We start from the raw sequence: 40,525 nt of genomic DNA, 5'->3' as shown, positions 1-40,525 counted from the left end.
GTGCGAAGGCGATCGCGGCAAAGCCCTTGTAGTCCTGCAGGCGCCGGTCCTGCTCGAAGCGATCGTCGGGCCAGCGCAGGTTGAGACCGCCGGGCGGCAGCTCGAAATCGCTGGGGATGATGAAGGGCTTCATCTCGTCGGTGAGGTCGATCTCGGCGGTGGTCTCCACCGTCTCCGTGATCACCTTCATGCCGACCCAGCAGCCGCTATAGCGCGACATCGCGATGCCGAGCAGACCCATCTCGATCATCTCGTGGATGCTCGAAGGATAGAGATAGGGCATCAGCGCCGAGATGAAGGCGTGGTCGGATTGATGCGGGACGGTGGAGGATTTGGCGCCGTGATCGTCGCCGGCAAGGCATAGCACGCCGCCGTTCTTGGCGGAGCCGGCGGCATTGCCGTGGCGGAAGACGTCGCCGCAGCGGTCGACCCCGGGGCCCTTGCCGTACCAGATACCGACCACGCCGTCATATTTGGCCCCGGGCGAGAGGTTGAGCTGCTGCGAGCCCCAGATGGCGGTCGCCGCCAGGTCCTCGTTCACGCCGGGCTGGAATTTGATGTTGTACTGCTCGAGGTGCTTTCGCGCGGCGAAAAGCTGCTGGTCGTACCCGCCGAGCGGCGAGCCGCGGTAGCCGGAGATGAAGCCCGCGGTGTTCAGGCCGGCGGCGCGGTCGCGCCTGATCTGCGCCATGGGCAGACGGACCAGCGCCTGGATGCCCGTCGTGAAGATATGGCCGGTGCCTTGCGTGTATTTCTGATCGAGACTGATCGGACCCTGGTTGATGCCCATTCTTGTCCTCTTCCGCCCTTTTGAGCGTTTGGCTGCCTAAGCCGTTGCCTGCCCGTTGTTTTCAGCTAGGGCACGGCGACCACCTCTGCCACTCTATGTCGGATATTTAACGCAGCGCATCACAAATCTGGACCTTTCGCGGCGACGGGAAAAAAACGCAATTTCGTGGCGGGAAAGACATTGGCGATTTTCAATTTGTGTCACCATACCCCCGCTGTCGCGAAACGACATGACGCCGCTATGATTGGGCATTCGACTGATGGTCGCAGGAGCAGGCTTTCGATGCGGACGATTCTGGCTGTTGCGCTGTTGTGCAGTGCGGTTTTGGAGGCCGCTCTCGCCGCCGAGCCGTCGCCCGAGCTGATCGCCTACGGCAAGACGCTGGTCGAGGCCGGCGACTGCGCGGGCTGCCACACCGCCGATCCCGCCAAGCCCTTCGCGGGGGGAAAACGCATCGACACGCCCTTCGGTGCGATCTATGCGCCGAACCTGACGCCTGATCGCGACACCGGGATTGGCGCCTGGACCGACGCCGATTTCACCCGCGCCTTGCGCTATGGCACCGCGCCGGACGGCTCGCTTTACTACCCGGCCTTCCCCTACCCCTACTTCACGCGGATGACCAAGGACGACACGCTGGCGATCCGCGCCTATCTCGGCACCCTCGCGCCCGTCGTCAGCCGCAACAAGCCGCCGGAGCTGCACTGGCCCCTCAACTATCGCTTCCTGATGCGCGGCTGGAACTTGCTGTTCTTCACACCTGGCCTGTTCGAGCCGGACCAGAACAAGAGCGCAGCATGGAATCGGGGCGGCTATCTCGTCACCGGGCTCGGTCATTGCGGCGCCTGCCACACGCCGAAGAACGCTTTGGGCGGAGACAAGAGCGCGCAGGCGCTGACCGGCAACGAGCTCGACGGCTGGTACGCACCGCGCCTCGATGGCGCTGCGCGGACCGGGCTGCAATCGTGGAGCACTGAGGACATCACCGAATATCTCCAGAGCGGCCGCAACGCCAGGAGTCATGCCGACGGGCCGATGGCTGAGGTGATCGTCAACTCGACCTCGAAGATGAGCGATGCCGACATCCGAGCGATCGCGATCTATTTGAAGAGCCTGCCGCCGGCGCGGCGCGAGACCATCGTGGCGCCGCCCGAGGCGGCCGAGATGAAAGCGGGCCAGGCGGTCTACGCAAAATTCTGCATCGCCTGCCATGAAGCCGACGGCTCCGGCGCGCCCCGCATCTATCCGCCGCTGCCGGGCAATGCGCTGCTGCAATCCATCAACCCCTCCTCGACCTTGCGCGTCATTCTCGACGGCGCCCACACCGTGACGACGCCGCGCGCGCCGAACACCGGCGAGATGCCCGGCTATGCCAAGCAATTGTCGGATGCGGAGATCGCCGCGGTCACCAACTATATCCGCAATTCCTGGGGCAATGCCGGCTTGCTGGTGACGCCGGCGCAGGTGGCGAAGGCGCGCAGGCAGGCGCCGTAGCTGTCTTCCGTCATTGCGAGCGCAGCGAAGCCATCCAGAGTCTTTCCGCGGTGGGATTTCTGGATTGCTTCGCTGCGCTCGCAATGACGACTTGGATAGAGCTACTACCGCTCCTCATCTCCCGCGAACACGAATTTCGGCATCTCCCATTTGTAACGCACGGCGAGGAGACGAAAACTGATGCCGAGGACAAAAGTCAGGATGGTCCAGAGCTCGGCGTTGAGATTGAGGCCGAACGCGGTGGCATAGAACAGCCCCGTCACCACCGAGACACTGGCGTAGAGCTCGGAGCGAAACAAGAGCGGCACGTCGTTGCAGAGCACGTCGCGGAACACGCCGCCGGCGCAGCCCGTCACCATGCCCGAGACGATCACGATCGGCAGCGAGGCATCCATCTGCCAGGCGATGTCGCAGCCGGCCATGGTGAAGACGACAAGACCGATGGCATCGAGCACGATGAAGGCGATCTTCAGCCGGTGCACGAGACGCGCGAACAGGATGGTGAGGAAGGCCGCGCCGCCGGCGAGCGCCAGGTAAATCGGGTGCTGCACCCAGGACAGAGGATAGTGTCCGAGCAAGAGGTCGCGCAGCGTGCCGCCGCCAAGCGCGGTGATGCAGCCGAGGAAGCAGACCCCTAGCCAATCCATGCTGCGGCGGCCGGCGGCGAGTGCGGCGGTCATGCCTTGCGCGGCGACCGCAACCAAAGAAAGGAAATGCAGCACGCTATCGCTCGGCGGCAGGCTCCACATCGCTTTATTCCCCTTCTTTGCGGCGGAACTTACGCGCGGAGTTCCAGCATGAACAGGTTCCCGATTCCCCCGGGCGGGGCAACCTCCGACGAAAGCACTAGGGAACCCGGAACAGAATCTCTCAGCCGAGGGTTGTCTGGGGGCAATCAACGAGGAGACCCAATCGATGGCTGACGACCGTTTTCCCAACGATCCGTACCGCCCGAACCTCGCCGACGATGAGTATCTTCGCGCGGCGCGCCGGGATGCCGATCTTCAGGCTGATCCCGAGCTCGGCGAAGGCCCCGCCTCCAGCGGCAAGATCGCGCTGTTCGCGGTGGCGATCGCCCTTGTGCTGGGCGCCGTGTTCTATGGCTTGAACAATACCAACTCAGGCAACCAGGCGAGCAATACCCCTGCCACGCAGACCGCGCAGCAGGCTCCGTCGACCAATCCGGCCGCGCCTCCCGGCATGCGTGACGTGACGCCGCGCAACAACGCTGCGCCGGGCGTGACCACGGGTGCTGCGCCGAGCAAGCCGGCGCCGGATACGCAGACGCCGTCTGACGGCGCGAAATAACGGCACGACTGTCCGAAATAACGGCACGACTGTCTTCGCGTAGCACACAACTGTCATCGCCCGGCTCGACCGGGCAATCCAGTACTCCGAGACGGTTGTAGTCGAATCGAGAAGCCGCGGCGTACTGGATGCCCTGCCTGCGCGGAGCATGACATCGAGAGGATGAGAGAGCGGCGGGATCGAAAGGTCCCGCCGCTTTACTTTGGGAGCTAGCTGAACATCTTGTTGAGCTCGCCGCCGGGATAGCCGCCGGCCAGTTCGCCAAACGTCCCCTTCTCCGCCATTTCCTTCGCCGCGCGCATGAAGCCGCCCCAGGCGGCGCGGGCGAGCGAGCCACCGACGCTGATGCGGCGCACGCCGAGATCTTCGGCCTCCTTCAGCGACAGGCCGGAGCCGCCGATCAACAGGTTGAACGGCTTTGGCGCGACGGCCTTCACCACAGCGGCGATGTCCTCGCGCGTCTTCAAGCCCGGCGCGTAGAGGCAATCGGCACCGGCATCGGCGTAAGCGGTGAGCCGGTCGATGACGAGCTTGAGATCGGTGACACCCCAGAGATAAGCTTCGCAGCGGCCAACCAGCAGCGTGCCACTGTCGCCAATCGCCTTGCGCGAGGCCTTGATGCGCTCGACTGCAAGCGCGCGATCATAGAGCGGCTTGTCCTTGTCCCCGGTGGAATCCTCGATCGACAGGCCGGCGACGCCGGTGCGCACGCCACGCTCGACATTTTCGGCGACCTGGTCCGGCTCGACGGCAAAACCGCCCTCGAAATCCGCGTTCACGGGAATGTCGACGGACGAGCTCAATGCTGCCAGATGCTGACAGACGTCCTCCACGGTGACGCGATTGTCGGCCTTGCCGATGGTCCAGGCAAAGCCCGCACTCGACGAGGCGATCGCCTTGAAACCGAGATGCTGCAACGCCTTGGCGCCGCCGACATCGACCGGATTAGGCAGGATGAAGCAGCCGCTCTCGTGCAGCTTCCTGAACGTCGCGCGCTTGTCAGCCGTTGTCACATGCATGTTTCTCTCCCTTGTTGGCCGCGCAGAGATAGGCACGCTCGCAGGACGGCGCTAGTCCAATGCCACCTTGCGCAGGAAGGTGCGCTCTTCCGCCAGGATGAACTTGTTGTCCTCGGCGAAATGGAAGTTCGCCATCCCTTCCGCGTCCTGCCGCAACCGCGCGCGATAGGCCTCGTAGGCGGCGAGGCTTTCGAAGGTGATCAGCGCGAAGGCGATGTTGTTGGTGCCCTCATGCGGCATGAAATAGCCGATCAGGTCGCCGCCACATTTCGGGATGATGGTCAGCCAGCGCTTCGAATAGTCCTCGAACTGCGCGCGCTTGAAGGGATCGAGCTGGTAGCGGATGAAGACGGTGACGGACATGTTTGGGCTCTCCTATTTCCACACCGTCATTGCGAGCGCAGGCTCGTAGGGTGGGCAAAGCGAAGCGTGCCCACCTCGTCTCTTCGCAACGACGATTGGTGGGCACGTCACTCCGCTCCTTTGCCCACCCTACGGGTGCGCGCAATGACGACTTGGTGAGACGCTACGCTCTTGCTCGACCACAATGCTTCGGCTACCATCGAAGCATGAAATCAGGACCCGACATCGCCATGGTCGCCGCGCTGGTCGGCGATCCCGCCCGCGCCAACATGCTCACGGCGCTGATGAACGGCCGCGCGCTCACGGCCAGCGAACTGGCGCAGGAGGCCGGCATCACGCCGCAGACCGCGAGCTCGCATCTGGCCAAGCTCGAGGCCGGCGGGCTGGTCGAGCCGGAGAAGCAGGGCCGCCACCGCTACTACCGCCTCACCGACGACGACGTCGCCGGCGTGCTCGAAGGACTCGCCGGTCTTGCCGCGCGCACCGGCCATATGCGCGTGCGCACCGGGCCGAAGGATCCGGCGCTGCGCCGGGCGCGGATCTGCTACGATCACCTCGCCGGTGATCTCGGCGTGCAGATGCTGGACTCGCTTCGGTCGCGCAACCTGGTGAAGCAGAAGAAGCAGGAGATCGAGCTGACGACGGAAGGCGAGCGCTTCCTCGCCAAGCATTTGCAGATCTCGCCCGACATGCTCAGCCATCCGCGCCGCCCGGTCTGCAAGGCCTGCCTCGACTGGAGCGAGCGGCGCCACCATCTCGCCGGCACGCTCGGGGCTGCCATGATGCAGCGCTTTTCCGAGCTGAAATGGGCCGCGCGCGATGCCACGCCCGGCAGCCGTGTGGTGAATTTCACCCGCACCGGCGAGAAACAATTCGCGGCGCTGTTCGGGAACAGCAAGGACTGATCGCGCGACTGGCGTGACGCACACAATCGCGTGTGAACTCTCGCTCTCGTCATGGCCGGGCTTGACCCGGCCATCCACGCCTTTATTGCCGCTGGCACGTGGATGCCCGGGACAAGCCCGGGCATGACGGAGACTTTTATGACCCGCATCTTCTCAACCGCTCTCGCTGCAGCCCTGCTCGCTTCCACACTCGCCACCGCCCACGCCGCCGACGCGCCCCAGCGCGAGCCTTACGGCATTGCGCTCGAAGGCTTTGCCTATCCCTATCCCGTGCATCTGCTGCCTGTTGTCAATGACGGCGAGCAACTCAGCATGGCCTATATGGACGTCGCCCCAGCTCAGCCGAACGGCCGCGCCGTCGTGCTGCTGCATGGACGCAATTTCCCGTCGAGCTACTGGGCTGATGTCATCAAGATGCTCAACGACGCGGGCTATCGTGTGGTCGTGCCGGACCAGATCGGCTTCGGCAAATCCTCCAAGCCGATGGGCGAGTTGCATTTCGACAATCTGGCGCGCAACACCATCGCGCTGCTTGATCACCTCAAAATCGACAAGGCCGACATCGTCGCGCATTCGCTCGGCGGCATGCTCGGCGTGCGCATCGCCCGCGCCTATCCGGACCGTGTCGCCCATCTGGTGCTGACCGCACCGATCGGCCTCGAAGACTATCGTCTCTACGTGCCGCCGATTCCGACCGAGACCATCATCGAGACCGAGGACAAGCTCACCGCCGACCGCTACCGAAAGCAGCTCCAGACCAATTATGCGATCAAGCTGCCGCCGGAGGCGATCACGCCGTTCATCGACGCCCGCTTCAACATCAAGGGCAGCCCCGACTATCCGCGCTGGCTGCGCGCCTTCGTCTCATCCGGCCAGATGATCTATCGCGAGCCGGTTGCGCATGAGATCGCTGAGATCACCGAGCCGACGCTGTTCATCATGGGCGCCGACGACCACAACGCACCGGGCCGGCCGAATGCGCCGGAAGCGTTGCGCGCAAAGATGGGGCAGAATGCCGAGCTTGCAAAAGCGTTGGCTGCGAAGATGCCGAATGCGCGCGCCGAGATCATTCCGGACACCGGTCACCTCGTCTTCCTGGAGGCGCCGGAGAAGTACCGAGAGCTCGTGTTGGACTTTCTCTGCCGCTAGCGTCATCGATGTCGCGCGAAGCCGCACGCGAAAAATGTTCATGCCGCATTCAGGTCATGATTGGCAGGTTTGGATCGCAACGTGACGGCACGTACTCGTTTTAATGTGTCGAATCGTGTCTGTTGATTCATTGCGCGCCGCAAGCGCTAAGCCCCTGTCCCAAGAACTTGTTTCCAAGAACTTGCTCCCAAGAACCTGCTCCCGAGGACCAGAAGGAAAATCAGATGAAGTATCTTTTCGCCGCCATGATGCTCGCCAGCGCGGCCGTCGGCTTCAGCGAGTCCGCCAGCGCCGCCGGTGGTTGCGGCCCGGGCTGGTACCGCGGCCCCTATGGCGGCTGCCGTCCGATGGAGCGGGTCGTCGTGGCTCCCGCGCCGGTCGTGGTTGCTCCGCCTGTTGTCGTGGTGCGTCCGCGCGTGTGCCCCTATGGCTTCCGCTGGTACGCCGGCCGCTGCCGTCCGTTCTGATCTCTCGCAATTGCTCAGCAAAAGGGGATCGCGATTGCGATCCCCTTTTTCATTCCGGACCCGGCGTTACCAGTGACGCCAATGGCGACGATGCCAACGATGGCGCCAACCCCAATGACGGTGACGCCAGCCCCAGTGACGATGATGCCAACCCCAGTGACGGTGATGCCAGTGGCCGTGACCCCAGCGCACCTGCTCCGGCTTGAGCTGGGCTGCTTCCTCGCTGGTGGTGACGGCAGGATGAGCGTCCGGATTGGCTGATGGCAGGCTACCATTGCCCAGCACTTGCGGCGCGAGCGGCGCGGCCTGCGCGGCGGCGGTAAACGCGGCAGCTCCCGCCGCGACACCGAATGCAAGTTTCAAAAAGTTCCGGCGCTCCATGACTTAATCCTCTGATTCATCGATCAAGTGATGCAGAGCAAGTGTCGCGGGCACGATATGAACCGCCGCTGAATCAGCCGTTCAGGTTGGCTGCAAAAGGCGACCGATTCGTAGCCCCGATGGAACGAAGCTCTATCCGTCCTCGGTCTGCTAAAAAATTCGCATCCCCCGTCGGAGCGCGCCGTCTCCATCCGTCCTAGGGCTGAGACAGCACGGAGACAGCGCATGCCCGACCTCACGCACGGGAAGACCGGATGGCGCATTTCGCGGCGAGCGATAAGGCCCGGGCAATGTGATCGACCGCACACACATGGCGTCGCGGTAGCTCTACAGTCATCACAGCCATAACGAATTGCCGCGAAGCCATTTCAGAGAAAGGTGTCCCATGTCCCGCATCGCATATCTCAGAGAACAAATTGCCCGCGCCGAGCGGCTGGCGAAAGCCATCCTCGACCGGCGGACGGCGGAGCAGCTTCAAGCCTTCGCAGCCGAATGCCGCGCCGAACTGTCTGAGCTGACGCTCAAGACCGCCGCGTGATGCGTGCGGCCTGCCCGAGCGTCACACCAGCTTCATCGGCGTATCGGCCACCACGCGCAGATCGATGCTGCCGATCAACGCCGACCGGCGCGCTTCCGCAGCCCCGATCGCATCGTCCGTCTGCCGCAACGTGCTGATGTTCGAGCCGAGCGAGACGATGCCGCCGAGCACCAAGGCGATCGAGCCGAGCGCGGCGGTCTGACCCAATCCAAATAGCCCGAGAATGGTGGCCAGGAGCAGCGCCGCACCGCTGCCAATCGCGATCTTGGACGCCAGGATGTACTTCCGGCACCGCTCGGCGATCTCGGCAAGCCGCTCGATCCGATCTTCGATGTCAGAGATTTCGTCGGTCGGATCGTCTTCGGTCATGGGATTGCGGACACCGGATCCCGATTGTAGGGCGGATTAGGCGCAGCCGTAATCCGCCGCATGCATCGTCGAAAAGATTGTTGGATTACGCCCTGCAGATGCGCTTAGCGCATCTGCAGGGCTAATCCACCCTACGCTCACAATGGCAAATTGTCGTGCTTCTTCGCCGGCATTTCCGTCTTCTTGTCCTTCAGCATCGCCAGCGCCCTCGCGATCCGCTTGCGGGTCGAATGCGGCATGATGACGTCGTCGATGTAACCGCGCTCGGCGGCGATGAAAGGCGACAAGAAGCGGTCTTCGTATTCCTTGGTGCGGGCGGCGATCTTGTCGGGGTCGCCGATGTCACTGCGGAAGATGATCTCGACCGCGCCCTTGGCGCCCATCACGGCGATCTGGGCGGTCGGCCAGGCGTAGTTCATGTCGGCGCCGATTTCCTTGGACGCCATGACGTCGAAGGCGCCGCCATAGGCCTTGCGGGTGATGATGGTGACCAGCGGCACCGTGCACTGCGAGTAGGCGAACAGCAGTTTCGCGCCGTGCTTGATCAGGCCGCCATATTCCTGCGCGGTGCCGGGCAGGAAGCCCGGCACGTCGACGAAGGTCACGATCGGAATGTTGAAGGCATCGCAGAAGCGCACGAAGCGGGCGGCCTTGCGCGACGCATCGCTGTCGAGCACGCCGGCCAGCACCATCGGCTGGTTGGCGACGAAGCCGACAGTGCGGCCCGCGATGCGGCCAAAACCCGTAACGATGTTCTTGGCGAAGGCTTCCGCGATCTCGAAGAAGTCGCCCTCGTCCACAACTTTCAGGATCAGCTCCTTCATGTCGTAGGGCTTGTTCGGATTATCGGGGATCAGCGTGTCCAGCGACAGGTCGACCCGCTCGATGTCGTCGAAGCTCGGCCATTCCGGCACGCCGTCGGTGTTGTTCGAGGGCAGGAAGTCGATCAGGCGCCGCATCTGCAAGAGCGTCTCGACGTCGTTCTCGAAAGCACCGTCGGCGATGGACGAGCGCGTGGCGTGCACCGAGGCGCCGCCGAGCTCTTCGGCGGTGACGACCTCGTTGGTCACGGTCTTCACCACATCAGGGCCGGTGACGAACATGTAGCTGGTGTTCTTCACCATGAAGATGAAGTCGGTCATCGCCGGCGAATAGACGTCGCCGCCGGCGCAGGGGCCCATGATGACGGAGATCTGCGGGATCACGCCCGAGGCCAGCACGTTGCGGCGGAACACGTAGGAGTAACCGGCGAGCGCGGCGACGCCCTCCTGGATGCGGGCACCGCCCGCATCATAGAGGCCGATGATGGGCGCCCGCGCCTTCATCGCCATGTCCTGGAGTTTCGTGATCTTCAGCGCGTGCGTCTCCGAGAGCGAGCCGCCGAACACCGTGAAGTCCTTGGCGAATACGAAGGTCTTGCGGCCGTTGACGGTGCCCCAGCCGGTGACGACGCCATCGCCGGGGATCTTGTTCTTCTCCATGCCGAACTCGGTGGAGCGGTGCTCGACGAACATGTCGAACTCCTCGAACGATCCCTTGTCGAGCAGAAGCTCGATGCGCTCGCGCGCGGTCAGCTTGCCGCGGGCGTGCTGCGCCTCGATGCGCTTCTCCCCGCCGCCGAGCTTGGCGCCGGCACGACGATCTTCAAGGGCGTCCAGGATATGTTTCATTTGCTCCCGCCAGTTCTTAAGCCTTAAGTGCTGGGCGTTCTAACACGGCATTTTGCAGGCCGGGAAGCGGCTTTCGGCGCCGCAGGGCTGCTTTGACGTAGCGTGAAAGCGCAGGAATTACAAAGTTTTGCCCCGGAGGCGACGATGGACGAGGGAGCTGTTGAGACGGGCGCCGTGACCGGCGGCGTCAGGGCCCTGCTGCGGCTCGAGGGGCTCGCTCTGTTCGCGGCCATGACCGCGCTCTATGCGACCTGGGGCGGCTCCTGGTGGGTCTATGCCCTGCTCTTCCTGGTGCCGGATCTGAGCTTCCTGGCGTACCTCGTGGACGCCAAATTCGGTGCGCTGGTCTACAACGCCGCCCACAGCTACATGGCGCCGGTGGCGCTGATGACGCTGGCTTTTGGCCTCGCCTCGCCCCTCACCCTCTCCGTCCCCTTGATCTGGCTCGCTCATATCGGCATCGACCGGGCGCTGGGCTATGGCCTGAAATATTCCGCCGGGTTCGGCTTCACCCATCTGGGGCGGATCGGCCGGCAGAACGGCGCCTGACCGCAAATTTGGCAGCCCGGCCCGGTTGACCGCGCCGGGCGATTCAGGCTTGCTCCAGGCTTGCGATCTGGCGCCGAATGTTGCGTGAGCTCAGTCGGTACGGCGGCGGTCATCACGTTCGGCTGCAAGCATCACCTCATGTCCGCCACGGTCGTTTCCCTGCCTCCGAACAGCGCGTCCGAGACCACCAACTTCCTGCGGCGCATGGCCAGCATGGTGTCGGGGCGGAACGGCGAGATGCTGCTGCGCGCGGCCGCGCTGATTGAGTCACTCACACAGCGGGCCATGTCGGCCGAACGGCTGTTTCACGAGCAGCAGGAAGAGAACAAGCGCCTGGGGGAGCTGCGCGAGGCCACCGAACTCGCATCCGACGCGATGGTCGGCCAGATCGCCGCGCTGCGGACGCAGCTAGCCGAGGTGACGGCAGCCGCGGCCAGCGAGCGTGCCGCGTTCGACACCGAGCGCGGCAAGCTGCTCAGCCTGATGCAGGATGCGGAGAGCCATATCGGCAAGCTCACCACCGAGCTCGATACGTTGCGCGCCTCGGTCGATGCATTCAACGAGACCGCGGTCACCGTGCCGATCGAGGTGCTGCGGCTGGCGCGCACCCAGTTCGACTATCTCTCCAGCGGCTTTGCGCGCAAGGGCGACGTGATCGCGCAGGCGATGAGCGAGATCGGAGGCTTTGCCATCGATCAGGCGCTGACGGCGAAGAAGCCGGCCGACAAGGTGTGAAACTGCCTCTCTCGAGTCTTTGCAGGCGCTGTTCAAGCTGGGATAGTCACCGCATACGCCGTCATTGCGAGCGCAGCGAAGCAATCCAGAGTCCCTCTGCGGAAAGATTTTGGATTGCTTCGCTACGCTCGCAATGACGTGTGGAGAGAGATACGCGCTGGCGTTGTGCTCTAGCGCGCGCGGCCCGAGAGCCGCAGCACGAACACCAGCACTTCGGCGACGGCCTTGTAGAGGTCGGGCGGGATTTCGTCGCCGAGCTCGACCTTGGAGAGCGCCCCGGCCAAAATCTCGTTCTCCTCGATCGGAATGTCATGGGCCTTGGCGATCTCGACGATCTTGGCGCCGATGGTGCCCTTGCCTTTGGCGACCACGACGGGGGCGCCGCTACCCTTCTCGTAATGCAGCGCAATCGCGAGCTTGGCTTCGTCGCTCATGTGGCGCGATCCAGGAAATGCCCGGCGCGGGCCGGCGCGGCCAGCGGCGGCGTGCCGTCGCGCACGATAATGTCGCCGGGCTTGAGCTCGGCCTTGGTCAGCGCCTGATTGAGCTCGCCGATGCCGGCGCGGAGCTGCTGCGCGGTCGCCGGCCGTTCGGCCCACATCCGCACAAAGGTCTTGTCGCCGTTCAGCGTGATCAGCGCGTGCACGGGTCCTGATGGCTCGACATTGATGGTGAAGCGCGCGCGCCAGGCGCGCTTGGCGGGATCGGGCGTTTCATTGCCGCCGTCGCGTGAGATCTCGAACTGCGCCATCGCGGTGCCTTGCGGGGTCGCAAACGGAATCTCGAAATTCCACTGCGGCGCGGTCGGGTCGCTGCGATGGCCACTGGCGTCAGCGCGGTCGGGCAGCGATGCGACCTGCAGCAGCGTCTGCCGCGCGATCGCAGCATCGGTGTCGCCGAGCAGGCGATGCACGGCGGCAGCGAGCGGTGTGGTGGGCGCGAGCGACGGCGAAGCGACGGGTTGCGGCGCCGGTAGCGCGCCGCGGAACGGCGGTGGCGTCGTCGTGCGCGCAGCCGCTTCGAAGATATGGCCGTCAGGAACGGCCTTGGTCGCACCCGGCACGTTGCCGGTCAGGCGCGGCAGGCTTTGCGTAACCTCTTGCAGCAGGCTCGCGGCAAGGCCCGCCGACATGGTGATGTGAGGCAGAGCCGCCCGGGGCGTTTCGCCGGCCTGCACGGCTGTGGCCTGCGCCGCCTCGCGCGGCAATTGTGCAGATTGAGCGATCGCCGCAGCAGGCGACGCAAGCAATGCCTGTGCTGTTTCGCCTGCCACCGGCGGCGCTGAGACTGCAGTCTGCAGAACAACCGGAGTGCCAGGCGCAGGTGCTGTGTTCTGTGCTGCGACCTGTGGCGCGGCGGTCGCCGGCGTGCCTGACGTCGTCGCCAGTGTCTGGCGCAGCACCAGCAGCGCGGCCTTCAAGTCCGGCACTGCCCCTGGCTGCGGCGTTGCGCCCGCGGCCAGCGAAGCCTCGAGAAACAGGCCGGACTTCTGGAACGCGGATTCGATATCGCCGCCATCCAACGCCATGTTGAGTGGCGTCTGCTGCGAGAGCACGTCCAGCACGGCCTGCTTCAGTCCGGCCGGCAGATCGCTGCCTGATACGACCGATGCGAGATTGGCGAATAGCGGCGCCTGGCTGCCCTGTTTTGTGACCGCCTCGGCCGAGGCTGCGGTGACGGCGACCTGCTCCAAAGGTGTCAGCGTGTTGCGTGCCGCATTGACCGACGGCGCCAGCGGCGGGCTCTCGACCAGCGACGCTGCGGTCGGCGTCAGCGCGATCTGATCGGCGCTCGCCTCGCCTGCCCCGTTGACCACGGCGAGCCTGATCGTGCCGTCGTTCTGCGAGACCGCGAGCCGGAGATTTTGCCCCGGGGTCAGCGACACCTCGGACATCACGTCCATCGAGAGGTTGGCAATCGCGATCCGCACCAGATTGTCGGCGAGCAAGCTGACGACCCTGGCATCGACGACGGTGCCGGCCTGGAGCACGAGGTCGGGCGTTGCCGCATCAGCCACGGGGCTGGCGGCACTGACCGGAAGGATCGAGCTTATCGGCGTCGGCATTTCAGGGGCCCGGGGAATGCGAATCCCACCCTAGGGCCCCGGCGTAAACCTCTCGTTAAGGACCTCAGGTCCTAGGCGGGTTCACCGCCGCCAGCACCGCGACGGCGGCCTCGAAATCCCTGAGGCGGGTGGCCCGGCGGGCGGCCGCCTCCTCATCCACGCCCCATTGATCGATATTCCAGTCCTCATCGACATGGGCCGCGGCCCAGACCTGGTCGGCGTCGCGCACGCCGTGGGCCAGGGCCAGCGCCAGCAGCGCCGAGCCGGTCAGGGTCGTCACCATGTGGAGGGCGGCCACGGACCAGGGATCGCCAGGCAGCGCCGCACGGGCAGCCCGGAGCGCCTCGTCCGGCTGCTTCACATGCATGATGCCTTCAGAGAGGATGAAATGCGCTCCCAGCGCCTCCGCGGCCCAGAACAGCACGCCGTCCCAATGCGCGGCCTCGCGGGCAACCAGCCCCTCGGGATGGCCGGCCCGATAGAACAGCAGGTCGGTCTCGAAATATTTGGCGAGATCGTCCGTGACGAGCTCGACCCGGTCGATCACGCCCTCGACCACGCTGTTGGCGATCCGCGTCAGCGGCATGGTCACTGGGTCGATCGCCTCACCCTGGGCGGCCCATTCCGCAGCCACGGCGTCAGCCAGCGCCCGCGCCGGGATCACTACCTGGCGGCCGGACGGCGTGCGGATCGGCCTGCCATCGAGCGTGATGGCAAAGCCGCCCTCGGTCTCGGTGACGCCGGCCTCCTTGTAGAAGCGCTTGCGCAGCGGCGTCCGCGCGGAGGCGCGCGCCGATTCCCGTGGGTCCGGCGGGGGCTGGCTGGCTGCTTCTTCGAACAATTCGCGCATGTGAGTTTTCGGTCCCGGTCGCTGAGTGCTAAAGCGCGATGAGATCAGGATGAACGTCATCGCGCTTCAGGTTATTGTTTGAGCATGATCTTTTCGGAAAACCGCTTCGCACTTTTCCGGATCATGCTTTAGGCTTCTAAAGTAAGACCTGTGGCCGATAAAGCGAGCGGCGGGCATGAGGGAACTTGCGGGCATTGCGGCCCTGTTCGCCGCGCTTTGGCCGGCCGCGGCCGGCGCCGGCTTTCGCACCCCGGAATCGCTGATCCGCAACGTCTATGCCCATTACGGCAAGGGCGCGCCGGAGCTGTCGAACGGCCTGCCGCGGGACGATGCCACGACCCGGCAATTCTTCGACCCCTCCTTGCGCAAGGCATGGTCCGCGCCGCGCAGCGAGCCCTATGATTTCCTGGTGCAGAGCCCGAACTGGAAGCTCGGACCTGTCACGATTGCGATCACCCGCAAGCAATACGACAAGACCTACGTCGCGGCGAATTTCGACAATCACGGCCGCAAAGTCGCGCTGAACTTCATCCTGGTCAACGGTCCAGAGGGCTGGCTGATCATGGATGTCGAGAGCCCGCATGACAGCTTGCGGATGTTTCTGGAGCAGTTTCGGAATTAGCCGCGGCTGTCGCCACGGGGTTAACAGCCGGACCCAGCCCCCTACTCCTCCGGCGCGTTCTCGATCGGGTCGAACCGGCTGGCATCGAGCCCGAGCAGATTCCACGACTGCTGCATGTGCGGCGGCAACGGCGCGGTGGCGTCGATGACGCCGCCGCGGGGGTGCGGGATCACGATGCGGCGCGCGAGCAGATGCAGGCGGTTTTGCAGGCCGCCCGGCAACTGCCAGTTCTCGATGTTGAAATATTTGGGATCGCCGACGATGGGATGGCCGATATGGGCCATGTGGGCGCGAAGCTGGTGGGTGCGGCCTGTCACCGGCTTCAGCGACACCCAGGTCAGCTTGTTGCCGGCGGTCTCGACCACCGCATAGTAAGTCACGGCGTGGCTGGCGCCCTCATCGCCATGCTGGGCGATGCGCATGATGGTGTCGTCCTCGCTCTCCTCCTTGGCAAGAAAGGTCGAGATGCGGCCCTGCTTCGGCTTGGGCAGGCCCGGCACCAGCGCCCAATAGACCTTGCGCGCGGACCGCGAGCGGAACGCGCCGGTGAGATGCGAGGCAGCAAAGCGCGTCTTGGCGATGAGCAGACACCCCGAGGTCTCGCGATCGATGCGGTGCACGAGGCGCGGCTTCTGCCCCTTGGCGTCGCGCATCGCCTCCAGCATCTGATCGATGTGGCGCGTCATGCCCGAGCCGCCCTGCACGGCAAGGCCCGCGGGCTTGTTCAGCACGAGGACGTCGTCGTCCTCATAGATCGTCATCTCCTTCAGGGCCTTGAGCGTCTTCTGCGCGGCCTCCGACAGTTCGCCGACGACCTTCGGTGCGTCCAGCTTCAACGGCGGAATGCGGACGCTCTGGCCCTGCTCCAGCCGGTCCTTGCTATCGACGCGCTTGCCGTCGACGCGCAACTCGCCTTTGCGGACGACGCGCTGGATGTGGGAGAATGACAGGCCGGGAAAGCGCGCTTCGAGGAAGCGGTCGACGCGCATGTTGTTCTCGTCGGCCGTCACCGTGACGGTCTGCACCTTGGTCGGCAGCAGCGCCTCGACAGGCTTCTCCGATGCCCGCCTTTCCTGTGCAGCCTTGTTCTGTGCAATCTTGGGCGGACGTCGCTCGGCGCGCTCGCCGGCAAAGCGCGGCGGTTTGCTGGGCTTGCCGCCCGGACGCGGTCCCGCTTTCTTCGCGCTCCGCGACTGATGCGGACGCGAATCCTTGCGCTCATCGCGCGAACGGGGCTCTTGATTGGTTCTTTTGATACGGCGGCTCATGGCTGCCTGCGTACCCTAAAAGCGGCCCTTCGTCACGGCGAAATGGCCACCTCTAACGCGAACCCCGCTCCTTGCGCAGCTTGGCCCAGTAATCCAGCCGTTTCCTGATCTCGCGCTCGAAGCCGCGCTCGGGCGGGTCGTAGAAGGTCTGGCGTCCCAAGGCCTCAGGGAAGTAGTCCTGGCCCGAAAAAGCGTCGGGGGCGTCGTGGTCGTATTCGTAGCCTGAGCCGTAGCCTTCCGACTTCATCAGCTTGGTCGGCGAGTTCAGGATGTGCTTTGGCGGCAGCAGCGAGCCGGCCTGTTTTGCCACCTGCATCGCCGTGCCGAAGGCCGAATAGACCGCGTTCGATTTCGGCGCGGTTGCGAGATAGACCACGGCTTGCGCGATCGCTAGCTCGCCTTCGGGATGGCCGAGGAAATCGAAGGCGTCCTTGGCCGCATTGGCGATGACGAGCGCCTGCGGATCGGCAAGGCCGATGTCCTCCACCGCCATGCGTACCACACGGCGCGCCAGGAACAGCGGGTCCTCGCCGGCATCGAGCATGCGGCAGAGATAATACAGCGCAGCATCGGGATCGGAGCCGCGCACCGATTTATGCAGCGCCGAGATCAGGTTGTAATGGCCGTCGGCCGACTTGTCGTAGATCGGCGCGCGCCGTTGCAGGATGTCCTGCAACTGCGCGGCGTTGAAAATCTCATCCGCGCGCGCGGAGCGCCAGACCTCTTCGGCGAGCGTCAGCGCTGCGCGGCCGTCGCCGTCGGCCATGCGCACCAGCACAGCCCTCGCCTCCGCATCGAGCGGCAGCTTGCGGCTCTCAACTGCCTCGGCATGCGCGAACAGCTTCTCGATCGCAGCGGCATCGAGCGAGCGAAACACCAGCACACGTGCGCGGGACAAAAGCGCCGCGTTGAGCTCGAAGGACGGATTTTCCGTGGTGGCGCCGACCATGACCACGGTGCCGTCTTCCATCACAGGCAGAAACGAATCCTGCTGGGCGCGGTTGAAGCGGTGCACCTCGTCGACGAACAGCAGCGTGCCCTTGCCCATCTCGCGGCGGGCGCGCGCGGCATCGAACGCCTTCTTGAGGTCGGCAACGCCGGAGAACACCGCGGAGATCTGCTCGAAATGCAGGTCGGTCGCATCCGCGAGCAGCCGCGCCACGGTGGTCTTGCCGGTGCCGGGCGGGCCCCAGAACACCAGCGATCCCAGCGTGCGCGTCTCCAGCATGCGCGTCAGCGCGCCGTCGGGCCCGAGGATGTGATCCTGGCCGACGACCTCCGACAGCGTCCGCGGCCGCAGCCTGTCAGGCAGCGGATGCGGGGCATCGTGATCGAGCCCCGCCGCGGCGAAGAGAGTTGGCGTCTGCTGTGGTCGCTTTGGACTCATCCGCCCAGCGTGACGTTGATCTGCTGACCGCCGCGCACCAGCGTGATGCGCCAGAGCCGCTGGTTGACGGCCGCCGCCTTCTCGAGATCGCCGGTCTTACCGATCTTCTGGTTGTTGACGGCCAGAATGATGTCGCCCTTCTGGAAGCCGACCTGGGCGGCCGGCGAGTCATCACCGAGATCGGTGATGACGACACCTTCGGTGTCGGCGTCGAGATGCAGCTCGTCGGCAACCGCAGGCGTGATGGTCGAGACCTTGGCGCCCTGGAACGGCGAGCGGGCGGTGACGACGAGCTCATTGCGGCCGGTATCGGGCGCGGTCTCGAGCGCGATGGTCAGCTTGAGCGGCTTGCCGCTGCGCTGCACGTCGATCTGCGCTGTGCCGCCGATCGGGCGAGTGGCAAAGCGATAGTCAAACGCGTTGGGATCGTCCACGGCCTGGCCGTCGATGCCGGTGATGAGGTCGGAGGATTTCAACCCGGCCTTCGCCGCAGGCCCAGTGGGAACGACGCTCGCGACCAGCGCACCGCTTGGCGAACGCAGGCCGAGACTCTCGGCGATCTCCGGCGTCACCGCCTGCAGCTTCGCGCCAAGCCATGGCCGCTTCACCGCCTTGCCGCCGCTCTTGGCGGAGGCGACGACGACGCGCACCATATTGGCGGGAATTGCAAAGCCGATGCCTTGCGAGCCGCCGGAGCGCGAATAGATTGCGGTGTTGATGCCGGCGAGCCTGCCGTTCATGTCGACCAGCGCGCCGCCGGAATTGCCGGGATTGATCGCAGCATCGGTCTGGATGAAGAACTGATAGTCGGTGATGCCGACCTGCGTGCGCGCCAGCGCCGAGATGATGCCGTGGGTCACGGTCTGGCCGACACCGAAGGGGTTGCCGATCGCCATCACGACGTCGCCGACCATCAGCTCGTCCGAATTGGTGAATTCGAGCGCCGGGAACTTTTCCTTGGCATCCTTCAGACGCAGCACCGCGAGATCGCTGCGGGAGTCCTTCAACACGATCTCGGCCTCGAACTCGCGCTTGTCCGACAGCGACACCTTCACCTGGTCGGCACCTTCGATGACATGGACGTTGGTGACGACGAGCCCGGAGGCGTCGACGATCACGCCCGAGCCCAGCGATCGCTGCACCTGCTCCTGCTGCTGGCCGCCGCCGAAGAAACGGCGGAAGATGGGGTCGTCCAGCAGCGGGTTGCGGTTCTGCACCACCTTGGCGGCATAGACGTTGACGACCGCCGGCTGCACCCGCTGCACGATCGGCGCATAGGACAACCGCAGTTCGGCCTGCGACGAGGGCACGCGACGGTCCTGCGCCGCCGCCGGATTGAAGTGGGCCGAAAAGCCTATGCACAATGCCGTGACGACGGCGGTCAAGTTCGCTCGAAACATCCCTACCTCTTGGAAAAGACGCCGGAATATAGGCGCGTTCGCCCCCCAATAGAAGGGCGCCGGGCGGCAATATTCAGCCCCTTTCCGGTGTGTCCCACCTGCAAGCCCAGCGGGCGAAATCGCAATCTGCCGGGACGATGGATTGGCATGATGCGCATCATCCTGCATGCTCGTGCCAGGCGGATTCGGTCGCGGCGAATTGGCATCAGTGGGAACCGCAGAGCCGGGCGCGCGCGTCGCGGGGCAGTCATCGATCAGTCTTAGGCTCTCCCGTTGCGACTTGGGGAAGTTCGTCAAAGGATGGAGCACGACATGAGCAGGACAAGACTAGCAGCCACGGCGATTGGTCTCGCCGGCGTGCTGGCGGCTTCACAGGCCCAGGCCCAATCGGCCAGCACCAGCGAGCAGGAGATCGCGCTCCTGAAGCAGCAGTTGAAACTGCTGGAGCAGAAGCTCGACAAGCTCCAGAGCCAGACCGCCGCGAACACGGCCGCCACGGCGAAAGCCAGGCAGGAAGCGAAGGCCGAGGCCAAGGCTGAAGCGCGCTCGGAGGCGAAAGCCGCCCTCGCCAATGCCAACGCGGCCATTCCGGTCAAGGGTCCGGTGGCCCCATCAGGCGTCGTGGTGACGATGCCGAACAACCGGCCGACCATCTGCACCGCGGATGAGCAGAACTGCGTTGCCATCACGAGCCGCGTGCACTGGGATGTCGGGGGGTACAACTACCGTCCCGACACGGCATCAACTGTGCCGCAAAAGCTCGACAGCGGCGAGAACATTCGCCGTGCCCGTATCGGCATCGTCGGCAAGTTCTTTGGCGACTGGAACTACTCCCTGATCTACGATTTCGGCGGCACGTCCGACGGTTTTGGCGGCACTGGTGCGGCCGGCGCCACCGCCGTCGGCTTCCTGCCCGGCGGCGGCACGTCGGGCATCGAAAATGCCTTTCTCAGCTACACCGGCCTGAAGCCGTTCGGCGGCAAGATGGCGGTAGAAGCCGGCGTCATGGACATTGCCTGGACGCTCGACGAGTCCACCAGCTCCAACGACATCATGTTCCTGGAGCGCGCCTCGGCTGGCGTGATCGCGCAGAACATCGCAGCCGGTGACTTCCGCTCCGCCGTCGGTACCCGCTGGTGGAATGACCAGCTCTGGGTGGGTGCCTATGTCACCGGACCGACCACGGGCCAGATCCACTCGGCCTCCAGCGTCTCCCCGCCCGGCAGCAGCGAGCAATATGGCGCAGTCGCCCGCATTGCCGGCAACCCGATCAGCGGCAACGGCTACTCCTTGCATATCGGTGCCGATGCGGAATGGCTGATCCAGCCGCCGCGCAACCTGGTGACGCAGGCGCAGACACTGACGCTCAGCGACCGACCCGAACTGCGGATCGATCCGACGACGCTGATCTCGACCGGGGCGATTGCCAATGTGTCAGGCGCGCAGGTCTACGGCGTCGAAGCGGCCGCGACCTACGGCTCGTTCATCGCGCAGGGCGAATATTACTGGTTCAATGTCGACCGCACCGCGAATACCGGCCTGCCGCCGCTCGGCGCGTCGAGCCTGAAATTCGACGGCGGCTACGCGCAGGTCGGCTATGTGCTGACCGGCGAGAGCCGAGCCTACAATGCGGCGAGCGCCTCGTACGGCGGCATCAAGCCGGCCAATCCCTTCTCGCTGGCCGGTGGCGGCTGGGGTGCCTGGGAAATCGCCGGACGCGTGAGCACGATGAATCTAAACGATCAGCTCGCGACCGCCGCCGGAATCGCGGGCGGACGCCAGACCATCTACACCGCGGCGCTGAACTGGTACGTCAACAACAACGTCCGCTTCATGCTCGACTATCTGCATGGCGACATCTCCAAGCAGGCAAGTGCCACCTCCTCGGTGAACACGGGCTCGACGTTCAACGCCGTGGCGATGCGCACGCAGGTCGCGTTCTGAGGCTCTCATCCGGGAGCGGCACGCCGCTCCCGGAGCTTTACGCCGCGCGCTTCGGCTTCCTCACGACATCAGGCGGCGGTGCGCAGGACAGCCGCTGCTGATGGCTCTCGCCCCAGGCTTTCAGAATATCGATCACCGGCCGCAGGCTCTCGCCCAACTCGGAGAGGCAATACTCCACGCGCGGCGGCACCTCGGCATAGACCTTGCGGATGACGAGCTTGTCCTCCTCCAGCGCGCGAAGCTGCTTGGTGAGCATGCGCTGGGTGATGCCCGGCATCATGCGGCGCAATTCGCCGAAGCGCCGGGTGCCGCTCTGCAGGTGATAGAGGATCACGCCCTTCCATTTGCCGTCGATCAAATCCAGCGTCGCCTCGACCGAGCAGCCCGGACGACGGGCAAAATCGCGCCGTTTCATGCGTTTTTCCCAATAGTATCCAAACAGGGACTATATCCCCGAATGTACAGTACTTGCCAAATTGGAGCCAGCGCGACAGGTAAGACGCGGGCGAAAACGCCATCTGAGGAGACAAGCCATGAAGGCCGTCGGCTACAAGAAGTCGCTTCCAATCGAGGATCAGGACGCGCTGATCGATTTCGAGACCGCCAAGCCAGAGCCGAAGGGACGCGACATCCGCGTCGCCGTGAAGGCGATCTCGGCCAATCCCGTCGATTACAAGGTGCGCAAGCGCGCCGCGCCCCCCGAGGGCGAGACCAAGATTTTGGGCTATGACGCCGCCGGCATCGTCGATGCGGTCGGGCCCGAGGTCACCCTGTTCAAGCCGGGCGACGAGGTGTTTTACGCGGGCTCGATCCTGCGCCAGGGCACCAACGCCGAATTCCACCTGGTGGACGAACGCATTGTCGGCAACAAGCCGAAATCGCTCTCCTTCGCGCAGGCAGCGGCGCTTCCCCTCACCTCCATTACCGCGTGGGAATTGCTGTTCGATCGCCTCGGCGCCGTCCCTGGCAAGAGCGTCGATCCGCGCACGCTTCTCATCATCGGCGGCGCCGGCGGCGTCGGCTCGATCCTGATCCAGCTCGCCCGCCGCCTCACCGGCCTCACCGTGGTTGCGACCGCGACGCGGCCGGAATCGCAGAAATGGTGCCTCGATCTCGGCGCGCATGCGGTGATCGATCACGGCAAGCCGATGAAGGAGCAGATCGAGAAGCTCAAACTGCCGCCGGTCGCGCTGGTCGCGAGCCTTACCTTCACCGATCAGCACTACAAGAGCATCGCCGAGTTCATGGCGCCGCAGGGCCGGTTCGGCCTGATCGACGATCCCCCGGAATTCACGGTTGCCGCGTTCAAGGGCAAGGCGATCTCGGTGCACTGGGAATCGATGTTCACGCGCTCCTCGTTCCAGACGCCTGACATGATCGCGCAACATCACCTGCTCAACGACGTCGCCGATCTGATCGACAAGGGCGTGCTGCGTACCACGCTCGACCAGACCTTTGGCACAATCAACGCCGCCAATCTCAAGCGCGCGCACGCGCTGCTCGAGAGCGGCAAGTCGCGCGGCAAGATCGTGCTGGAAGGGTGGTAGGCAACGGCTGCGTAGGGTTGGCAAAGGCGCGCTTGCGCCGTGCCCACCATCTCGCGATGGCGGCAAGAGATCGTGGGCACGCTGCGCTTTGCCCACCCTACGATTTGCGGCGCTAGCCCACGATCTGCGACAACGCCGAGAGTAGCCGATCGATCTGCGCGTCCGTGCCGACGGTGATACGCAGGAAATCCGAGATGCGCGGCGCCGAGAAGTGACGGACGATCACCGCCTGCTCGCGCAGCGCTGCCGCGAGTGCTGCACCTTCATGTGCGGGATGGCGCGCGAAGACGAAGTTGGCGAGCGAGGGCAGCACCTCGAAACCGGCGCTTTTCAATCCGCCGGACAGGCGTTCCCTGCCCTCGATCACGCGACGGCGGCCTTGCTGGAAATAAGCATCGTCCTCGAGGGACGCGATCGCACCTTCCTGGGCAGGCCGGCCGAGCGGATATGAATTGAAACTGTCCTTCACGCGCGTCAGCGCATCGATCAGATCGGCGTCCCCAATGGCATATCCGACGCGAAGCCCGGCGAGAGCGCGCGACTTGGACATGGTCTGCACGACCAGGAGATTGCGATGAGACGCGACCAGCGGAATCGCCGTCTCGGCGCCGAAATCGACATAGGCCTCGTCCACGACGACGGGCACATCAGGGTGGTCGTCGAGCAGTGTCGCGATCTCGACACGTGACAGCGCGATGCCTGTCGGTGCGTTCGGATTGGGGATGATGATCGCGCCGGCCGGCCGGCGATAATCGGCGGTGCGGATCTGCATGGCCTGATCGAGCGGCACGGTCTCGCAGATGATGCCGAACAGGCGGCAGTAGACCGGATAGAAACTGTAGGTGATATCGGGAAACAGCAGCGGCGCATCGTGCTTCAGCAGCGCGACGAAGGCGTGCGCCAGCACTTCGTCCGAGCCGTTGCCGACGAACACCTGCTCGGGCCTCACGCCGTGGTAGGCGGCAAGGGCCGCCCGCAGCGCGGTCGCCTGCGGGTCCGGATAGAGACGCAACGTATCGGCCGCCGCGCCCCGGATCGCCTCCAGCGCACGCGGCGACGGACCAAGCGGGTTCTCGTTGGTGTTGAGCTTGACCAGATCCGCCATGCGCGGCTGCTCGCCCGGCACGTAGGGTTCCAGCTCATGCGTCAAGCTGCTCCAGAAACGGCTCATCTTCCTTCTCCCTCACGCGGACGCGTGGCGCGCTCGACGAAGCCCTTTGCGAGCGCGTGATAGATGCCCTCCTCGCAGATCATCCGCGAGACGAAATGCGCGATCAGCGCCGCCGCCATCAGCGGCACCACCATGCCGTGATTGTCGGTCATCTCGGTCACGATCACGAAGGCGGTGATTGGCGCCTGCACGACGCCGGCGAAATACGAGACCATGCCGAGCAGCATGATCGCACCGAGCGGCGCGTCGTGGAAGAACGCGGCGATGTTGCTGCCGATGCCGGCGCCGACGGCGAGCGAGGGCGAAAAGATGCCGCCCGGTATGCCGCTGATCGCGGCGAAGCTCGTCGCCAGCAGCTTGAGCACGCCAAAATCCTGCGGCAGCGGGGTGCCGTGATCCAGCGCCTCTTTCACCTGCACGTACCCCGTGCCGTAGATGGTGTCGCCGGATACCAGTCCGCAAATGGCGACCGCGAGGCCACAGGCAAAGGCGAACCACAGCGGATGGCCCTTGATCGCGCGTCCGAGCGGGCTCTTGAAACCGCGCGCCATGGCGATGACGACGCGGCTGAACAGGCCGCCGGCGAGGCCACCGACGACGCCGCAGGCCGGAACGGCCAGCCAGTCGGCGCCGCGCGAAAGCGTCATCGCGCTGCTGCCGAAATAGGCGTAATTGCCGGCCAACGCGAGCGAGGTCAGGCCGGCCGCGATCACGGCGGCAATGATCAGGCTGGATGTGCGGGTCTCGAAGGCGCGGCTCATCTCCTCGATGCCGAAGACGATTCCCGCCAGCGGCGTGTTGAAGGCCGCGGCGACACCGGCGGCGGCTCCGGCCAGGATCAATCCAGGCTGGCGGCGCGGCGAGACACGACCGAGCGCGAACATGATGGAGGCGCCGACCTGAACGGTCGGCCCTTCCCGCCCCACGGAGCCGCCGCACAGCAGCCCGAACAGCGTCAGGATCATCTTGCCGATCGCGATCCGGATCGAGACCAGGCTCTCGCGCGCAGCCTGATCGGTCAGCTGCCGCGCGGCGATTGCTTGCGGAATGCCGCTGCCCTGCGCATTCGGGAATAGACGGAGGGTCATATAGGCCGACAGCATGAAGCCGAGCGGCGTCACCGTCAGCACCGCATAGCGCGACCTCGCCAGCAAGAGTGTAAAGGCGTGCTGCGCGAGATCAGCAAGCTGCGCCAGCGCCACGGCTGCTGCGCCGACCCCGATCCCGCCGAGCAGGAAGATCGCCCGCCGCTGCCAGCGTGCGGAGGTCAGCCTGAACAGGCGCTTGTGGCGGGTCGAGAGGGGCCAGGGCCAGAGCATGGAGGCCCCGTTTTAGCCAGTCTCGCCACGAATGAAAGGGGGCGCAAGAGCAGAGCAGCTAGGCGGCCCCTCCCGCGCCCAATTGCGGCTCAAGCGATGGTGTTGACGATGCCGCCTTCGGCACGTAGCGCCGCGCCGTTGGTCGCTGATGCCTCCTTCGAGGCGACATAGACCACCAGGTTGGCGATCTCCTCGACACTGGCAAAACGCTGGATCAGCGAGCTCGGGCGGTGCTGCCTGACGAAATTGGCGGCGGCTTCATCCACCGATTGCCCGTTCTGCCTGGCCAGATCCTTCACGAAGGTCTCGACGCCCTCGGACATGGTCGGGCCAGGCAGCACCGAATTCACGGTGACGGCGGTGCCCTGGGTGAGCTGCGCGAGGCCACGGGCGACCGCGAGCTGAGCCGTCTTGGTCATGCCGTAGTGGATCATCTCGGCGGGAATATTGAGGCCGGACTCCGAGGAGATGAAGACGATGCGGCCCCAATTGCGCGTGAGCATGCCCTGCATGTAGGCGCGCGAGAGCCGCACGCCGCTCATCACGTTGACCTCGAAGAAGCGGATCCAGTCCTCGTCCGGAATCTCGAAAAAGCCCTTCGGCTCGAAGATGCCGGCATTGTTGATGAGGATGTCGACCTCGGGCAGTGCCGCAACCAGCGCCTTGCAGCCGGCGGCGGTCGAGACGTCGGCGGCGATGCCGCGCACCTTGGCACCCGCCCCCTCCAGCTTGCGCACGGCGGCATCGACCTTGTCCTGGCCGCGCCCGTTGATCACGACATTCGCGCCAGAGCCCGCAAGGCCTTTCGCGATGGCGTGGCCGATGCCGGCAGTCGAGCCGGTGACGAGGGCAGTCTTTCCGGAAAGGTCGATTTTCATGTATCATCTCCGCTGAGGTTGAAGCGGATATCGTGCGCTGCATGGGCGGGTGCAATCGCCGCTCACCGATGCGTGAGAGCTGCCACAACGGCAAATTTGTAGGGTGGGCAAAGCGGCCTGTCCGCCGAAGCTCGAAGAGCGAAGGCGGAAGCGTGCCCACCATCTGCAGGTGGCGGGCACGGCGCGCGAAGCACGCGCGCCTTTGCCCACCCTACGACGCTGCGCGCCGGAGCAATAAAAAAGCGGCGCCCAGGGGCGCCGCTTTCAAAACTCGCAAGTGTCGGCGGGCTTACGCCGCCTCGGCTTCCTTCGCCTGCACCGGACCTGAGTCCTGGCCCTTGGCATCGACGTCGCGGTCGACGAACTCGATCACGGCCATCGCGGCGTTGTCGCCGTAGCGGAAGCCCGCCTTGATGATGCGGGTATAGCCGCCCTGACGATCCTTGTAGCGGGGCGCCAACACGTCGAACAGCTTCTTGACCTGGTCCTTGTCGCGCATCTCGGAGATGGCCTGGCGGCGCATCGACAGGCCGCCCTTCTTGCCGAGGGTGACCAGCTTCTCGACGATCGGACGAAGCTCCTTGGCCTTCGGCAGCGTGGTGACGATCTGCTCGTGCTTGATCAGCGCGGCCGCCATGTTGGCGAACATCGCGCGGCGATGCTCGGCCGTGCGGTTGAGCTTCCGATGAACCTTGCCGTGACGCATGTAACTATTCCTTGTTTTAGAACTGCCGCGACGGTTCGTCGGACCAGTTGCTCAGGTGGGCTTCCTGCGTTCGCCCTGGGTGGTGAATGGCGAATGGCGAATAGAATTACTATTCGCCACTCCCTCGCTCAGTAGTGATCTTCGAAGCGCTTGGCGAGCTCGTCGATGTTCTCCGGCGGCCAGCCCGGCACTTCCATGCCGAGGTGCAGACCCATCTGGGCCAGCACTTCCTTGATCTCGTTCAGCGACTTGCGGCCGAAGTTCGGAGTGCGGAGCATTTCCGCCTCGCTCTTCTGCACGAGGTCGCCGATGTAGACGATGTTGTCGTTCTTCAAGCAGTTGGCCGAACGCACCGACAGCTCGAGCTCGTCCACCTTCTTGAGGAAGGCCGGGTTGAAGGCGAGGTCCGGGATGATCTCCTGGGCAACTTCCTTGCGCGGCTCTTCGAAGTTGACGAACACGTTGAGCTGATCCTGCAGGATGCGGGCGGCGTAGGCCACCGAATCATCCGGCGAGATCGCGCCATTGGTCTCGATCGTCATGGTCAGCTTGTCGTAGTCGAGGATCTGGCCCTCACGGGTGTTCTCGACCTTGTAGGAGACCTTGCGGACCGGCGAGTAGAGGCTGTCGACCGGGATCAGGCCGATCGGCGCATCCTCGGGACGGTTGCGCTCGGCGGGCACGTAGCCCTTGCCGGTCGAAACCGTGAACTCCATGCGGATCTCGGCGCCCTCGTCGAGGGTGCAGATCTGCAGGTCCGGGTTGAGCACCACGACGTCGCCCACGGTCTGGATGTCGCCGGCGGTGACGACGCCCGGGCCGGACTTCTTCACGACCATGCGCTTGGGGCCTTCGCCCTGCATCTTGATCGAGATGTCCTTGATGTTGAGCACGATGTCGGTGACGTCCTCACGGACGCCAGCGATCGAGGAGAACTCGTGCAGCACGCCGTCGATGTGCACCGACTGCACCGCCGCGCCCTGGAGCGAGGAGAGCAGGATGCGGCGCAGCGCGTTGCCGAGCGTCTGGCCGAAACCGCGCTCGAGCGGCTCGGCGACGATGGTCGCGAAACGCGAGGAGTCGCTGCCAGGGGTCACCTGGAGCTTGTTCGGCCGAATCAGTTCTTGCCAATTTTTCTGGATCGTCACTGTTTCACCCATACAGGCCAGCCGATTTGAAAATTCAAATACTGGCGTTGGAGAAAGGCCGCAGATCAAACCCGCGGCTTCTTGCAAAGTCGCTGCGGGCGCCGATGCGCCCGCAACAGGTAGAAATCAGACGCGCCGACGCTTGCGTGGACGGCAACCGTTGTGCGGGATCGTGGTCACGTCGCGGATCGAGGTGACGGTGAAGCCCGCGGCCTGCAGCGCGCGGAGCGCCGACTCACGGCCCGAACCGGGACCGGCGACTTCGACTTCCAACGTGCGCATGCCGTGCTCCTGCGCCTTCTTGGACACGTCTTCAGCGGCAACCTGCGCGGCGTACGGGGTCGACTTGCGCGAGCCCTTGAAGCCCATCGTGCCGGCGGAGGACCAGGCAATGGTGTTGCCCTGCGCGTCGGTGATGGTGATGGTCGTGTTGTTGAAGGACGAGTTCACGTGCGCGACGCCGGAGGCGATGTTCTTGCGCTCACGACGACGAACGCGGGTGGCTTCCTTGCCCATAGAGTACCTTTCCTGAAGATCTCAAACGCCGCCGTAATGCCAGCGGCTACACCTGTGGAACGAAAGGCGCGTGGCGAAAGGGTCTCCCCTATCGCCACACGCCGCGATTGGAATAGAAAACTTACTTCTTCTTGCCGGCGATGGCCTTGGCCGGACCCTTGCGCGTACGCGCGTTGGTGTGGGTACGCTGACCGCGCACCGGCAGACCGCGACGATGACGCAGGCCGCGATAGCAGCCGAGATCCATCAGACGCTTGATGTTGATACCGACTTCGCGACGCAGATCGCCCTCGACGAGATAGTCGCGGTCGATCACCTCGCGGATCTGGAGCACTTCAGCGTCGCTGAGCTGATTGACGCGACGGTCCTCGGGGATCTTCACCTTTTCGAGGATCTCACCAGCGATCTTCTGGCCGATGCCATGGATGTACTGGAGCGCGATCAGCACGCGCTTGTTGGTCGGAATGTTCACGCCGGCAATACGGGCCACGGCCTTCTCTCCTGTTGCCGACCCCTCGTCAGGAATCGGGCTTTAAGTGCTTATGTTTCTCGGGCAGGTGTTCACAAACGCGAACACGACGCCCACCCCTGGTCTTCCTGGGGCCCGGCATCGTTTGAAACTATCCGACTTGGATGCGGGGCTTATTAAGGGATTCCGGGGGCTTTCGTCAACCGCTGCTAGCGCTTGGCTCGCTTTTTCGTGACCTTTTTTGCAGCCTTTTTGGCACCTTTTTTGACGGCCTTCTTGGCCGCCTTTTTGACCGTTTTCCTGGCCGTCTTTTTGGCGCCCTTCACGGCCTTTTTGGTAGATTTGGCCGATTTGGTGGCCTTTTTGGCGGATTTCGCCGGCTTTTTGGCTGCCTCCTTCGCCGCTCTGGCCTTCTTGGCCGGCCCTGCCTTGGCGGCGCTCTTGGCGTGAGTCCTGGGCTCGACCGCGCCCAGCGCCAGGAGCTGGCGGTGGATGGCTCGGGTGACCTCATCGATGGCCATCATGCCGTCGATGGTCGAAAGCTTGCGGCGCTCGGAATAGTAGTGAATCAGCGGTTCGGTCTGGCTGCGATAGCTGGCGAGACGCTTGGTCAGGACCTCCGGGGTGTCATCGACCCTGACCTCCTCCCCGCGCTCCCGCATCTGGGCGACACGGGTCTCGACGCGGTTCAGAAGCGCGCTCTCGTTGACACGGAGCTCGATCACGGCGTCGAGCTTGAGGTGTTTGTGGCGGAGCAGATCATCCAGCGCCTCGGCCTGCGGCACGGTGCGCGGGAAGCCATCGAGGATGAAGCCGCGCTTGGCGTCCGGCTGATCGATACGGTCGGAGATGATGCCCACCACGACATCGTCGGGCACGAGCCCGCCGCTGGCCATGATCTCCTTGGCTTTCAGCCCGACCGGCGTGCCGGCCGCAACCGCTGCACGCAACATCTCGCCGGTCGAGAGCTGGACGATGCCATAGCGCTGCACCAGCCGCTGCGCCTGGGTCCCCTTGCCCGATCCTGGCGGTCCCAGAAGTATAATTCTCATCGGCGTACGCCCCCCGGATTGGTGAGCGAAACGTCGCGCACCCGTGTTTGAAACTTCGGCAACAGTGCAAATCATAATCAGCGCCGCGCCGCTACCCATATCATAAGGGAGCAAGTGCCCGGACGCCAAGAAGGCCTTTGAAATCAGGGATTGCGCTGCATTGAGAGCAGCGCTGAAGATGCGACCGAAGTACGGGCTGATCGCTTCGGCGGGCGCGGCGCATCGCTTGGGCGGCGAATCGGCGGCGCGGACGCGCCGCCTTCAGTGAACGTGCCGCTTAGCGGCGGCGGCCGCGCAGCTTCGACTTGCGGATCAGGCCTTCATACTGATGGGCCAGCAGATAGCCCTGCACCTGCGCCACCGTATCCATGGTGACACTGACCACGATCAGCAGCGAGGTGCCGCCGAAGTAGAACGGCACCGAGGCATAGGAGATCAGGATTTCCGGGATCAAGCAGACGATCGCCAGATAAATCGCGCCCAGCACGGTGACGCGCGACAGCACGTAGTCGATATATTCGGCGGTGCGCTCACCGGGGCGGATGCCAGGGATGAAGCCGCCATGCTTCTTCAGATTGTCCGCGGTCTCGGTCGGGTTGAACACGATTGCGGTGTAGAAGAAGGCAAAGAACACGATCAGCGCGAGATAGAGCACCAGGAACAGCGGACGGCCGTGGCCGAGCTGGGTGGTGATCCACTGGAACCATTCCGGCCCCTTGCCCGCGTTGAAGTTGGCGACCGTGGTCGGCAGCAGCAGCAACGAGGATGCGAAGATCGGCGGAATCACGCCCGACGTGTTGAGCTTGAGCGGCAGATGCGAGGACTGGCCCTCGAACATCTTGTTGCCGACCTGGCGCTTTGGATACTGGATCAGCAGCCGGCGCTGGGCGCGCTCCATGAACACGATGAAGGCGATCACGGCGACTGCCATCACGATCACGATCAGGATCAGGCCGGTCGACATCGCACCCTGACGGCCGAGCTCGAGCATGTTGGCGAGCGCCGCCGGGAGCTCGGCGACGATGCCGGAGAGAATGATCAGCGAGATGCCGTTGCCGATGCCGCGCGAGGTGATCTGCTCGCCCAGCCACATCAGGAACATGGTGCCGCCGGTCAGCGTGATCGCGGTGGAGAGACGGAAGAACATGCCGGGGTCACTGACGACGTTGCCGGCGCCTTCGAGACCGACCGCGATGCCGTAGGACTGGAACGCGGCCAGGATCACCGTCAGATAGCGCGTGTACTGGTTCAGCGTCTTGCGGCCCGCCTCACCTTCCTTCTTCAGCGCCTCGAGTTGCGGCGAGACGGTGGTCAGGAGCTGGATGATGATCGAGGCCGAGATGTACGGCATGATGTTCAGCGCGAAGATCGCCATGCGGTGGATGCCGCCGCCGGCAAACATGTTGAACATGCCCAGGATGCCGCCTGCCTGCGACTTGAACACCTGCTCCCAGATGTTGGGATCGATGCCGGGCAGCGGGATGTAGGTTCCGAGCCGATAAACGAGCAGCGCACCCAGGGTGAACCAGATACGCTTCTTCAGTTCGTCGGCTTTGGCAAACGCGCCGAAATTGAGGTTGGCTGCCAGTTGTTCCGCTGCTGAGGCCATATTGGACTTTCTCCCGCCGCCTTTTGCGCCGTCATACCCGCGGCCGGGCTACTTTAGCGGACGCCGGACATTATCTGGCGCTTCGGCTTCGATAAGTCCATCGTCCCGCATGCGAAAAGGCCCGCGAGCCGCGGGCCAATGACGCAGTTGTTACGCCGCCTCGCCTTCTTCCTTCGCAGGGGCAAGGATCTTCACCGAACCGCCGGCCTTCTCGACCGCTTCGATCGCGGACTTGGTGGCGCCGTGGACCTCGATGTTCAGCTTGGCCTTGAGCTCGCCGCGGCCGAGCAGCCGCAGACCGGCCTTGGCGCGGCGCAGCACGCCCGCCTTCACCAGGGCCTCGACGTTCACGACGCTGCCGGTGTCGAGCTTCTTGGCATCGACCGCATCCTGGAGCCGGTCGAGATTGATCTCGGCGTACTCGACGCGGAAGATGTTGTTGAAGCCGCGCTTGGGCAGACGGCGATGCAACGGCATCTGGCCGCCTTCGAAACCCTTGATGCGCACGCCCGAACGCGCGGTCTGGCCCTTGCCGCCGCGGCCCGACTGCTTGCCCTTGCCCGAACCGATGCCACGGCCGACGCGCATGCGCTTCTTGCGCGAGCCGGCGTTGTCGGCGATATCGCTGAGCTTCATCGCCCTGCTCCTTGTGTTTTGCGCATGATCTGGTCCGAAAACCGGGATCATGCGCGCTATCTTACTTCTCGTCGACGATGCGAACGAGATGGTGAACCTTTTCGATCATGCCGCGGACGGCCGGGGTGTCCGGCAATTCGCTGACGCGGCCGATCTTGTTGAGCTTGAGCCCGATCAGCGTCGAACGCTGCGAGTGATGGCGGCGGATCGCGCTGCCGGTCTGCTCGAGCTTGATCGTCTTTGCGGACTTAGCGGCGTCCTTGGCCATCGTGATCTACTCCGAAAAGCGTTGGTTAGTCCGCAGCCGCCTCGGCATCGCCGCCGATGCGACGACCCTGGAGGGTGGACACCTTGATGTTGCGGCGCGCCGCGACCGAGCGCGGGCTATCCTGATGCTTCAGCGCATCGAAGGTCGCGCGAACCATGTTGTAGGGGTTCGACGAGCCGATCGATTTCGCCACCACGTCCTGGACGCCGAGCGTCTCGAACACGGCGCGCATCGGACCGCCGGCGATGATGCCGGTACCGGCCGGAGCTGCACGCAGATAGACGCGGCCCGCGCCATGACGGCCGGCGATGTCGTGATGCAGGGTGCGGCCCTCGCGCAGCGACACGCGGGTCAGGTTGCGCTTGGCGGACTCGGTGGCCTTGCGGATCGCCTCAGGCACTTCGCGTGCCTTGCCGTGACCGAAGCCGGCGCGGCCCTTCTGATCGCCGATGACGACGAGCGCTGCGAAACCGAAGCGCTTGCCGCCCTTGACGACCTTGGCCACGCGATTGATGTGGACGAGCTTGTCGACGAACTCGCTGTCGCGCTCCTCGCGCTCCTTGCGCTCACGCCCGCCGCCGCGTTGATCGCGTCCACCACGTTGTTCGCGTTCTGCCATTTTTCCAATCCTTCAGAGGCTTACGCCTCAATCCTCAAATTCTGTTAGAAGCTCAGCCCGCTCTCACGCGCAGCGTCGGCGAGAGCCTTGACGCGCCCGTGGTAGAGGTAGCTGCCGCGATCGAACACGACTTCCTTGACGCCCCTCTCGGCAGCGCGCTCGGCCAGCAGCTTGCCGACCGCCTTCGCCGCATCGATGTCGGCGCCGGTCTTGCCGCCGTCGCGCATCGTCTTCTCGAGCGAGGAGGCAGAGGCCAGCGTCTCGCCTTTCAGATCGTCGATGACCTGGGCGTAGATGTGCTTGGACGAGCGGAACACCGACAGACGCGGACGACCACCGCCGGAGCGGCGCAGCTTCAGCCGCACACTCCGCTTGCGCCGGGCATTGGTAACCTTGGCTTTGGACATGACCGGCTCCGTTACTTCTTCTTGCCTTCCTTGCGGAAGATGAATTCGCCCACGTACTTCACGCCCTTGCCCTTGTAGGGCTCCGGCGGACGATAGGAGCGGATCTCGGCGGCAACCTGGCCGACGCGCTGGATGTCGCTGCCCGACACCGTGATTTCGGTCGGCTTCGGCACGGCGATCGTGATCCCTTCCGGGATCGGATAGATCACGTCATGGCTGTAACCGAGCGCGAGCTGCAGGTTCTTGCCCTGCATCGCGGCGCGGTAACCGACGCCGGTGATCTCGAGCTTCTTCTCGAAGCCCTTGGTCACGCCTTCGACCAGATTCGCGACCTGGGCGCGAGCGGTGCCATACAGCGCCCGCGCGCGATTGGTCTCGGCCCGCGGCTTGACCTTTACCTGGCCGTTCTCGAGCTTCACCTCGACGTCGTCATGGACGACGAACTGAAGCTGGCCCTTCGGCCCCTTCATCTTGACGGTCTGCCCATCGACGGTCGCGGTCACACCGGACGGCACCGCCACAGGCTTTTTGCCAACTCGTGACATGGATCAAAAACCCTTCTCAGAACACCGTGAAGAGGACTTCACCGCCCACGTTCGCTTCACGCGCACTGTGGTCGGCCATGATCCCCTTCGGCGTCGACAACACCGAAATACCGAGCCCGTTATTGACCCGCGGCAGGTTCTTCACCGAGGCGTACACGCGACGCCCGGGCTTGGAGACACGTTCGATCTCGCGGATGACGGGCTCGCCGTCGAAATACTTCAGCTCGATCTCGATCTCGCTGCGGCCCGAGGCGTGCTCGAGGGTCGCGTAACCGCGGATATAGCCCTCGCTCTTGAGCACTTCGAGGACGTTCTCGCGCATCTTCGAGCCCGGCGTGGAGACCTTGCTCTTGGCGCGCATCTGCGCGTTGCGGATGCGGGTGATCAGATCGCTGATTGGATCGTGCGTAGACATCTAAACGACCCTCCTTACCAGCTCGACTTCACGAGGCCCGGGACCATGCCCTTGGAGCCAAGGTCGCGGAGCGCGATACGGGACAGCTTGTTCTTGCGATAGTTCGAGCGCGGGCGGCCCGACAGCTCGCAACGCAGACGGATGCGGGTGGCCGACGAATTGCGCGGCATTTCCGCAAGCTTCAGGGTCGCGGCGAACCGCTCCTCCATCGGCAGCGTCTTGTCGGCGATGATCGCCTTCAACCGCTCGCGCTTCGGGGCGGCGTTCTTCACCATCCGCTTGCGCCGGTTGTTCTTCTCGACTGAACTCTTCTTTGCCATGCTTGGCTCCTGGGTATCCGCGTTTGAGAGGCTTTAGGTCAGCGTCTCACTGCCGGAACGGGAAATTGAAAGCGGTCAACAAGGCCCTCGCCTCTTCGTCGGTCTTGGCCGTGGTGCAGACGGTGATGTCCATACCGCGGGCTTCCGTGACCTTGTCGAAGTCGATCTCGGGGAAAATGATGTGCTCCTTGATGCCGAGCGAGTAGTTGCCGCGGCCGTCAAAGCTCTTCGGGTTCAGGCCGCGGAAGTCGCGGACGCGCGGCAGCGCGACGTTGACCAGGCGATCGATGAACTCGTACATGCGGGCCTTGCGCAGCGTCACCTTGCAGCCGATCGGCTGGTTCTCACGCAGCTTGAAGGTCGCGATCGCGATCCGCGAGTAGGTCACGATCGCCTTCTGGCCGGCGATCTGGGTCAGCTCGGCAGCGGCGGTCTCGGCCTTCTTGCGGTCGTTGACGGAATCGCCAACGCCCATGTTCAGCACGACCTTGTCCAGACGCGGAACCTGCATGACGTTCTGATAACCGAACTTCTCGGTCAACGCCGTGCGGATCTTCGCATCGTATTCCGCGCGCAGGCGCGGGGTGTAAGCGGTCTCAGCCATCGATCTCAGCTCCCGAGCTCTTGGCGATGCGAACCTTCTTGCCGTCCGCCAGAATCTTGAATCCGACGCGGGTCGGCTTTCCGTCCTTGCCGACATACGCGATGTTGGACAGTTGGATCGGCGCCTCTTTCGAGATGATGCCGCCCTCCTGGGCCTGCGTCTGCTTCTGGTGACGCTTGACCATGTTGATGCCGCGCACGAGCGCCGTGCCGGCGTCGGGGCGAACTTCGAACACTTCGCCGGTGCGGCCCTTGTCGCGACCGGTCAGCACGACGACCTTGTCGCCCTTGCGGATCTTCGCAGCCATCACAGCACCTCCGGCGCGAGCGAAATGATCTTCATGTGGTTCTTCGCACGCAGCTCGCGCGGCACGGGCCCGAAGATACGGGTGCCGACCGGCTCGGCCTGGTTGTTGATCAGGACGGCGGCGTTGCGGTCGAAGCGGATGACCGAACCGTCGGCGCGGCGGATGTCCTTGCGGACGCGCACCACGACGGCCTTCATCACGTCGCCCTTCTTCACCTTGCCACGCGGAATGGCTTCCTTGATCGAGACGACGATGATGTCGCCGATCGTGGCGTAGCGGCGCTTGGAGCCTCCGAGCACCTTGATACACATGACACGGCGTGCGCCGGAATTATCGGCCACGTCGAGGTTGGTCTGCATCTGAATCATTGATGCACCTCGTCCTCTTTCTATTTGCGCCAGCCTAGCCGGCGCTCAACATTTCCCTGAAGTCAGTCGGCCAAATGAACGGCCGAGGCCAACAGATCAGGCGCTTTTCTTGTGTTCGCCCCGGATCACGATCCAGCACTTCAACTTCGAGATCGGCTTGGTCTCTTCGATCCAGACCATGTCGCCCGGCTTGAACTCGTTGTTCTCGTCGTGCGCGTGGTAGTTCTTCGAACGGCGGATCGTCTTCTTGTAGATCGGGTGCGTGAAGCGGCGATCGACGCGCACCACGACGGTCTTGGCAGTCTTGTCGCTGACGACCACGCCTTGCAAAGTACGTTTCGGCATATCCGTTAGCCCCTTACTTCTTCTTCGCGCGCTGCTGCGCGGCGACGGTCTTGATCCGGGCGATGTCGCGGCGAGCCTCGCGCAGACGCGAGGTGTTCTCGAGCTGCCCGGTGGCACGCTGGAAGCGCAGGTTGAAGCGCTCCTTCTTCAGGTTCAGGACGGCATCGTCCTGCTGGTCGGGGCTCATCGCGCGGATGTCTTCGATCTTCATCTGGGCCATGGCCATTACTCCGCAATGCGCTCGACGAAGCGCGTCTTGATCGGCAGCTTGGCGGCCGCGAGCGTCAGCGCTTCGCGCGCCGTCTGGGTGTTGACGCCGTCGATCTCGAACAGCACCCGGCCCGGCTTGACGCGGGCGACCCACAATTCCGGCGAACCCTTGCCGGAGCCCATGCGGACTTCGGCCGGCTTCTTCGACACCGGAACGTCGGGGAACACGCGGATCCAGACCCGGCCGGCGCGCTTCATGTGGCGGGTCAGCGCGCGGCGGGCGGCTTCGATCTGGCGCGCGGTGACGCGCTCCGGCTCGGTCGCCTTCAGGCCGAACTGGCCGAACGCCAACGTCGCACCCGACGACGCAACGCCGTGGATACGGCCCTTATGCGCCTTCCGGAACTTCGTTTTCTTAGGTTGCATCATGGCTTTAAGCCCTCAAATTCCTGTGCTGATCAGGCCGCAGCCGTATCGCGGCGCTGACGGCCACCGCGATCACCACTGCCACCCGTCTCGCCCTCGGCCATTCTCTTGTCCTGGGCCATCGGATCGTGCTCGAGGATCTCGCCCTTGAAGATCCAGACCTTGACGCCGCAGGTGCCAAAGGTCGTGAACGCGGTCGCAACGCCGTAGTCGATGTCGGCGCGCAGCGTGTGCAGCGGCACGCGGCCTTCGCGGTACCACTCCATGCGCGCGATTTCCGCACCGCCCAGGCGTCCCGAGCAGTTGATGCGGATGCCTTCCGCGCCGAGACGCATCGCCGACTGCACGGCGCGCTTCATGGCACGGCGGAACGCCACGCGGCGCTCCAGCTGCTGCGCGATCGACTCGGCCACCAGCGTCGCATCGAGCTCCGGCTTGCGGATTTCGACGATGTTGATGACGACGTCGGACGAGGTGATGTCCGCAACCTTCTTGCGCAGCTTGTCGATGTCCGCGCCCTTCTTGCCGATCACCACGCCCGGACGAGCCGAGTGGATGGTGACGCGGCACTTCTTGTGCGGACGCTCGATCACGATGCGGGCGACGGCCGCCTGCTTGAGCTCCTTATGCAGGATCTCGCGGATCTTGACGTCCTCGTGCAGCAGCTTGCCGTATTCCTGCTTGCCGGCGAACCAGCGGGAATCCCAGGTCCGGTTGATGCCGAGACGCAGACCGATCGGATTGATCTTTTGACCCATCGTTTTCTCCTGCGACCCTTAAGCCGCTGCTGCTTCGGCTTCGACCTGACGAACAATGATCGTCAGCTGCGAAAATGGTTTGTAGACACGGCCCGAACGGCCACGGCCGCGGGCGGCAAAGCGCTTCATCACGAGGCCATTGCCGACGAAGGCCTGCGCCACGACGAGATCATCGACGTCGAGGTCGTGGTTGTTCTCGGCATTGGCGATCGCCGATTCCAGGCACTTCTTCACGTCGACCGCGATCCGCTTGCGCGAGAACTGCAGGTCGGCGAGCGCGGCGGAAGCCTTCCGGCCGCGAATGAGCTGGGCGACCAGGTTGAGCTTCTGCGGGCTCACCCGCAGCATCCGGGCGACCGCCTTGGCCTCGTTCTCGGCGAGGCTCCGTTCGCGCTTAGGTTTGCTCATCGTTTAATCCTCAAGCCTTCTTGGCTTTCTTGTCGCCGGAGTGGCCATGGAAGGTCCGGGTCGGCGAGAACTCGCCGAACTTGTGACCGACCATTTCCTCGTTGACGGCCACCGGCACGTGCTTCTGACCGTTGTAGACGCCGAAGGTCAGGCCGACGAATTGCGGCAGGATCGTCGAGCGACGGCTCCAGATCTTGATGACGTCGTGACGGCCGGACGCGCGGGCCGCATCTGCCTTCTTGAGCAGAGAACCCTCGACGAACGGGCCTTTCCAGACTGAACGAACCATGTCCGGCGTTCCTTACTTCTTCCGCTTGTGGCGGCTTAGGAGAATGAATTTGTTGGTCGACTTGTTGGTACGGGTCTTCTTGCCCTTGGTCGGCTTGCCCCACGGAGTGACCGGGTGGCGACCGCCCGAGGTGCGACCTTCACCACCGCCGTGCGGATGGTCGATCGGGTTCATGGCGACACCGCGGTTGTGCGGGCGACGGCCCATCCAACGCTTGCGACCGGCCTTGCCGATCGAGGTGTTCATGTGGTCCGGGTTCGACACCGCGCCGATCGTGCCGCGGCAACGGCCGTGCACCAGGCGCTGCTCACCCGAGTTGAGGCGGATGATGACGTAGTCCTGGTCGCGGCCCACCAGCTGGGCGTAGGTTCCGGCGGAACGGGCGAGCTGGCCGCCCTTCCCGATCTTGACCTCGATGTTGTGGATGATCGTGCCGACCGGCATGTTACCGAGCGGCATGACGTTGCCCGGCTTCACGTCGACATAGTTGCCGGCGACGATGGTGTCACCCACGGCCAGGCGCTGCGGCGCCAGGATGTAGGCCTGCTCGCCGTCCTGATACTTGATCAGGGCGATGAAGCCGGTGCGGTTCGGATCGTACTCCAGCCGCTCGACGGTCGCGGGAACGTCGATCTTCTCGCGCTTGAAGTCGACGGTGCGCAGCGTCTGCTTGTGGCCACCGCCACGGAAGCGCACGGTGATGCGGCCGGTGTTGTTGCGGCCACCCGACGACTTCTTGCCTTCGGTGAGCGCCTTGAGCGGCTTGCCCTTGTAGAGCGCCGAACGATCGACCATCACCAGCTGGCGCTGGCCCGGCGTCGTGGGATTGAATGTCTTCAGTGCCATCGTCGTGCGACCTTACAGACCGGTGGTGACGTCGATCCGGTGGCCCTCTTCGAGGGTCACGATCGCGCGCTTGGTGTTCGACTGCGAGCCGAGATTGCCGCGGAAGACCTTGACCTTGCCCTTGCGGACCAGCGTGTTGACGCTCTTGACCTTGACGTCGAAGAGCTTCTCGACCGCTTCCTTGATCTGCGGCTTGGTCGCCTTGGCGGCCACCTTGAACAGGACCTTGTTGTGCTCGGACGCCAGCGTCGCCTTTTCGGTGACGACAGGGGCGACGATCACGTCGTAGTGCCGAGGCTCGATGTTCTTGCTCATTTGAAGCGCGCCTCCAGCGCATCGATGGCGGCCTTGGTCAGAACGAGCTTCTGACGGCGCAGGATGTCATAGACATTGATGCCCTGGATCGGCAGCACGTCCATGTTCGGGATGTTGCGGGCCGCAGCGGCGAAGCCGTTGTTGAGCTCGGCGCCGTCGATGATCAGCGCGTTGGTGAGCCCGAGGCCCGAGAAGTGACCAAGCAGCGCCTTGGTCTTGGCGGCTTCCAGCGCGGCCTTCTCGATCACGAGCAGATCGCCGTCCTTGGCCTTGGCCGACAGCGCATGCTTGAGAGCAAGCGCGCGGACCTTCTTCGGCAGGTCGGTGGCGTGCGAACGCACGACCGGACCGAACGCACGACCGCCGCCGCGGAACTGCGGCACGCGGGCCGAGCCGTGACGAGCACCGCCGGTGCCCTTCTGCTTGTACATCTTCTTGCCGGTGCGCCAGATCTCGGCGCGGCCCTTGGCCTTGTGCGTACCGGCCTGGCGCTTGTTGAGCTGCCACTGCACGCAACGCGCAATGATGTCCTGGCGCGGCTCGAGGCCGAAAATGGCGTCGGACAGCTGGACCGAGCCAGCTTCCTTACCCTCAAGGGTGGTGACCTTCAGTTCCATCTCACGCACCCTCTTGCTGGGCCGCAGCCTCGGCTTCGCCGCCCGCAACCTTGAACTTGCCGGGCTTCGGAGCTTCCTTCGGCAGCGGCTTCTTGACGGCGTCGCGCACGCGGATCCAGCCGCCCTTGGAGCCG

At 64.4% G+C, this 40,525-nt stretch carries 53 protein-coding genes and 1 pseudogene (1 of these 54 cut by a window edge); 11 read left to right on the top strand and 43 right to left on the bottom strand.

The features are described from left to right. Window positions 1-790, bottom strand: a pseudogene (locus HYH07_RS28095) (indolepyruvate ferredoxin oxidoreductase family protein); the annotation flags it as partial. A 282-nt stretch (window positions 791-1,072) separates the two neighbouring features. On the opposite strand from HYH07_RS28095, the gene HYH07_RS28090 reads away from it, so the two are divergent. Next, window positions 1,073-2,284, top strand: a complete 1,212-nt coding sequence (locus tag HYH07_RS28090; RefSeq protein WP_220005504.1) for a cytochrome c — start codon at window positions 1,073-1,075, stop codon at window positions 2,282-2,284. 104 nt (window positions 2,285-2,388) lie between these two features. Here HYH07_RS28090 and HYH07_RS28085 read toward each other — a convergent pair whose 3' ends face one another. Continuing rightward, on the bottom strand, window positions 2,389-3,033 hold the full coding sequence (locus HYH07_RS28085; RefSeq protein WP_220005503.1) for a trimeric intracellular cation channel family protein: 645 nt from the start codon (window positions 3,031-3,033) through the stop codon (window positions 2,389-2,391). A gap of 166 nt (window positions 3,034-3,199) precedes the next feature. On the opposite strand from HYH07_RS28085, the gene HYH07_RS28080 reads away from it, so the two are divergent. Then, window positions 3,200-3,592, top strand: a complete 393-nt coding sequence (locus HYH07_RS28080; RefSeq protein ID WP_220005502.1) for a hypothetical protein — start codon at window positions 3,200-3,202, stop codon at window positions 3,590-3,592. Between the two features lie 209 nt (window positions 3,593-3,801). On the opposite strand, the gene HYH07_RS28075 is transcribed toward HYH07_RS28080, so the two are convergent. Both HYH07_RS28075 and HYH07_RS28070 read right to left on the bottom strand, forming a co-directional pair. Further along, a complete protein-coding gene (locus HYH07_RS28075) occupies window positions 3,802-4,611 on the bottom strand; it encodes an oxaloacetate decarboxylase (protein ID WP_220005501.1) in 810 nt (269 codons plus the stop codon). 51 nt (window positions 4,612-4,662) lie between these two features. Beyond that, window positions 4,663-4,974 carry an NIPSNAP family protein gene (locus tag HYH07_RS28070; protein WP_220005500.1) on the bottom strand — a complete coding sequence of 104 codons (312 nt, stop codon included), beginning with the start codon at window positions 4,972-4,974 and terminating at the stop codon, window positions 4,663-4,665. 206 nt (window positions 4,975-5,180) lie between these two features. On the opposite strand from HYH07_RS28070, the gene HYH07_RS28065 reads away from it, so the two are divergent. The 3 genes from HYH07_RS28065 to HYH07_RS28055 all read left to right on the top strand — a co-directional run bounded on the left by HYH07_RS28065 (window position 5,181) and on the right by HYH07_RS28055 (window position 7,495). After that, window positions 5,181-5,879 (top strand): metalloregulator ArsR/SmtB family transcription factor, encoded by a 699-nt coding sequence (locus HYH07_RS28065; RefSeq protein WP_220005499.1) that lies wholly within the window; start codon window positions 5,181-5,183, stop codon window positions 5,877-5,879. Between the two features lie 138 nt (window positions 5,880-6,017). Beyond that, a complete protein-coding gene (locus HYH07_RS28060) occupies window positions 6,018-7,028 on the top strand; it encodes an alpha/beta fold hydrolase (protein ID WP_220005507.1) in 1,011 nt (336 codons plus the stop codon). 224 nt (window positions 7,029-7,252) lie between these two features. Then, the gene (locus tag HYH07_RS28055) at window positions 7,253-7,495 is read left to right on the top strand and encodes a GCG_CRPN prefix-to-repeats domain-containing protein (protein WP_220005498.1); all 243 of its coding nucleotides are present in this window, start codon (window positions 7,253-7,255) and stop codon (window positions 7,493-7,495) included. Between the two features lie 66 nt (window positions 7,496-7,561). Here HYH07_RS28055 and HYH07_RS28050 read toward each other — a convergent pair whose 3' ends face one another. Then, window positions 7,562-7,876 (bottom strand): twin-arginine translocation signal domain-containing protein, encoded by a 315-nt coding sequence (locus HYH07_RS28050; protein WP_220005497.1) that lies wholly within the window; start codon window positions 7,874-7,876, stop codon window positions 7,562-7,564. Window positions 7,877-8,261: 385 nt separating this feature from the next. Here HYH07_RS28050 and HYH07_RS28045 point away from each other — a divergent pair, with 385 nt between their 5' ends. Further along, complete coding sequence (locus tag HYH07_RS28045) at window positions 8,262-8,414, top strand: hypothetical protein (protein WP_220005496.1); 153 nt, start codon at window positions 8,262-8,264, stop codon at window positions 8,412-8,414. A gap of 21 nt (window positions 8,415-8,435) precedes the next feature. Here the strand turns inward: HYH07_RS28045 and HYH07_RS28040 are convergent, their stop codons facing one another. Both HYH07_RS28040 and HYH07_RS28035 read right to left on the bottom strand, forming a co-directional pair. Continuing rightward, window positions 8,436-8,783, bottom strand: a complete 348-nt coding sequence (locus HYH07_RS28040) for a hypothetical protein (RefSeq protein ID WP_220005495.1) — start codon at window positions 8,781-8,783, stop codon at window positions 8,436-8,438. 137 nt (window positions 8,784-8,920) lie between these two features. Beyond that, window positions 8,921-10,453 (bottom strand): acyl-CoA carboxylase subunit beta, encoded by a 1,533-nt coding sequence (locus HYH07_RS28035; protein WP_220005494.1) that lies wholly within the window; start codon window positions 10,451-10,453, stop codon window positions 8,921-8,923. A 144-nt stretch (window positions 10,454-10,597) separates the two neighbouring features. Here HYH07_RS28035 and HYH07_RS28030 point away from each other — a divergent pair, with 144 nt between their 5' ends. Continuing rightward, complete coding sequence (locus HYH07_RS28030; protein ID WP_220005493.1) at window positions 10,598-11,002, top strand: DUF4260 domain-containing protein; 405 nt, start codon at window positions 10,598-10,600, stop codon at window positions 11,000-11,002. A 138-nt stretch (window positions 11,003-11,140) separates the two neighbouring features. Continuing rightward, window positions 11,141-11,737: a hypothetical protein gene (locus HYH07_RS28025; RefSeq protein WP_220005506.1), complete on the top strand. Its 597-nt coding sequence runs from the start codon at window positions 11,141-11,143 to the stop codon at window positions 11,735-11,737. 170 nt (window positions 11,738-11,907) lie between these two features. Here the strand turns inward: HYH07_RS28025 and HYH07_RS28020 are convergent, their stop codons facing one another. The 3 genes from HYH07_RS28020 to HYH07_RS28010 form a co-directional block, all read right to left on the bottom strand. After that, complete coding sequence (locus HYH07_RS28020; protein ID WP_220005492.1) at window positions 11,908-12,171, bottom strand: EscU/YscU/HrcU family type III secretion system export apparatus switch protein; 264 nt, start codon at window positions 12,169-12,171, stop codon at window positions 11,908-11,910. Continuing rightward, the gene (locus HYH07_RS28015) at window positions 12,168-13,802 is read right to left on the bottom strand and encodes a flagellar hook-length control protein FliK (protein WP_220005491.1); all 1,635 of its coding nucleotides are present in this window, start codon (window positions 13,800-13,802) and stop codon (window positions 12,168-12,170) included. Before HYH07_RS28015 ends, HYH07_RS28020 begins: the two co-directional genes overlap by 4 nt. Window positions 13,803-13,866: 64 nt before the next feature. Continuing rightward, on the bottom strand, window positions 13,867-14,652 hold the full coding sequence (locus tag HYH07_RS28010) for an ATP12 family chaperone protein (RefSeq protein ID WP_220005490.1): 786 nt from the start codon (window positions 14,650-14,652) through the stop codon (window positions 13,867-13,869). Between the two features lie 175 nt (window positions 14,653-14,827). On the opposite strand from HYH07_RS28010, the gene HYH07_RS28005 reads away from it, so the two are divergent. Beyond that, window positions 14,828-15,274 carry a hypothetical protein gene (locus HYH07_RS28005; protein WP_220005489.1) on the top strand — a complete coding sequence of 149 codons (447 nt, stop codon included), beginning with the start codon at window positions 14,828-14,830 and terminating at the stop codon, window positions 15,272-15,274. A gap of 41 nt (window positions 15,275-15,315) precedes the next feature. Here the strand turns inward: HYH07_RS28005 and HYH07_RS28000 are convergent, their stop codons facing one another. The 3 genes from HYH07_RS28000 to HYH07_RS27990 are packed head-to-tail and all read right to left on the bottom strand — an operon-like array spanning window position 15,316 to window position 19,329. Beyond that, a complete protein-coding gene (locus HYH07_RS28000; RefSeq protein WP_220005488.1) occupies window positions 15,316-16,542 on the bottom strand; it encodes an RluA family pseudouridine synthase in 1,227 nt (408 codons plus the stop codon). A 52-nt stretch (window positions 16,543-16,594) separates the two neighbouring features. Then, window positions 16,595-17,929: a replication-associated recombination protein A gene (locus HYH07_RS27995; protein ID WP_220005487.1), complete on the bottom strand. Its 1,335-nt coding sequence runs from the start codon at window positions 17,927-17,929 to the stop codon at window positions 16,595-16,597. Continuing rightward, complete coding sequence (locus tag HYH07_RS27990; RefSeq protein ID WP_220005486.1) at window positions 17,926-19,329, bottom strand: DegQ family serine endoprotease; 1,404 nt, start codon at window positions 19,327-19,329, stop codon at window positions 17,926-17,928. The genes HYH07_RS27995 and HYH07_RS27990 overlap by 4 nt, the downstream gene beginning before the upstream one ends. A 312-nt stretch (window positions 19,330-19,641) precedes the next feature. Here HYH07_RS27990 and HYH07_RS27985 point away from each other — a divergent pair, with 312 nt between their 5' ends. Next, window positions 19,642-21,273, top strand: a complete 1,632-nt coding sequence (locus HYH07_RS27985; protein ID WP_220005485.1) for an OprO/OprP family phosphate-selective porin — start codon at window positions 19,642-19,644, stop codon at window positions 21,271-21,273. A 37-nt stretch (window positions 21,274-21,310) separates the two neighbouring features. Here HYH07_RS27985 and HYH07_RS27980 read toward each other — a convergent pair whose 3' ends face one another. Further along, window positions 21,311-21,688 (bottom strand): helix-turn-helix domain-containing protein, encoded by a 378-nt coding sequence (locus tag HYH07_RS27980; protein ID WP_220005484.1) that lies wholly within the window; start codon window positions 21,686-21,688, stop codon window positions 21,311-21,313. Window positions 21,689-21,806: 118 nt separating this feature from the next. Here HYH07_RS27980 and HYH07_RS27975 point away from each other — a divergent pair, with 118 nt between their 5' ends. After that, window positions 21,807-22,820: a zinc-binding alcohol dehydrogenase family protein gene (locus HYH07_RS27975; protein ID WP_220005483.1), complete on the top strand. Its 1,014-nt coding sequence runs from the start codon at window positions 21,807-21,809 to the stop codon at window positions 22,818-22,820. Between the two features lie 112 nt (window positions 22,821-22,932). Here the strand turns inward: HYH07_RS27975 and hisC are convergent, their stop codons facing one another. The 29 genes from hisC to rplC form a co-directional block, all read right to left on the bottom strand. Next, a complete protein-coding gene (gene hisC, locus HYH07_RS27970) occupies window positions 22,933-23,991 on the bottom strand; it encodes a histidinol-phosphate transaminase (RefSeq protein ID WP_220005482.1) in 1,059 nt (352 codons plus the stop codon). Continuing rightward, a complete protein-coding gene (locus HYH07_RS27965; protein WP_220005481.1) occupies window positions 23,988-25,310 on the bottom strand; it encodes a chloride channel protein in 1,323 nt (440 codons plus the stop codon). Before HYH07_RS27965 ends, hisC begins: the two co-directional genes overlap by 4 nt. Window positions 25,311-25,399: 89 nt before the next feature. Continuing rightward, window positions 25,400-26,188 carry an SDR family NAD(P)-dependent oxidoreductase gene (locus HYH07_RS27960; RefSeq protein ID WP_220005480.1) on the bottom strand — a complete coding sequence of 263 codons (789 nt, stop codon included), beginning with the start codon at window positions 26,186-26,188 and terminating at the stop codon, window positions 25,400-25,402. 289 nt (window positions 26,189-26,477) lie between these two features. Continuing rightward, window positions 26,478-26,894, bottom strand: coding sequence for a 50S ribosomal protein L17 (rplQ, locus tag HYH07_RS27955; RefSeq protein WP_057745449.1), 417 nt, complete (start codon window positions 26,892-26,894; stop codon window positions 26,478-26,480). 128 nt (window positions 26,895-27,022) lie between these two features. Next, window positions 27,023-28,054, bottom strand: a complete 1,032-nt coding sequence (locus tag HYH07_RS27950; protein ID WP_220005479.1) for a DNA-directed RNA polymerase subunit alpha — start codon at window positions 28,052-28,054, stop codon at window positions 27,023-27,025. A gap of 114 nt (window positions 28,055-28,168) precedes the next feature. Further along, window positions 28,169-28,558: a 30S ribosomal protein S11 gene (rpsK, locus tag HYH07_RS27945; RefSeq protein ID WP_007603045.1), complete on the bottom strand. Its 390-nt coding sequence runs from the start codon at window positions 28,556-28,558 to the stop codon at window positions 28,169-28,171. A gap of 121 nt (window positions 28,559-28,679) precedes the next feature. Continuing rightward, entirely contained in the window at window positions 28,680-29,048 is a 369-nt protein-coding gene (rpsM, locus tag HYH07_RS27940; RefSeq protein ID WP_014494511.1) for a 30S ribosomal protein S13, read from the bottom strand. 188 nt (window positions 29,049-29,236) lie between these two features. Then, complete coding sequence (locus HYH07_RS27935; protein WP_220005478.1) at window positions 29,237-30,079, bottom strand: adenylate kinase; 843 nt, start codon at window positions 30,077-30,079, stop codon at window positions 29,237-29,239. Between the two features lie 277 nt (window positions 30,080-30,356). Then, window positions 30,357-31,688: a preprotein translocase subunit SecY gene (secY, locus tag HYH07_RS27930; RefSeq protein WP_220005477.1), complete on the bottom strand. Its 1,332-nt coding sequence runs from the start codon at window positions 31,686-31,688 to the stop codon at window positions 30,357-30,359. A gap of 150 nt (window positions 31,689-31,838) precedes the next feature. Beyond that, window positions 31,839-32,324, bottom strand: a complete 486-nt coding sequence (gene rplO / locus HYH07_RS27925; RefSeq protein WP_057745461.1) for a 50S ribosomal protein L15 — start codon at window positions 32,322-32,324, stop codon at window positions 31,839-31,841. A 61-nt stretch (window positions 32,325-32,385) separates the two neighbouring features. Further along, on the bottom strand, window positions 32,386-32,592 hold the full coding sequence (gene rpmD, locus HYH07_RS27920; protein ID WP_057745463.1) for a 50S ribosomal protein L30: 207 nt from the start codon (window positions 32,590-32,592) through the stop codon (window positions 32,386-32,388). A gap of 25 nt (window positions 32,593-32,617) precedes the next feature. After that, window positions 32,618-33,211 carry a 30S ribosomal protein S5 gene (rpsE, locus tag HYH07_RS27915; RefSeq protein WP_057745465.1) on the bottom strand — a complete coding sequence of 198 codons (594 nt, stop codon included), beginning with the start codon at window positions 33,209-33,211 and terminating at the stop codon, window positions 32,618-32,620. A 44-nt stretch (window positions 33,212-33,255) separates the two neighbouring features. After that, a complete protein-coding gene (gene rplR / locus HYH07_RS27910) occupies window positions 33,256-33,618 on the bottom strand; it encodes a 50S ribosomal protein L18 (RefSeq protein ID WP_220005476.1) in 363 nt (120 codons plus the stop codon). 11 nt (window positions 33,619-33,629) lie between these two features. After that, window positions 33,630-34,163, bottom strand: a complete 534-nt coding sequence (rplF, locus tag HYH07_RS27905; RefSeq protein WP_057745468.1) for a 50S ribosomal protein L6 — start codon at window positions 34,161-34,163, stop codon at window positions 33,630-33,632. 16 nt (window positions 34,164-34,179) lie between these two features. Then, a complete protein-coding gene (rpsH, locus tag HYH07_RS27900) occupies window positions 34,180-34,578 on the bottom strand; it encodes a 30S ribosomal protein S8 (protein WP_195803904.1) in 399 nt (132 codons plus the stop codon). Window positions 34,579-34,592: 14 nt separating this feature from the next. Further along, window positions 34,593-34,898 (bottom strand): 30S ribosomal protein S14, encoded by a 306-nt coding sequence (gene rpsN / locus HYH07_RS27895; RefSeq protein WP_057745473.1) that lies wholly within the window; start codon window positions 34,896-34,898, stop codon window positions 34,593-34,595. Window positions 34,899-34,944: 46 nt separating this feature from the next. After that, window positions 34,945-35,502, bottom strand: coding sequence for a 50S ribosomal protein L5 (gene rplE, locus HYH07_RS27890; protein WP_057745478.1), 558 nt, complete (start codon window positions 35,500-35,502; stop codon window positions 34,945-34,947). Further along, window positions 35,495-35,809 carry a 50S ribosomal protein L24 gene (rplX, locus tag HYH07_RS27885; RefSeq protein ID WP_011088142.1) on the bottom strand — a complete coding sequence of 105 codons (315 nt, stop codon included), beginning with the start codon at window positions 35,807-35,809 and terminating at the stop codon, window positions 35,495-35,497. The genes rplE and rplX overlap by 8 nt, the downstream gene beginning before the upstream one ends. Then, window positions 35,809-36,177 carry a 50S ribosomal protein L14 gene (gene rplN / locus HYH07_RS27880; protein WP_008549246.1) on the bottom strand — a complete coding sequence of 123 codons (369 nt, stop codon included), beginning with the start codon at window positions 36,175-36,177 and terminating at the stop codon, window positions 35,809-35,811. The genes rplX and rplN overlap by 1 nt, the downstream gene beginning before the upstream one ends. 96 nt (window positions 36,178-36,273) lie before the next feature. Next, on the bottom strand, window positions 36,274-36,522 hold the full coding sequence (gene rpsQ, locus HYH07_RS27875; protein ID WP_057745481.1) for a 30S ribosomal protein S17: 249 nt from the start codon (window positions 36,520-36,522) through the stop codon (window positions 36,274-36,276). A gap of 13 nt (window positions 36,523-36,535) precedes the next feature. Continuing rightward, entirely contained in the window at window positions 36,536-36,742 is a 207-nt protein-coding gene (gene rpmC / locus HYH07_RS27870) for a 50S ribosomal protein L29 (protein WP_027520957.1), read from the bottom strand. Between the two features lie 5 nt (window positions 36,743-36,747). Next, window positions 36,748-37,161: a 50S ribosomal protein L16 gene (gene rplP / locus HYH07_RS27865; RefSeq protein WP_008136349.1), complete on the bottom strand. Its 414-nt coding sequence runs from the start codon at window positions 37,159-37,161 to the stop codon at window positions 36,748-36,750. Between the two features lie 29 nt (window positions 37,162-37,190). Beyond that, entirely contained in the window at window positions 37,191-37,916 is a 726-nt protein-coding gene (rpsC, locus tag HYH07_RS27860; RefSeq protein ID WP_014494500.1) for a 30S ribosomal protein S3, read from the bottom strand. Window positions 37,917-37,934: 18 nt separating this feature from the next. After that, window positions 37,935-38,324, bottom strand: a complete 390-nt coding sequence (rplV, locus tag HYH07_RS27855) for a 50S ribosomal protein L22 (RefSeq protein ID WP_057745488.1) — start codon at window positions 38,322-38,324, stop codon at window positions 37,935-37,937. 10 nt (window positions 38,325-38,334) lie between these two features. Further along, on the bottom strand, window positions 38,335-38,613 hold the full coding sequence (gene rpsS / locus HYH07_RS27850; protein WP_008136357.1) for a 30S ribosomal protein S19: 279 nt from the start codon (window positions 38,611-38,613) through the stop codon (window positions 38,335-38,337). Between the two features lie 12 nt (window positions 38,614-38,625). After that, window positions 38,626-39,459: a 50S ribosomal protein L2 gene (rplB, locus tag HYH07_RS27845; protein WP_194467932.1), complete on the bottom strand. Its 834-nt coding sequence runs from the start codon at window positions 39,457-39,459 to the stop codon at window positions 38,626-38,628. A gap of 12 nt (window positions 39,460-39,471) precedes the next feature. Beyond that, window positions 39,472-39,774, bottom strand: a complete 303-nt coding sequence (locus tag HYH07_RS27840; protein WP_057745495.1) for a 50S ribosomal protein L23 — start codon at window positions 39,772-39,774, stop codon at window positions 39,472-39,474. After that, window positions 39,771-40,391 (bottom strand): 50S ribosomal protein L4, encoded by a 621-nt coding sequence (gene rplD, locus HYH07_RS27835; RefSeq protein ID WP_057745497.1) that lies wholly within the window; start codon window positions 40,389-40,391, stop codon window positions 39,771-39,773. Before rplD ends, HYH07_RS27840 begins: the two co-directional genes overlap by 4 nt. A gap of 1 nt (window position 40,392) precedes the next feature. Continuing rightward, a protein-coding gene (gene rplC, locus HYH07_RS27830; protein ID WP_220005475.1) for a 50S ribosomal protein L3 crosses the window boundary here: on the bottom strand, window positions 40,393-40,525 show its 3' end. It continues 584 nt past the right edge of the window; 133 of the gene's 717 nt are visible here — the last part of the coding sequence; the start codon falls outside the window, past its right edge; its stop codon occupies window positions 40,393-40,395.

Source organism: Bradyrhizobium sp. BR 10261 (assembly GCF_019455395.1).
Taxonomy (GTDB): Bacteria; Pseudomonadota; Alphaproteobacteria; order Rhizobiales; family Xanthobacteraceae; genus Bradyrhizobium; species Bradyrhizobium manausense.
The sequence above is the reverse complement of the archived record's forward strand: the minus strand, read 5'-3'. Positions and strand labels throughout refer to the sequence as shown.

Excerpts from the sequence above, each read along its gene's own strand:
- HYH07_RS28090 (WP_220005504.1), top strand. The coding sequence starts at position 1,073 with ATGCGGACGATTCTGGCTGTTGCGCTGTTGTGCAGTGCGGTTTTGGAG.
- HYH07_RS28085 (WP_220005503.1), bottom strand. The coding sequence starts at position 3,033 with ATGTGGAGCCTGCCGCCGAGCGATAGCGTGCTGCATTTCCTTTCTTTG.
- HYH07_RS28080 (WP_220005502.1), top strand. The coding sequence starts at position 3,200 with ATGGCTGACGACCGTTTTCCCAACGATCCGTACCGCCCGAACCTCGCC.
- HYH07_RS28075 (WP_220005501.1), bottom strand. The coding sequence starts at position 4,611 with ATGCATGTGACAACGGCTGACAAGCGCGCGACGTTCAGGAAGCTGCAC.
- HYH07_RS28070 (WP_220005500.1), bottom strand. The coding sequence starts at position 4,974 with ATGTCCGTCACCGTCTTCATCCGCTACCAGCTCGATCCCTTCAAGCGC.
- HYH07_RS28065 (WP_220005499.1), top strand. The coding sequence starts at position 5,181 with ATGAAATCAGGACCCGACATCGCCATGGTCGCCGCGCTGGTCGGCGAT.
- HYH07_RS28060 (WP_220005507.1), top strand. The coding sequence starts at position 6,018 with ATGACCCGCATCTTCTCAACCGCTCTCGCTGCAGCCCTGCTCGCTTCC.
- HYH07_RS28055 (WP_220005498.1), top strand. The coding sequence starts at position 7,253 with ATGAAGTATCTTTTCGCCGCCATGATGCTCGCCAGCGCGGCCGTCGGC.
- HYH07_RS28050 (WP_220005497.1), bottom strand. The coding sequence starts at position 7,876 with ATGGAGCGCCGGAACTTTTTGAAACTTGCATTCGGTGTCGCGGCGGGA.
- HYH07_RS28045 (WP_220005496.1), top strand. The coding sequence starts at position 8,262 with ATGTCCCGCATCGCATATCTCAGAGAACAAATTGCCCGCGCCGAGCGG.
- HYH07_RS28040 (WP_220005495.1), bottom strand. The coding sequence starts at position 8,783 with ATGACCGAAGACGATCCGACCGACGAAATCTCTGACATCGAAGATCGG.
- HYH07_RS28035 (WP_220005494.1), bottom strand. The coding sequence starts at position 10,453 with ATGAAACATATCCTGGACGCCCTTGAAGATCGTCGTGCCGGCGCCAAG.
- HYH07_RS28030 (WP_220005493.1), top strand. The coding sequence starts at position 10,598 with ATGGACGAGGGAGCTGTTGAGACGGGCGCCGTGACCGGCGGCGTCAGG.
- HYH07_RS28025 (WP_220005506.1), top strand. The coding sequence starts at position 11,141 with ATGTCCGCCACGGTCGTTTCCCTGCCTCCGAACAGCGCGTCCGAGACC.
- HYH07_RS28020 (WP_220005492.1), bottom strand. The coding sequence starts at position 12,171 with ATGAGCGACGAAGCCAAGCTCGCGATTGCGCTGCATTACGAGAAGGGT.
- HYH07_RS28015 (WP_220005491.1), bottom strand. The coding sequence starts at position 13,802 with ATGCCGACGCCGATAAGCTCGATCCTTCCGGTCAGTGCCGCCAGCCCC.
- HYH07_RS28010 (WP_220005490.1), bottom strand. The coding sequence starts at position 14,652 with ATGCGCGAATTGTTCGAAGAAGCAGCCAGCCAGCCCCCGCCGGACCCA.
- HYH07_RS28005 (WP_220005489.1), top strand. The coding sequence starts at position 14,828 with ATGAGGGAACTTGCGGGCATTGCGGCCCTGTTCGCCGCGCTTTGGCCG.
- HYH07_RS28000 (WP_220005488.1), bottom strand. The coding sequence starts at position 16,542 with ATGAGCCGCCGTATCAAAAGAACCAATCAAGAGCCCCGTTCGCGCGAT.
- HYH07_RS27995 (WP_220005487.1), bottom strand. The coding sequence starts at position 17,929 with ATGAGTCCAAAGCGACCACAGCAGACGCCAACTCTCTTCGCCGCGGCG.
- HYH07_RS27990 (WP_220005486.1), bottom strand. The coding sequence starts at position 19,329 with ATGTTTCGAGCGAACTTGACCGCCGTCGTCACGGCATTGTGCATAGGC.
- HYH07_RS27985 (WP_220005485.1), top strand. The coding sequence starts at position 19,642 with ATGAGCAGGACAAGACTAGCAGCCACGGCGATTGGTCTCGCCGGCGTG.
- HYH07_RS27980 (WP_220005484.1), bottom strand. The coding sequence starts at position 21,688 with ATGAAACGGCGCGATTTTGCCCGTCGTCCGGGCTGCTCGGTCGAGGCG.
- HYH07_RS27975 (WP_220005483.1), top strand. The coding sequence starts at position 21,807 with ATGAAGGCCGTCGGCTACAAGAAGTCGCTTCCAATCGAGGATCAGGAC.
- hisC (WP_220005482.1), bottom strand. The coding sequence starts at position 23,991 with ATGAGCCGTTTCTGGAGCAGCTTGACGCATGAGCTGGAACCCTACGTG.
- HYH07_RS27965 (WP_220005481.1), bottom strand. The coding sequence starts at position 25,310 with ATGCTCTGGCCCTGGCCCCTCTCGACCCGCCACAAGCGCCTGTTCAGG.
- HYH07_RS27960 (WP_220005480.1), bottom strand. The coding sequence starts at position 26,188 with ATGAAAATCGACCTTTCCGGAAAGACTGCCCTCGTCACCGGCTCGACT.
- rplQ (WP_057745449.1), bottom strand. The coding sequence starts at position 26,894 with ATGCGTCACGGCAAGGTTCATCGGAAGCTCAACCGCACGGCCGAGCAT.
- HYH07_RS27950 (WP_220005479.1), bottom strand. The coding sequence starts at position 28,054 with ATGGGTGAAACAGTGACGATCCAGAAAAATTGGCAAGAACTGATTCGG.
- rpsK (WP_007603045.1), bottom strand. The coding sequence starts at position 28,558 with ATGGGCAAGGAAGCCACCCGCGTTCGTCGTCGTGAGCGCAAGAACATC.
- HYH07_RS27935 (WP_220005478.1), bottom strand. The coding sequence starts at position 30,079 with ATGAGAATTATACTTCTGGGACCGCCAGGATCGGGCAAGGGGACCCAG.
- secY (WP_220005477.1), bottom strand. The coding sequence starts at position 31,688 with ATGGCCTCAGCAGCGGAACAACTGGCAGCCAACCTCAATTTCGGCGCG.
- rplO (WP_057745461.1), bottom strand. The coding sequence starts at position 32,324 with ATGAAGCTCAGCGATATCGCCGACAACGCCGGCTCGCGCAAGAAGCGC.
- rpmD (WP_057745463.1), bottom strand. The coding sequence starts at position 32,592 with ATGGCCAAGGACGCCGCTAAGTCCGCAAAGACGATCAAGCTCGAGCAG.
- rpsE (WP_057745465.1), bottom strand. The coding sequence starts at position 33,211 with ATGGCAGAACGCGAACAACGTGGTGGACGCGATCAACGCGGCGGCGGG.
- rplR (WP_220005476.1), bottom strand. The coding sequence starts at position 33,618 with ATGTCCAAAGCCAAGGTTACCAATGCCCGGCGCAAGCGGAGTGTGCGG.
- rplF (WP_057745468.1), bottom strand. The coding sequence starts at position 34,163 with ATGTCACGAGTTGGCAAAAAGCCTGTGGCGGTGCCGTCCGGTGTGACC.
- rpsH (WP_195803904.1), bottom strand. The coding sequence starts at position 34,578 with ATGTCTACGCACGATCCAATCAGCGATCTGATCACCCGCATCCGCAAC.
- rpsN (WP_057745473.1), bottom strand. The coding sequence starts at position 34,898 with ATGGCAAAGAAGAGTTCAGTCGAGAAGAACAACCGGCGCAAGCGGATG.
- rplE (WP_057745478.1), bottom strand. The coding sequence starts at position 35,502 with ATGGCTGAGACCGCTTACACCCCGCGCCTGCGCGCGGAATACGATGCG.
- rplX (WP_011088142.1), bottom strand. The coding sequence starts at position 35,809 with ATGGCTGCGAAGATCCGCAAGGGCGACAAGGTCGTCGTGCTGACCGGT.
- rplN (WP_008549246.1), bottom strand. The coding sequence starts at position 36,177 with ATGATTCAGATGCAGACCAACCTCGACGTGGCCGATAATTCCGGCGCA.
- rpsQ (WP_057745481.1), bottom strand. The coding sequence starts at position 36,522 with ATGCCGAAACGTACTTTGCAAGGCGTGGTCGTCAGCGACAAGACTGCC.
- rpmC (WP_027520957.1), bottom strand. The coding sequence starts at position 36,742 with ATGGCCCAGATGAAGATCGAAGACATCCGCGCGATGAGCCCCGACCAG.
- rplP (WP_008136349.1), bottom strand. The coding sequence starts at position 37,161 with ATGATGCAACCTAAGAAAACGAAGTTCCGGAAGGCGCATAAGGGCCGT.
- rpsC (WP_014494500.1), bottom strand. The coding sequence starts at position 37,916 with ATGGGTCAAAAGATCAATCCGATCGGTCTGCGTCTCGGCATCAACCGG.
- rplV (WP_057745488.1), bottom strand. The coding sequence starts at position 38,324 with ATGAGCAAACCTAAGCGCGAACGGAGCCTCGCCGAGAACGAGGCCAAG.
- rpsS (WP_008136357.1), bottom strand. The coding sequence starts at position 38,613 with ATGGTTCGTTCAGTCTGGAAAGGCCCGTTCGTCGAGGGTTCTCTGCTC.
- rplB (WP_194467932.1), bottom strand. The coding sequence starts at position 39,459 with ATGGCACTGAAGACATTCAATCCCACGACGCCGGGCCAGCGCCAGCTG.
- HYH07_RS27840 (WP_057745495.1), bottom strand. The coding sequence starts at position 39,774 with ATGAGCAAGAACATCGAGCCTCGGCACTACGACGTGATCGTCGCCCCT.
- rplD (WP_057745497.1), bottom strand. The coding sequence starts at position 40,391 with ATGGAACTGAAGGTCACCACCCTTGAGGGTAAGGAAGCTGGCTCGGTC.